Raw genomic sequence first — 44,391 nt, forward strand, 5'->3', positions numbered from 1 at the left:
TAACGCCGAATTCGTCTTCTTTCAACTGCCCTTCTGGTAAAAGGGTTTTTATCTTTTGTTTATCGAATTCGATCAGATTTTTCAGATGTTCAAAATCCGCCTCGGTCATCCCCAGGCCTTTGATGATTTGTCGTCCTGCGGTTTGTGTCATGATTCTACGTCCATTGATATAATCGCTAAGACGACTTGAAGGAATGCCCAGAATTTTTGCGAACTGCGCATTGGTCAGCGCGGGAGAAATAGATCTGCGGCGTTGATATTCATTCAATAGAAATTCAGAGGTCTTGTTCATGGTCTAGGTTTAATACCAGGACCGAAGAGCCAGTCAAAGGTGAAATAGGTCAAAGGAAGCTGAGCCTTTATCGCACTGGTAATTACCGCCTTTTAAGAGAATTTCAGCAGGACCTGGCATCTTAGAAGAAAAATTTTCACAGTGTTCAAGTCTCATTTCGGCCCGACTATAGACCAGAGGCGGAAGAATTCCCAAGACCTGAGAGGGCTGCATGCTATCCTACAAGAAAGAGGGACAGCAAATTTATGAGAAAGTTTTATGGTATTTTTGCGCTGTTTGTTCTGTGCTTTGTATTTGGGTACGGACACATGCATTTCAATACAGATAAACCCCCAATATACAGGGACCCTGCCGCGATCAGAAACAATTTCGACTTCTCTCATCTTCGTGGAGACAAGTTGAACGAAGCCGTAAAGCAACGTCTTCTGACGGGTATGGAGTTTCGTAAGACACCAACCGGGGCGGGAATTGGCCTGGGACACTTTGTCTTTGTAAACGAGAATGGTGAAAAACGTTTAGCGTGTCAGGAATTCGGAACGGTTTCCATCAGTTTTGAGGCCGAAGGCGTTTCGGTTGCCGGTGATAAACCATTGATGGAAGTGGAAGGCCGTTGTGAGTTCTCTCCCGACATGTCTAAGATCAACCCATTGAATATTCCCATTGCGAAGATTGTCGGCGAGCGCCCTGGGGACGGCGAATTTCAATTCAACGAGGGCTCGATGATCACTGTTCGATTTACGAATCTTCCTGAAGAATGGCCGCGCACATGGCTTCTTAAATCTGTGAAGCTTGTGAATGAAAAGCAGTCTGAAGCACTTGTGATCGAAAGTGACGAGGTCGCCAGATACTTGGGACACCCTATGGTGTTTAGCTGGTAACAATCAGTTTTGAAAAATAAAAAACCCCTCTTGAGATCTTCAAGAGGGGTTTTTCGTTTCTGTCATCTAATCTTAGATATGTGCTTTCGCAATTTCTACGAAAGTACGAACCATGACACCTGAAGCGCCCTTTTTAGGGCAGTAAGGAAGGCGGTTGCCAACAGCCCAACCTGTGCCCGCGATATCAAAGTGAGCCCAAGGGATACCTTCGCCTACGAACTGCTCAAGGAATGCCGCCGCAGTTGCTGAACCAGCTCCTTTGCCCGCAGAAATATTTGAAAGATCTGCGTAAGTGCCTTTCATGTCTTTTACATGGAAGTCTGTCAAAGGCATGTTCCATACCCATTCACCGGATTGAACAGCGGCTTTTTCAATTTTACCTTTCAATCCACCGTTGCGAGTGAAGTAACCAGTGTGCGTGTTACCCAAAGCGACAACCATCGCACCCGTCAAAGTCGCGGCATCAACGATAACTTGCGGTTCAAGCTCTGTGGCGTAAGAAAGTGCATCCGCCAAGATCAAACGACCTTCTGCGTCCGTATTGTTCACTTCGAATGTTTTTCCGTTGCGAGCTGTATGTACATCGCCTGGCTTTGTTGCCGCAGGACCGACAAGGTTTTCTGTTGAAGCCACCAAACCAACGGCATTGATCTTAAGTTTCAATTTCGCGATGGCTAGCATTGTCCCGATGACGTTAGCGCCACCGCACATGTCGAACTTCATTTCTTCCATTCCCGCAGACGGCTTAATAGAAATACCACCGCAATCGAATGTTAGACCTTTACCAACGAAGCAAACGGGCTTTTTGGAAGCAGCCGTTCCACGATATTCCATGATGATGAAGCGAGGCTCTTGTGCTGAGCCATTGGAAACGCCCAGAAGTCCGCCCATTTTTTCTTTTTTAATGCGGGCTTTGTCCCAAACAGTGACTTTCACGCCGGTGCCTTTAGCGGCTTCAACCGTTGTGTCCGCCAAAATTGTCGGAGTCATCAAGTTGCCAGGCATATCACCCAGGCGGCGAGAGAAATTCACGCAAGAGCCCAGGATAATACCTTCGGCAAAAGCGGCTTTCATGGCTTTGTCGTTCACTTTAGTAACGACGTGAACATCCAATTCTTTTTCTTCTTTTTTTCCAGACATTAATTCGTTGAAAACATAAGAAGTCAGCATCAAACCTTCTGCCGTAGCCTTGGCAAAGTCAGCAGCATCTTTTTTTCCAGTCGCGACGCCATCGAAGTGGATCGCAGCTTCTTTCACGCCTAGAGCTTTGATGGCTTCATAGGCTGCTGCCATAGATTGGCGAACATTTTCGTGAGTTTGTTGGTTGTCTTTGCCCAGACCCACCACAACCACATGACGGAAGCCTTTGTAGTTCAATTCACGGAAAAGAACCACTTCCTGGTGCTTGCCGGTAATTGCTTTATCGTCCAAAGATGCGGCCAATTTTTTGTGAAGCTCAGAATGAGTCACCTTTGGTGGTTTATCTTTTTGAGAAGAAGCCTTTGAAAACACGACCAAAGCCGGGCAAGTCAAAGTTTCGATGTCTTTATTTAACAAGTTGAAAGCCATATGAACCCCTTAGAATGATTCGGTTTTATGCTGATCAACTAGATGTAGCACAGCAGTTTTACGGGTCAAAGGCTTTTTGATAAAGTCTTGCCTGAGTATTCCGATAGGTAGCACAGTATGACACCTCAATCACAACCACAGGAGACAGCAGAGTGGCACTCATTCCATACGTCATAGAGCAGACATCTAAGGGTGAAAGATCTTACGATATTTACTCCCGCTTATTGAAAGACCGTATCGTGATTCTCGGCACCCAAGTGACGGACGAAATCGCTAACGCGATCATAGCGCAATTCCTGTTTCTTGAGGTCGATAACCCTGAAAAGCCGATCCATTTGTACATCAATTCTCCAGGCGGCAGCGTGTCTGCGGGCTTGGCTATTTACGATATTATGCAATTCGTAAAGTGTGATGTGGCAACCTACTGCATGGGCATGGCGGCAAGCATGGGTTCATTGCTTCTCACGGCGGGTACGAAGGGAATGCGTTATAGCCTTCCGAACACTCGTATTATGATCCATCAGCCTCTTCTTGCAGGAGGCGGGTTGTCAGGACAAGTCACGGATATTGAAATTCATGCGCGTGAGTTGATTAAAACTAAAGAGAAACTCACTCGTATTTATGAAACGCACACGGGCAAACCATACGAATTCTTGAGAGAACAAATGGAAAGGGATAACTTTATGGATCCTTACCAGGCGAAAGAATTCGGCTTGATTGATCATGTCGTTGAATCTCGTAAAGTGAAAAAAGGATAAGAGCAGATGACCACGAAAGACACGAACGGCGCACTAAGATGCAGCTTCTGCGGCAAAGGCCAAAAAGAAGTTAAAAAGCTCATTGCCGGCCCTGGCGTTTACATTTGTGATGAATGTATTGATCTTTGCAATGATATCATTGACGAGGAAAAAGAGCGCGAGACCGCGGTCAAAGGAACCTTTAAAGTTCCCAAACCATCAGATATCAAAACATATCTTGATGACTACGTGATCGGTCAGGTGCAAGCGAAGAAAACGTTGGCGGTGGCGGTTCACAATCACTATAAACGTGTCAACGCGATGTCGAATGGTAAAAAATCTGCGGACGTAGAAATGCAGAAATCCAACATTCTTCTTATCGGCCCTACGGGTTCGGGTAAGACGTTGTTGGCTCAGACCATCGCGAAAATTTTGAATGTGCCTTTTGCAATGGCCGATGCCACGACCTTGACGGAAGCTGGCTACGTCGGTGAAGACGTTGAAAACGTGGTTTTGAATCTGCTTCAGGCCTCTGATTACGACGTGGAAAAAGCTCAGCGTGGCGTTATCTATGTGGACGAGATCGATAAGATCTCTCGTAAATCAGAAAACCCCTCCATCACTCGCGACGTGAGTGGTGAGGGTGTTCAGCAGGCATTGTTGAAAATTCTTGAGGGCACCGTGGCGAATTTGCCTCCTAAGGGCGGTCGTAAACATCCTCAACAAGAGTTCATCCAAGTGGATACGACGAACATCTTATTCATCGTGGGTGGCGCTTTCGTAGGTCTTGATAAGATCATTGAAAACCGCACATCCAATAAAACGATGGGTATCGCCGCTGATATTCGCACTTCTGACGAAGTGGAAAAGTCTTCGAACCTACTAGCGAAAGTAGAGCCCGATGACTTGTCGAAATTCGGTTTGATCCCAGAGTTCATCGGTCGTCTTCCGGCGATCGCAGTTCTTGCTCCTCTGGACGAAGAGGCCTTGATGGATATTTTGGTTCGCCCTAAAAATGCGATCACCAAACAATACCAAAGACTTTTCAGCTTCGAAGGTGTGGAACTGAAGTTCACTGACAAAGCTCTTCGTGCCGTGGCCCAACTTGCCCTCAAACGCAAAACTGGAGCCCGCGGTCTGCGTGGCGTACTTGAAACCGCCATGTTGGATATTATGTACGACATTCCTTCCAAAAATAATGTGAAGGAAGTCATCATCGACGAAAACGTGATCAACGAAGGCGCTCAGCCAATGTTGGTCTACAAAACCGATGAAGAAATCCAAGCCGAAGAAGAAGCAAAAAAGAAAAGCTCCGCTTAGTAAAAGGTGCCAGGGGACTTTTTACAACCGGCACGCGTCAAAAACCCAAGGTCTTTGCCTTGGGTTTTTTATTTTCCTTTTTTCAGCAGAAACTGTTTTCTCACAGAGACATCTCTCACAACTCTGATTTACCACAGGTAAAAATTTATTGAATTCTTGAAGCCCCGCTCTCCGCGCTATTTTGAAGTATAACTCAAAATACACGACCCACATCGCACAGAGAGGTTTTTGTGTCCCATAAAAGGCTTTGGATACTTTTTTCGTTGGTGATTGTCCTGTCCTTCGCAACGCTCCTTTATTATGGGGCGGAAATTTACCGAGAGGCTCCGCCGTGGCCACAACAGGTTGTCACCGAAAATGGCACGGTGATTTTTTTGGGAGATGACGTCAAAAACGGCATGAATGTTTGGCAATCGATTGGAGGACAGCAACTGGGGTCGGTGTGGGGGCATGGTGCTTATGTGGCTCCCGACTGGAGCGCGGACTGGCTGCATCGTGAAGCCACATTCATGCTTTATGAGATGGCCAAGTCTCGATATCAAAAAGAACTCGCCTCGTTAAGTGATGCGGAAAAAGCAGGGCTGCAAGAGGATCTAAAAAAAGAGCTTCGGCGTAACACCTATGACCCGGCTTCAGGTGCCATCCGGATCAGCGAATTGCGGGCCCGGGCCATAGCCGAAAACATGCGACACTATTCAAGTCTTTTTATGAATGGGGAGGACACCGCCGGGCTTCGCGAAGATTACGCCATACCCGCCAACACGATCAAAGATCCTGAGCGAATGAAGATGATGAACGCATTTTTCTTTTGGTCATCGTGGGCCTGTGTGACGGAGCGCCCGGGGCAGAAAATCACGTATACCAATAATTGGCCTCCGGATAAGTTGGTGGGAAACGAACCAACCGGAGCGCTGATTTTGTGGACGGGCTTTAGCGTGGTTCTTCTTTTGGCGGGGATTGCTCTTTTGGCATTTTACTATGCCGTCAATCATGGCGAAGAAATAGATAACGAAAAGCTTCCAAAGTTGGATCCGTTGCTGGGATTGCAACCAACTCCTTCAATGAAAGCCACTTTGAAATATTTCTGGGTGGTGTGTGCTTTGATGGTCGTACAGGTAATTTTGGGAGCCGTGACGGCCCATTACGGCGTCGAAGGTGGCGCATTTTACGGATTTCCGTTGGCCGAGTGGCTTCCTTATTCTGTCACCCGGACCTGGCATGTTCAGCTAGGCATTTTCTGGATCGCAACTTCTTGGCTGGCGACGGGACTATTTATTGCGCCGGCGGTCTCTGAATACGAACCCAAATATCAGGCGGCGGGAGTTCATTTTCTATTTATCGCGCTTTTGATTATTGTCGTGGGCTCTTTGGCCGGACAGTGGATGGGAGTCATGCAGAAATTGGGCTTTGAAGCGAACTTCTGGTTTGGCCATCAAGGTTACGAGTATGTCGACCTTGGCAGATTCTGGCAGTCGTTTTTGTTGATAGGTCTGTTTCTTTGGTTGTTTCTTATGGCCCGAGCGATTTGGCCCGCATTTAAAAAACAACGAGAAAATCGTCACCTGCTATCCATGTTTATGATCGCCTCCGCAGCTATCGCAATATTTTATGGAGCGGGTTTCATGTGGGGGCGTCACACGAATCTAGCCATTGCCGAGTATTGGAGATGGTGGGTCGTGCATCTATGGGTCGAAGGCTTTTTCGAAGTCTTTGCAACAGTTGTGATCGCGTTCCTCTTTACTCGAATGGGACTTATCAATACGAAGGTGGCAACCTTAAGTGTGCTGTTTTCCACAATCGTTTTTTTGGCGGGTGGTATCCTAGGAACTTTTCATCACTTGTATTTCACCGGCACACCCACAGCGGTCCTGGCCTTGGGCGCGACATTCAGTGCTCTTGAAGTTGTACCGTTGGTTTTGTTGGGTTTTGAAGGATACAGTCACTTCAAAGTCAGCAAAGCTGCGAAGTGGTTGCAGGCTTATAAGTGGCCTATTTACTTCTTTATCTCCGTCGCATTCTGGAATTTGCTAGGCGCGGGAATTTTTGGATTTCTTATCAATCCACCCATTGCTTTGTATTACATGCAGGGATTGAACACGACGCCCGTTCATGGGCACACGGCGCTTTTTGGTGTTTATGGAATGCTTGGAATCGGACTGATGTTATTTGTCTTAAAAGGAATGGCCTCACGACATCTATGGAAAGATGGAGTGATCTCGTTTGCTTTCTGGACCATCAATATCGGATTGGCTTTGATGGTCTTTATTAGCGTTTTACCTATCGGCTTCTTACAAACGCTCGCGAGCGTTGAGCATGGGTTTTGGTACGCTCGCTCTGCCGAATTTATGCAGCAACCGGGAATGGATACTTTGCGATGGCTTCGAGTTATAGGGGATACCATATTTTCAATTGGCATTCTTGCCCTGGGATATTACGTTATAGGTCTAAAGCTAGGTTATTCAGTTAAAGAAACAGTCGATCTTTCAGAGGGAAATCACCCATCAGGGTCGCAGGATTAGAACATGATGTTCGGAAGGAGGTTCTTTGTGAATTTTCAATATAGGAAACCTTGGATTTACGGTGCAGTTGCCTTAGCCGCCGCCTTGGTCGTGGGTGTAACAAGCTGCACTCGAAAAGAGTCTGATGGTGACAGTTCAGATAAATGGGAAGCGCCATCTGCGAAAATTGCCGAGGACAATGTCGACATTGAAAAGTTACCCGTCGAAGAATTTAAAGCTCTTCCACCTCCTCAGGTTCCGCCACCGATTTCGCGAAAAGACCCTGCCCGGGTTAAAATTCATCTCGAAGTCCGTGAACAAGTCGGAAAACTGGCTGACGGTGTTGAGTACACCTTCTGGACCTTTGGCGGAACAGTCCCAGGTCCTATGATTCGCATTAAAGAGGGCGACTATGTCGACTTTACCCTTTCCAATCATCCGGACAGCAAACTTCCCCATAATATTGACCTTCACGCGGTCACAGGAGCAGGCGGAGGAGCTGAAGGATCATTCACAGCACCTGGACATTCGTCTACATTTTCTTTCCGCGCTCTGAACGCCGGTCTTTACATTTATCACTGCGCGACGGCTCCGGTTGGGATGCATATCGCCAATGGAATGTATGGTCTGATCTATGTTGAACCAAAACATGGTCTGCCGAAAGTGGACAAAGAATTTTACGTAGTGCAAGGGGACTTCTACACCAAAGGAAAATTTGGCGAGCGAGGTTTGCAAGCTTTTGACATGGAAAAAGCAATTAAAGAGCAACCCGATTACGTGGTCTTTAACGGAGCTGTCGGAGCACTGACTGACAACAATGCTTTGATGGCTAATCAAGGTGAAACTGTTCGACTTTTTGTAGGTAATGGAGGTCCGAATCTTTCGTCTTCTTTCCACGTCATTGGCGAAATCTTTGACCATGTCTATCAAGAAGGCGGAACAAAAGTTTCGCAGAAAAATGTTCAGACCACTATGATTCCCGCCGGAGGCGCCGCTATTGTCGACTTCCGAATGGATACACCAGGTAACTTTATCTTGGTGGATCACGCGATTTTCCGTGCCTTCAATAAAGGTGCTTTGGGCATGCTGAAGGTTCCGGGAGAGCATAATAGCAAGGTTTATACTGGTAAAACTAAAGACGCCGTTTACTTGCCAGAGGGGCAAAACATCGTCCCTATTTCGCAAGAACAAAGGAAAGAACCACCTGCGGGAGATTCTTTGGAAGCTCGTATGCGCGCCGGTGAAATCGTTTACAAGCAGAACTGTTTGGCCTGTCATCAGGCGGGTGGCGAAGGAGTTCCGAATGCCTTTCCTCCTTTGGCAAAATCAGACTTCTTGATGGCGGACAAAAAACGAGCGATTCAGACAGTCGCCAATGGTCTTCAGGGCCAGATCACTGTGAATGGAAAAAGCTATAACAGTATCATGCCGGCATTGGGACTTTCCGATGACGATATTGCCAACGTTCTTACCTATGTTCGCAATAGCTTTGGCAATAAAGGGGATCTCGTTACTTTAGACGAGGTTAAAAGAGCGAAAAAATGAAATCAGTGATTTGGCTGGCTCTGTTTTTCTGGGGTTCAGTCGCCATCAGTGCCGAGGGAACGAACGATGTGATCGTTCCTTCTGGCACTTTTCAACTTTTGTTTCAGGATAAAGGCGAATCCGCAAGCCGCATTGGGCGTCTTAAAGTCAATCGGACGCCGGTGACGAATGCTCAGTTCTTGGCGTTTGTGAAAGCGCAGCCTGAGTGGTCTCGGTCCAAGGTGAAACCCTTGTACGCCGATGGTTCCTATTTGAAAAAGTGGAATGGCGATTTGAGTTTTGATTCAAAATTTGCAAATTTCCCAGTGGTGAATATTTCTTGGTTTGCAGCCAGGGCATATTGCAAGTCGCGCGGACAGCGGTTGCCGACGATCGCAGAATGGGAATATTTTAGTGATGCGCAAAATCCTCAAGCCGAAGCGGAAACTTTGCGATGGTACGCAAAAGGTCAAGAGGATCTGCGTGGAGTGGGTTTGGGAAAACCAAATAAATTCGGCTTGCACGACACCGCTGGACTAGTGTGGGAGTGGGTCGAGGACTTTTCTTCCGCGATTATGCCCGGGGATTCTCGGGAAGGTCCCGCACGCGATATGTTCTGCGGGGGGGCTGCTTTGAATGCCAAGAACCCGAAACAATATGCCGCTTTTATGCGTTATGCTTTACGATCCAGTTTACGCGCACAGTATACGACATCTTCTTTGGGATTCAGATGTGTGCAAGATTTTTAGGAGGTTTTTAATGAAGACATTAATTTTTATAATTCTATTTTTCTCTCTACCATTGTTGGCTCACGAAGCACATCATCACCACGAAGATGCGGAGATGAGCGCAGGCACGCCAGTTCCCGGGGCGTCCATTTATCAACTGGAAGGTTCCTGGACGAAGATGAATGGCGAGAAGATGAAGTTAAGCTCTCTCCGCGGGGAACCTCGCCTGGTGGCTATGCTGTACACTCGTTGCCAAACGGCTTGTCCTTTGTTGGTAGACGATATTCAGGCGATCTTTAAAAAAATTCCTGAAACTAAAAAGAACATGCCTGTGACCCTGTTCTCGTTTGATTCGGACCACGAGACTTCGGAAACAATGCAACAGTTTCTTAGTAAAAGAAAGTTGGGAAAGAATTGGTCGGTGATGAAAAGCGATGCCTCGACAGTGACTGAGCTGGCGGCTGCTTTGGGAGTGAGATTTAAGAAGCTTCCTAACGGTGAATATATTCATTCAAACTCAGTGTTCTTGTTGGATGGTGAAGGTGTCGTGATTGCCCAGAAGGATGGTCTGAATACTAAAGATCAAAAATTTGTCGACGAGATTAAGAAGTTGAAATAGAGCAGGAACTGCTTCAAAAGAGAGATTCCTTTCCTCTAAAAATTGCAGCGGCGTCATGTTTTTAAGACTCTGTTTGTATAAAGACACGACGTCCGCTTTCTTATTTATAGTCTGAAAACCCTTTTCTAAGATCTATTTCGGAAAAGGGGGATATATGAAGGAGCAAGTCATTGCTGGCATGCTCACTCTGTCCTTAGCTCTGGGATTTATTTTTTCCATCGAAGTATTAGCACAAAACAATCGATCACTTTTGGATCCGTGTGTGTCGGAACTTCAAAAGTTTTGCCAGAATGCTGAGCCAGGCGGAGGAGCTTTTTTAACTTGTTTGGATGAAAACAGCGAGAAACTTTCTGAGGACTGTCGTACTAGGCGCGTGGTTAAATGTTTGCGTGATCATACGACGGATCTTTCCAACGCCTGCAAGGTGGGTTTGGATAATTCCCTGCAAAACAAAAAAAATCAGCTACAAAGTCAATGGCCATAAAGGACGGGCGGTTCCTCCGCTCGTTTTCCACAAAATTTTCCACGGGCATTTAAGAAGGAAGAGCTGTCAGATCTTTGCGAAGCATTTCAACAAGAAGATGGAAGTCCACGGGCTTGCTTAGAAAGCGCGAAGCCCCCAGGCTATCCGCTTTAATGCGATACTCAGGGGATTCATAAGCGCTCACCATATACACCGGAATGCTGCTATTGAATTCATGAACTTTCTGCAGAAGTTCAAATCCATCCATGCCGGGCATATTGATATCTGAAAGTATAAGATCAACCCGGGGAATGTCTTTTCGGTGCAAATAGTCCAGGCACTCTTGCGCGCTCAAAAAGGACACCAGATTTAGCTCGCCCAAAGTGGGAATGAGTTTTTTGAATTTCAGTTTATAGAGAAGATGCGTATCCGCCTCGTCATCTACAATCACAATATGAATCATTACGTCAGTCTTTCATGTACAAGAGGAATGGCCAAAACGAACTCTGTCCATTGGCCAAACTCACTCGTATATCTTAGGGTTCCTCCATGTTTTTGAGCAATATTAAATGCAACAGTCAAACCCAAACCCGCGCCTTCGCCTGCGGACTTTGTTGTCAAAAAAGGATCGAAAATTTTTTCACCTAAAATTGCGGGAATCCCGACGCCGTTATCGCGGATAATAATTTCGACCATGTCCCCACGCACGACAGTTGCTAATGTGAGTTCGGGCTCGAAATTTTTATTGATAAGAACTTTCTTTTCCAAGGCGTGGATAGCGTTGTCGATGACGTTGGTTAGAGCACGTAATAAAGACGTAGCGTAAACAGGCACCGAAATATCGTCAGCCAGGCGATAGGTCACCTTTGGCGGTACGTAGGCAGAACTCAGGGCTCGATTGGAAATCGTATCCTGATAGGCACGTTTGATGATTTCGTTGATGTCTGTGACTTCCAGCACGTCACTGTCATATCCAGACAAAATCTGCATCGAGCGTACAATCTGATCGATGCGTTGGCTGTGCTTTAAAATAACGCGGCTGACTTCTTTCACCTCATCCAGGTTTTCCGAATCAGTAAGGAGCTCACTGAAATTTAAGACGAAATTAAGAGGGTTGCGAATCTCATGCGCGACACTCGCGGTCAGACTGCCCAAAGAGGCCAAACGTTCTTGCGCCACCAAAGTCGCCTGCATGCGTTTGATTTGCAGCATGGCCTTCTCTAAGCTTTCATTTTTAGTGGTCAACTGACGCGTGCGTTCCGTCACTTTTTGTTCCAGGGCCATATTCAGAGTTTCCAACTTCTGATTCGCTTCCAGGCGCTCGGATCGGAACTGGTTGATCGAATCGACTAGGACATCCAGTTCGTCTTCACCTTGGTGGGATCGCCTTTTAAGTTCCAGACTGCGGTTTTCGCGCACGCCGATGCCTTTTAGGTAGTCAGCGATGCGCTGAATGTGAACGACGAGAATACGGTTGAAGATAAAGTACAGACAGAAAACCACCACCAGCGTTTTGGCGGCCTGGCGGATGAAGATTAAAAACGCCTCTTCAAAATATTTCTGGCGCAAGCTGCGTACATCCAACTCGACATCAAGGGTACCCAAAATTTCGTTGGTGTTTTTATGATAGATATCAAAGCGCTTGTGATTTTCTTCGGTGGGCTCAGTTTGTCCCGATTCGTAGATTGTTTTGTTGTCCGCCACAAGACGAAGGTAGCTAACCCCCTGCAAACGGCTAAGTCCGTCCAGCTGTATTTCTAGCAGTCTGGTGTCATAAGACCAAAGATGTTCCGCCATCGAGTCGAGGTAGGAGTTTTTGATGATAACGAAGTTGTTCTGAAGCTTATCAAAATCGCGTTGATAGTCCATGATCAGCTGAAATGCCGTTAGAATCAATGTGGCAAAGGAACTCACTGCCCATGTCGCGATGAGGAGCTTTAAAGAAAGAGAGTTTCTGCGGAGCCAATGCCTGGAGTCTCTGGGTGTCACAGTGCACTTATCGAACAATTTATTGAAAATTGGCATGAAAATCGAATGGCCTGGTATTACATTTAAGAAAGATTCTCAAAATCCGACACAAATAAGAATACTTTTCGGCTAACATCACCCTTCTTTATGATGCCCATAAAATGAGCAAATGAACATATGGCAAGGGCCAGAACTCTTTTTTTTCCGAATATATTTACTTCCCAGTAATCGTACTCATAGTTAGACTGAGTACAGGAATCTAACGAAGGTTGAAACGGATTTTTAACCGGAGTTGATTTGGCTCGAGTCTGAGAAGGAACGAGTCTGCTCGTTAACCCAAGGGAGGGAGATATATGAGCGAGGGAAAAGTTCAACAACTACCACTTTTGCCCCTAAGAGACCTCATCATTTTTCCGCATATGATGATGCCTTTGTTTGTCGGCCGCGAAAAGAGCATCAATGCTCTTGAAGAGGCGATGAGCAAACAAACAGACATCGTTCTAGCGGCGCAAAAAGATGCCAAGACGAACAATCCCGAGCCCAAAGATATCTTTGCTATCGGTACAGTCGGTACAATTATCCAACTACTGCGTTTGCCAGATGGAACTGTAAAAGTTCTGGTCGAAGGTAAACGTCGTGTAAAGATTAAGAATTTCGTAAACAACGACAACTTCTTCATGGTTTCCTGTGAAGCCTTGGATGAAGATTCTACAAACATCGTAGAAGCCCAAGCCCTTGTTCGCTCCGTAAAATCGACTTTCGAAACTTATGTGAAGCTGAATAAGCGCATTCCACCAGAAATCTTGATGCGCGTATCGACGATCGAGAATCCAGGTGAGTTGGCGGACATTATCGTTGCTCAATTGAACTTGAAACTCGAAGACAAGCAGGCCGTTCTAGAGATCATTGATCCTTCAAAACGTCTTGAGCACTTGTTGAATCTAATGACAGGTGAAATCGAGATCCTTGAAGTAGAGAAAAAGATCCGCACTCGCGTGAAGAAACAAATGGAGCGCTCTCAAAAAGAGTACTATTTGAATGAACAAATGCAGGCGATCCAAAAAGAGCTTGGTGAAAAAGACGACTACCAAGCCGAACTTCAGGATTTAGAAGTAAAAACTAAAGCTAAGAAAATGTCCCAAGAAGCCAAAGACAAGGTCATGAAAGAGATTAAAAAACTCAAAATGATGTCACCGATGTCTGCGGAAGCGACCGTGGTTCGTAACTACATCGACTGGGTTCTTTCTCTTCCTTGGTATGACTATAACGAAGAGAAGCATGATCTTAAGAATGCTCAACGCATCCTTGATGATGATCACTGGGGCTTGGAAAAAGTAAAAGACCGTATTCTTGAATACCTTGCCGTTCTTTCAATTTCGAAAGACATGAAGGGTCCAATCCTTTGTTTGGCAGGTCCTCCAGGGGTCGGTAAGACATCTCTTGCAAGATCGATTGCTGAATCTTTGAATCGTCCTTTCGCGCGTATCTCTTTGGGTGGCGTGCGTGACGAAGCAGAGATCCGCGGTCACAGAAAAACTTACGTCGGTGCGATGCCAGGTAAAATCCTGCAAGCACTTCGTAAAGTCGACAAAGGGAATCCGCTTGTGTTGCTCGATGAGATCGACAAAATGGCGAATGATTTCCGTGGTGACCCAGCAGCGGCCATGCTTGAGGTTTTGGATCCTGAGCAAAACAACAACTTCCAAGATCACTACTTGGAGCTTGAATACGACCTTTCAAAAGTGATGTTTATCGCGACAGCGAACTCATTGCATACAATTCCAAGACCTCTTTTGGATCGTATGGAGATCATCAATCTTGAAGGCTACATTGAGCAGGAAAAATTCCATATCGCTAAGAACTATCTAGTTCCTAAGCAATTGGAAAACCATGGATTGAAAAATTATAAAGTCACGATCAAAGACGAAACGATCCGCGACATCATTCGTTACTACACGAAGGAAGCCGGCGTCCGTAACTTAGAAAGACAAATGGCCAATGTGTGCCGTAAGGTCGCTAAGGAAATCGTGATGGGCGAAACTGTTGAAAACTTCAAAGCTGAAGGCGCCAAAGCCGCTAAAAAAGGCTCTGCCAAGAAAGCTTCGAAAACGACAGAAAAATCCGCTAACGGCAAAAATGCCGGTTACGTGGTGACTCCACAAAAACTTGTGGAATTGCTAGGTCCTCACAAGTTCAAGTTCGGCGTGATCGAGACGGAAAACGAAATCGGTTTAACGAACGGTATGGCTTGGACGGAAGTGGGCGGTGATCTTCTGGCTGTCGAAGTGAGTGTGGTGCCTGGTAAAGGCAAATTCACAGTCACGGGTCAGCTGGGCGATGTGATGAAAGAATCTTGTTCCGCAGCGATGAGCTACGTTCGCTCCAGAGGTCCTTTGTTCGGTTTGGATAAAGAGTACTTCTCGAACATCGACGTGCACATCCATTTGCCAGAGGGCGCTGTTCCTAAAGACGGTCCTTCAGCGGGTATCGCACTGACGACTTCGATTGTTTCGGCGATCATGAAAGTTCCAGTGAAGAGAACTGTGGCAATGACGGGAGAAATTTCACTTCGCGGTCGCGTGATGGCGATCGGTGGTTTGAAAGAAAAGATTCTTGCGGCTCACCGCGGTGGCATCAAGATCATCATCTGTCCTAAGGAAAACGAAAAAGATCTTAAGGACATTCCTAAGGAAGTGATGAAAGACTTGAAGGTCATCTTGGTAGACCACGTGGATCAAGTGTTGATCAACGCTTTGGACATCAAATCTCCAAAAGAACTTTTCAAAGTTCAAAAAGAGACTGAGTTCGGAATCAAAGCTCAATACACAGGCCAGTCTGTGCACCATCATCACTAAGAACTAAGAAAAATCTGAAAGCGAAGGGTCGGTAGAAATACCGACCCTTTTTTTGTTCATTTTTTAAAGCTAAATAGGGCGCGAAGCTCTTTGGTGGCTCGCACATGTGAGGGGAAAATGCCGTACTAAAAAGTTCTGCGGCATCTTCCCCCGCTAAATGATTCTATTGAGGTACTGTTACGCACCGGAAACCGACGTTATTCATTCGAAGATTCCACGAGGCAGGTGCTTGCATGTCATCAGCTGTGATATCACCGATGTTTGCGGTAAAGATCCCGGTGGTGCCTGGAGAATGAATACAAACGGCTCCGCCACGAATTACCTTTCCGTTGCTGCCGCCGAAAAGATTTCCCATATACACATCGTTCTTAGGCACAGAAGCCATTCCAGTAAAATCAAAAAGCTGCTTCGAACCCGGTTTCACGTCCCAGTTATTGTTGTGATAATTGCGACCGTAGGGACTTGATAAATCGGGCGTGTAGGAACTTCCATAAATTGTGTCACTAACCCACTCCCACGCATTTCCAGCGAAATCCCAAATCACATCGCCACTTGCCAGAACAAAGGTTCTTCGTTCAGAGCCACTGCTTCTACCTGTGCCTGAATATGGATTTGTTATATCAGAAATTTCGATCGGCTCCGTCCAGCCAGAATAAAATCCGGTATAAAGTCTTCCCGTTTTGTGAGCGTTGCCCGACCAATTGGCGGCGTTATTGTAGATTTCCAAGGCCGCTGCATTCCATTCCGCATTGGTGGGAAGTCGATAGTGAGGCCCAATGGCTGCACATGCACTTGTCGCAACTGCTTTGCCGGCCAGCCAAGGTTTTCCCGCCGCTTGTGAGGTTGCGATTGAGTTCACTTTTTTCATTTCGAACTTAGCTATACAGAAGGCATTCGTCCCTAAAGATGAATTGGCCGCGACCAATTCATAGTTCGTTGGACAGGTCGTTCCGACTGGAGGCTCGGGAACAGGACTTGGCGAGGGCTGTGGTTCTGGAGTGGGTTGAGGAGCAGGACTTGGACTTGGCGTGGGTGTCGGAGTTGGTGCCGGCACCGGGACTGGTTCCGGAGTCGGGGTTGGCACTGGCGCTGGTTCTGGCGCTGGCGCGGGAGCTGGTGGCGTCGGTGTCGGTGTTGGGGCAGGATTTGGTTCTGGCGCCGGATTGGTCGGCTCTGGAGGCGTTGGAGTTGGCGACGGCGATGGCGAATTTACCGGCGGCTTTTGTGTCGACGTGTTTTCGGAGCCTGGGGCTTCCTCGTCAGAGGAAGAAGAACACGCCGAGAGAAGTGTGGTAAGCGCTAGAACAAGAAAACACCATCGAACCAATTGCATTTCGTCAGCCTTTGAAAGGGAGTTCTCCTTTATCTTCACTGATTTTTGACTCTGTTATGAACTGCTCTTGTGTTCAGACGCAAAAATCGGACTTTTGGAACAGTACGTTTGGACTAAAATCGGGGTTAAAAAAGAACAACTCTGATCTTGGCAAAGAAAAAATCATTAAATCTGCTCGACGCTCACTGCGTTATTTGCCGCACAGGAAGCGGATTCTATTACATTGCTGAAATCAATTCTCAACATGCCCGTTTTGTAGGCAACCGTCTGCGTCTTACATTGACGAAATCCTGACAATCTGTAAAAACCTGTATCCCTGCGAGCAATTTGAAATTTGTTTTGGAGTTTTAGGAACTTATGAACCAACTAGATCGCGCCTTTGAGCTCGGCAAGTTATACTGTGACCGTGGAGAGTTTTCTCCTGCGGTGGAGCATCTTCAAGAGGCTTCTAAAGGATACTTCGCTGAGAAAAATTTCTCTCAATACTTAAAGTGCCTTAACTTGCTTCTGCGCATCTTCGCTGAGCGCGAGCAATTTGAAGAAATCAATTCGACAAAAGAAAAGCTGCAAGATCTAGTTCTAAAAGAAGGCTTTGAACTTAACTCCAAGACTTACTACACACTCGCAGTGTGCGCCTCTTACAAGGGTCAACTAGAGACCGCAATGGACTATTTGCAAAAAGCATTGGCTATCGGTCTTGCTTCTGACAATAAGGAAGATATTTGTCACGCGATCTTCGGTTTGGCGATGGTGTATTCACATCCTGCGACGGCCCGTCATTCCGACGCTCTGAAAGAGATCTACAATCTACAAGTCTTCTTCCAGGTGTATCAAATGCCTGACCTTCAAGCGTCGTCATTGTTTTTAAATGCGGACATCTTAAAGCAGATGAAAAAGTACGACGAGGCAATCGAAGTGCTTTGGAAAGCTTATGACATCGTCAAAGAGACTCGCAATGTTGTTATGTCGAACTATCTTATGGGTGGCTTGGCTGATGCGTATTTCGAAATCGGCGACAAAGACATGGCAAGAACTTACATCACGCTTGCACAAAAATCCGTAGACTCTGAAAATCATCGCCGTTTGGGGCGTATGGTGAAGGCGTTGGCTGAAAAAATCGGCGGCGAGACGCAGACAAACTTCGATCTTGTTTTTGATGAGCCCAATCACTCGGTGATCGAGAAAAAATTGGGCCGTATCGACTTCAAAAACCAATTCATTCTTTTGGATCTATTGCGACTTTTTGTTCAGAATCAAGGTCACATTTATTCCAAAGAATTCTTGGTTGAAAACGTATGGAAGCAACCGTACGATCCTGCAATCCATGACAACAAGATTTACGTGACCATCAAACGTCTTCGTAAACTTATTGAACCGGATTACGAGAAACCTAAATATATTTTTAGAGCCAAAAATGGTTACTACATGAATAAAGCGGCTCGAGTTCATTTCGAGCACTAGGGGGGATTCATGTTACGCAGCTTATTTATAGCTACATTGATTGGCTTCATGGGATTCACAGCTTCGGCAGCGAATTACTATGAAGTTCCGACTGAAGAAGAACATATTATGCCAGCGGGCGATGACCGCTGGGTTCCGTGGCCTTGGGCAATGGTGCAGCCGTTCCCGTGGTCAGATATCCAAGGTTTGTGGAAAGTGGAGCAAGGGGATTTCACTTCTTACTTTGCCTTGAAAGTAGTTCGCCAAAAAGCGACGGGTATTCGTCAGCTGCAAGTGAAGCAGTTCGACGGCGACACTTGCCGAGTTCTTGCAACAGGCGTGGGCATCGAAAGAAGCAATAAAGTGCTTGCCCAAATGACAAGCCGATTGGGCGCAACTTACCGAGTCCAATTGTCGGCATTTAGCGAGAAGGACTTGCAGGATCTGACAATTCCGCCTTTAAAAGGGGACTTGCCAACCGAAGCGGTGATGGTGCTTTCTATGGGTGCTCTTGATAGCAAAGGCATCGAAGGCATGGTTCATATGCAAATTATGAAGATCTCTGCCCATTTGACTCAAAAAGTCTGCTTGGAAGATATAAAAAAGTAAGAATCATTAAAAAAGATATTGCTATTCAGAAGGACCATTGTTACAAAATGATCCTTCTGAACGATAGGGAATTAGCTCAGTTGGTAGAGCGCCACCCTTACAAGGTGGATGTCGTCGGTTCGAATCCGGCATTCCCTACCAAATTTAACCCGCCTTTCAAGCGGGTTTTTTTATGCCTAAAAATGTGAATTTGCCCCTCAAGGGGTTGAAGTTGTCGAACTATAATCTAAAAATTGTGCGGTTTATGAAGCCAGGTGTCCGACAATAAAAAATCCGGACAAAAAGTCCGGATCAGTAGTTTTACAAAATTTTGGAACAGGTTTGGACACCAAAACCGGTGGCTTATGATCACCTTAAAAAATCTCTATTCCAAACTCCCTTCTAAGTTCATACAAGGGCCGATCCAACAAATGATCGCTATTTTTCCAAGGCCATTTTCGATTCATACGACGCGCTTTAAAGTAAACCGTTACGGGTGTAAGCAGCGCTTGAAAAAAATTTCTGCGTATATCCTGTCGCAGCCTCATTTTCGCCTCCGCAGTCATTTTTGCCCTGATATCTTGGAGTAGGTCTCGGACAATGGGGCTTGTAGCAAATTTTAGGTAGTTTTTAAATCCTATATCGGCCCCCAAGATCGTCCAAAAATCAGCTTTTGCTTCGCCGACAAAGCTCGTATCGCAACCAAAAATAACGTGAATTCGATCATGGCAGCGAAAGAACTCCCCAGTTTCATTTGTAAATTTATTTATATCTAGAAGATGAGGGTTAGCTCGATAGTACTCGTCTAAGGCTTGTTTTAACGTAAGGGTCGCATCCTGCCGTTGATAATCTAGATTCATTCGCTCCATCAGTTTTTCCTTTCAAACAGTTCATTAATTCCATTGGAAAACTTTCTCCAGGCTGCTTCCAGATGGCTTCTGTCCTTAAAAATAATGCAAAACTTGCCTAAACCCTCAAGGCACATCGTTATCAGAAGAGGCACTACTTCGACCTCGTCTTTGCTGAGGGGGCGATTCAGTATTGACTCAAGGTTTTTACGAATGTGCTCTAACAGCAATTCCATGGTTCTAACCTGCAACTTTCGAAAGACCTCGTTATGGGCGGAGCGCTCGTAAAAATAAAGAAATGCCGCTGATATTTTTCGGTGTGAGAATGGGGCATTGATAACACCAAGTCCCATTTGCATTACGAAATCTGAGACAGATTTATGCCTAGATCCTTCCATTGATACTGAGAACCGTTCAAAGATCTCTTCAAAAACTGCAATAGAAACATCTTCGAGATCATTAAAGTGATGGAAAAGGATCGCTTTACTGACTTCAGCTCTTTTCGTAATGAGCCCGGCCGTCAAACACTTAGGGCCGTCCTCTATCATGATGGCTAAAGCCGCATCTATTATACGTTGGCGAGTTTGCTTGCCCCGCTCTTTTCTTTGGTCCGCGTTCGATTTCATGAATGTAGGATTCCATAATATTGACCGATCGGTCAATATTATGGACGATGAGTTATCAAAATCGATTCCTTATGGAACAGAGCATGGTCCCCTCCTGATTTCCGGTCTCGGTATTGCATTTTCTTTCGGGCATGAAGACTCTGATTATTTTCGCTTTAAGTTCCTTGCTGATTGGATTTGGTGCTCATGGGCAAGGTCTATGTGCCCAGGTTTTTAACGTTTCATCAGCAAAATTTGACTCCATTCCGCGTCTCAATTTGAAACAGCAGTTTGTTGGCGAAGAAAACGGGGTATTTATAGAAACGTCTTCTGGTATGTTCGGTCGCGGGCAACGTGCACAGAGAATCTTTATGAAGACGCGCTATTTAACCACGGAAGAACTGAAAATGACCGCCGCGACAGTGGGACCGTCAGGAAAGCTCATTTCCCGCTTTGAAAACTCTTTGGACTTTATTTTTATCGTTAATACCACAGGTGAAATGCATGTGTACCCGTTGAGTTCAAACCAATCTGGCTTCACTCGGTTGAAGCATAGTTCACTGGCGCAAGGTCAGCCTGTTTTGATGGCTGGCGAGATATCTTTAAATAGAGATGGCACCATTTTTAGTGTTTCGAATAAGAGCGGTCACTATCAGCCATCGAGCTCTCATCTAAATATGTTTCTTAAGAGCTATTTTTCTCCGGAAATTTTGGCCAGGATTAAAGTCGTTGATGAATCCAGACGGTTTTAAGCGCACCGTTGTTGTCCTCCTTATTGAGGGATAAGAAAGTTCTCTGTCCTGGGTGCTATTTACTATCAAAAATTAGAACTCGATTATTCATAGAGTCCGCGACGATCAAACTGTTTTCTGCAAAGATCACTTCTCCTGGAGTTGCCATAGAACCTGCATTGGGTGGGTTCGGTGCAGAGTTCGTGTTCATACTACTTTGTCCGAGCACTCGATCTGCGGCTTGTTGATTGGCTGTTGGGAATTGGTCCCAAATAAGCACGCGATTGTTTCCTTGTTCGGATAAGAAAAGCTGTCCTGAAGGATTTGATGTGACTGAATAGGGAAGATTCATACTGGTGGCAGAAAGGCCGCCGATATTGGCGGTGTTAGATGCGAAGTCGGGCTGACCTAAGACGACGTCAGCAGGCTGTCCATTTTGCGTGGGGAATGAGTTCCAAATAAGCACGCGGTGATTTTCTCTGTCAGCAACAACGAATTTATTTCCATCGGTCCAAACACTGGTAGGACCGTAAAGTCGAGACGCCGTAGCGCCGTTAATACTTGTCGCATCACAAGTGACGAGGTCGGGTTGTCCGATCACTAAGGAGGGGGTGGGTAGATTTCCGGCGGGGACCGAGTCATAAATCAAAACACGATGGTTTCCGCTGTCGGTGATGATCAGCTTTCCATTTACATAGGTGACGTGGGTAGGAAAGTGCAGTGTATTGGCGGCGCACACCCCTGGCATGGGTGTCACAAAATCTTGAGCCCCGATGACAACGTCCGCATTGGGATTTCCTGTCGTGGGAGTCGCATTGTAAATCAGCACTCGATGATTAAAAGAATCTGCGACGATCAACTTCGGACCAATTGTTTTAGCGGCGGTAGGGCGATAAAGCGTGTTCGCACTGGGACGACCTGCCCCCGCACCGCCGTTGGCTCCGCCACTAGTGAAGCTCGTTTGACCCAAGACGGCCTCGGCGCCAGTTCCTGAATTTGCGGTGATGGTGGCGAAGGTGGTAATTCGATTATTCAAAAACTCGGTCACTCGAAGAATTCCATAGGAATCCAGATCCAAGCCTATTGGGGTGCGGAGTTTCGTTTGCGTAGTTCCCGAAGAGTCAGAAGTTAGATTTGTTTGGCCGATCACTCGGGAAGCCAACTGGCCATCGCCCAGATTGAGTTTGTTGTAATTCCTTTGTGGAAGAGCGTCTTGATCGCCGCCTCCGCCACCACCAGAACATCCCATTGATACGATCGCGAAGAGGATAGGAAGGAATTTCATAACGAGCTTCATTTCAAACTCCATTTTTTGGTTCGCGTAGCTTTCTAAAAATTTTAGGAAGACTTTGATACGGGAGCAAATTTGATTCAGATGTCATTTAAAACGAATTGAAGAGACGAATATGTCAAATCCGGAATTATTTTCTCAATCTCTGATTTGTTACAAGGTGACCAAAAATTGTACGCGCTTGGAAATTTTTTTGTTAGACCTCCGTGGGATTGATTTTAACAAACATTTAATCTGCCAACGTAGATGGGAGACATCATGAAAAGCCTAGTGACGATTTTTTCGCTTTTGCTACTAGCAACCTTATTTTCTGTTCAATCATTCGGACAAGCGCGCTCTGAGGCTGAACGTCGTTTGATGGTCGAAGATAGCTATGAGGCTCCGCGCGGTCAGCTTTTCGATGAAGAAGCCTATTTTCGTGGTGAGACATATCTTAATCAATACACGAACGTGATCGTAATTAATAAAGCGGCACGTGGTCCGATGGCGCAATCTCTTCGCCTTTACACCAATCGTCAGTTGATGTTGAAAACAAAAGTTTCTACAGGTCGCGAAGATCTTGAATACATCACGCCGATTCGTGGTGTGATCAATAAGATTTTTAAGGGCTCTACAGAGTCTCACTGGCGCCACACGACTCGCGGCTTTTACACTGTCAAACGCGTTGAGAACGCAAACTACCGTTCTGGCGAAAGTAAGTTCCGGATGCCCTATGCGATGTTTTTCAATGAAAAACGTGGTTTAGCGGTTCACCAGGTGCCACCAGATCTATCTGGCGGAGAAGCGGCTGGAGAAGCCATGCTAGGCAAACGCGCCTCTTCAGGCTGTGTGCGTGTTCATAAGGATTACATCTACACGATCTATTCCGCCGTTTTGGCAGCTGATAAGGGCCAGGTTCCTGTATTGGAAACGAGCAGCGGTCGTCCTTTATTGGATAAATACGGCCAAGTTAGATACGAGCGCGGCTACAGAACGATCGTGATCGTCGAGGAATACTAATCCGACGGTCCTTGTCTTGACCCCTACATAAAATGGTCATAAAAAAGGCTGGTTCACCCGGCCTTTTTTATTTTGGGCAGGATGCAGGAGTTAAACATGAATCTTCTTGAGTTGGTAAACGTCCCCGATGAGCAGCGTGATCATAAGTGGGAAATCGATTTTTTCATGGCAATCACTCAAGGAAACGTCAAACTTCTGCATGAGGTTCCGCAAAAAGGTCCCGATGGCTGGCCGTATCTTTTGGTCGAAACCGGCGAAGACGCCACCGAAAATGCCAACAAAGTCATGCAATGGTCGGCAATGAAGGGTGTTGGTATCGCCGTGAACCCTCGTAAAAGCTATCCAGACTATGTTTTCACTTACGGCATGTTGTGGAACTTCAAAGAAACAGGGCTGTTCTATCAACCCGCGAACGAATCCCCGGTGGGGACCATGGAAATGCCGACAGGTCAAAAGCTGCACGCCGGGCCGCCAAGCCCTCAATATCTTCCGCAATATGTGCGCAATATCCTGAAGGACTTCTTCCGCGATCAAGCTGTTCTTCGTCCGCGTATTCTCGTGATGAGCACAGACCGTAAACACTACGATCTGGCGTTTTCATTAGAATCCTTGGGCAACCCACCAACCAAAGAACACCAAGGCATCGCCGAAGCCATCAGTTGGTTCCTGCCGCCACACTATTCTGTAGCGCTAGTCTCTGAAATAGGCCTGCCCCCTTTCACCGACTTATAAAAAGGTGCCAGGGGACTTTTTATTTTAGACCGGTATTTTTAGATTTTCCGAGCCTCATTTCAGAAGGTTGTGCACTGGGGTGGTTGCCGAAATAAAAAAGCCTGCGTTTTTAGCGCAGGCTTTTTTATTAACGAAAGAATTTAAAACGAAATGCGATTAGTCCAATTCACCTGGTTTGGGAAGCAAATCCATCAGGCACTCTCGCCAGTACTCGGGGGCCTCTTCACTGTAATCCACAGCCACATAGAAGCCTTTTTTGCCTAAAAGCTGCGTGCGGGTGATCACCCCAGAAATTTCCAAGTTCATCTCTTCAAGATGCATGAAAACTCGATCGCCAATTAACACATCTAACGTCAGATTTTTACGAAGTGCCATTGGAATCAAATCTTCACGTTTGATTAACAAAAGAAGTCCTGTTGAAGAAGCTTCCACGATCTCGCAATTTTTTGCGATCTTTGCGAAATCGTCCAGTGATGTTAGATAAGAAATATGAATGGGAGAGACCTCTTTCCTTGGAGCCACTCTGCGATTGTATTTTACACTTCCCATGATTACCTGCCTTCAAACGAGTCCATTAACATCATTAATAAACTCTTCGGCAGGACCAGACCAAAGTTAAGTGTAAAAGATAAAAAAGCTGAAGGTGTGCGCTGAAGAGTGAATGGTTACACCCCTGTTTTCAGAGGGAGAATTGAACTCGGAAGCATTCAGAAGTCGGTATGTCTCAAACTGGGAATCAATATTTTGCCAGTCCCCTATAGAAATTTTTGAAAGGACCGAGGGCTGATCATAGGGCCGAAGCGCTTTGAAGGCGGCTTCCTTGGCGCACCATAAAGAAGAAAGGCTGGGGGCTGCTTGCATTTCCTCTGGTCGGGAAACACGTGCCATCACAGGCGCTGTCACGCGGTCCTTAATCTCGACATCGATGCCAATCGGGGCGGGGGCAATGACGGCGATACCGACATCAGTGCAATGAGACACAGACGTATAAAGATCGCGGCCATTAAGGATCTTAGCAAGTTCATCACGAATCAAAGTGCGGTGAGAAGCGTTTTGACTGCCCCACGCCGAAGCCATCAGAACTTCAAGCTGCGGGCAGGGAAGGTGTTTCTTCAGGGACTCGATAACGCTTTGGGAAAGTGTCATGCTGTGAGTCCCCTAGAAAAAAATTAAATTGTAAATTCTTTGGGCCAAGAAACTTCTTTGCCGCTAGTGATATCCATCATGCGATCTAAAGATGTTTTAGCTTTTAGGCGCAGCTCTTCACTCATCTGAATTTGTGGTTTGAATGTTTCAAGAGCTTGTTTGATCTTTTGCATTGAATTCATCTTCATGTAAGGGCAGTTGTTGCAAGAGCAACCTGAATCCATCACGGGGGCTTGAATCAACTCGACATCGGGACGCTTCTTCTGCATCTGGTGGAAGATTCCAGTTTCCGTCGCGACGATGAATTTCTTAGCGGGATTTTTTTCAACCTCTTCAAGTAGACGAGACGTCGAACCAATTACGGAAGCGTATTGCAAAACGGATTCATCACACTCAGGATGCGCGATCACCACCGCGTCTGGATGTTGCGCAATCAGTTCGACCAATCTTTTCGCATTGAAAAGAACATGCACTTCACAAGAACCATTCCAGTATTCAAAGGGGCGATTTAGTTTTTTAGACAACCAACGACCCAAGTGCTGATCTGGTCCGAAAAGAATCTTACGGTCTTTGGGGATCGACTCTACAATCTGCTGGGCATTGGAAGAAGTAATGATGACATCCGAAATAGATTTAACTTCGGCAGAAGAGTTGATGTAAGTCACCGCGACACCATCGGAGTGCTGACGACGCCAAGCCAGGTACTGATCGTAAGGGGCGCCTTTGACAAGAGAACAGCTTGCCTCCATATCAGGAACAAGAACCGTCTTTGTCGGATTTAAAATCTTCACACTTTCAGCCATGAAGACAACGCCGGCCAGAAGAATCACATCCTGCTGAACCTGCTGCCCCATTTTTGCCAGATAAAAGCTGTCACCGACGTAATCGGCGACGTCTTGAATATCTCCATCTTCATAGTAGTGAGCCAAAATGACAGCATTTTTTTCTTTTTTTAAACGCTGAATATCAGCCGCAATATCATAAGACATAAAAACCTCGGGCCTATTCTAACCCAATTAAAAACCAACAGGCCTCATATAGCGCTAACCAACCCTTTTGACCAGCCCAAATAACTCGTAACCTGATTGGGAAAAGATCATAAAATTCAGATGTAAATTCAGATCAAAACAAAGAGATTCCGGGGACGAAGCTCGGGGCAAGGGGGCCAGCCTGAGGCGGCGTAATTACAAGGTCGTTCCGCCTTTAAGAACATTGATAATAGACTTAGAAACCGTCTTTAAAGACTCGAAAACGCCTTTTCCTTCAGATGCACAGCCTTCGATTTCAGGGGCGTTATAAGGATTCAAAGCACTTCTTAATTCGGCCAATGAGGCCACGTTGGGAAGATCACGCTTGTTATACTGCATGATCAAAGGGATTTCTTTAATATCGTAACCTTGTTGTTCCAAGTTTCTCTCTAAATTACGAAGAGATTCCAGATTTTCGTCCATGCGCTCGATTTGTGAGTCAGCAACGAAAATAACGCCATCGAGGCCCTTCAAAATGAGCTTGCGGGAGGCATCATAAACAACCTGGCCCGGAACCGTATAAAGGTGAAAACGTGTCTTAAATCCACGAATATCGCCGACATTCAAAGGCAAAAAGTCGAAGAACAAGGTGCGCTCAATGTCCGTGTTCAATGCCACCAGCTTGGATTTTTGATCCTCGGCCGTTTTTTGGTAAACCCACTGAATATTTGTCGTTTTACCGCCCAATGAAGGACCGTAATAGACAACCTTGCAGTGAATTTCTTTGGCATTGTAGTTAATAAAGGACATTACAGCTCCACTCTATTTTGCAGGGCACGACCCATAGTTCTATCATCTATGAAATCGATGTCGCTGCCAATAGGAACTCCATGGGCAATGCGAGAAAGTTTCAAGCCTTTACCCTGAAGATGCTTAGCCAGGTACAAAATAGTGGTATCGCCCTCAAGATCGGCATCCAAAGCGAGAATGATTTCCTTAATTGCCGGACCTTGACCATGAAGGCCGGCGTCGACTCGTTCGACCAGCTCTTTGATTTTCAAATCTTGAGGCCCGATGCCCTCGAGCGGAGAAATCGCACCATGCAAAACGTGGTAGCGACCGCGGAAGGCACCTGAGGATTCAATACGGATGATATCAGCGGGCTCTTCAACAACACAGATCGATTCGTCCGAGCGATGTGGATCTTCACAAAAACGGCAAAGGTCTGCGTCTGTATAATTGAAACAGCGAGGACATTCGTGAACTTCGGCTTTGATGCGAAGAAGGGCCTCGCTTAAACGCTCAGGGAAGTCATTGTTGGTCTTTAAAATAAAATAAGCCAAACGCTGAGCAGTCTTGGGCCCGATACCGGGAAGACGGCTCAATTCGTGGACTAATTTTTCTAAAGCACCTATGTGTAGCAAGAGCAACTCCAGCTTTATTGCTGATTAGAACATTCCTGGGATATTGAGACCGCCAGTGATTTTTTCCATCTCTTTGGAGGAAGTGTCTTTAGCGGTTTTGATGGCTTCGTTGGTTGCAGACAAGATCATGTCTTGAAGCATTTCGACGTCGCCGGCTTTAAGAACTTCAGCATCGATCGTCAAAGCGGTGATCAAGTGATCGCCGTTAACTTTTACTTTAACTGCGCCGCCGCCAGAAGTTGCTTCGTATTCTTTTTTCGCAAGCTCTTCTTGGGCTTTTTTCATTTTCATTTGCATTTGATTGGCTTGCTTCATGAGCTGAGCCATTCCGCCTGGCATGCCTTTCATACTATCTCCCTGCGCCGTCGCGCTTCGTGTCTACGATGGATTTAATCTGCCCTTTGAAAACATCCTGGGCGGCTTTGACCATCGGATTTTCTGCGATTTTAGTGCGAAGATCCTCTTCGGCCATTTGCTGCTTTTTTTGCTGCAAAGAAGAAGCGGATTCACCAACTTGATCGCGACCCATAATAACTTCAAAAGAATACCCAGCACCCCAGTATGAATCAATAAATCCTTGCAGTTTTTTACGCACCTGAGTGTCGGCCATTTGCTCTTTCAAGAACACAAGCTTGGGGGGGACACCAAGAGTTAAAAGTTTTCCCTCTTCCTTGGCAAAAAGAAGATTTTCCACTTTTGCCGCAAACAAAGCGTCGTCCTGGCGGAGTAATTCGACAAAGTCGACCCATTTATCCGCAGGAGTGTTCCCCGCAGCCATTTTCTTGGCGGGTTCTGCACTTTTTACGGCTGGAGCTGCAGGTTTTGCCGCTGTTTCTGTTTTGGTGTGCGTCGTTTTGGCTTTTTCCAAAGCGGCCTTCATGGCGTCAAGGCCCTTGGGGACCTCCGCAACTTTTTGCGCTTCTGTTAAACGATCATGACCTTTGTTGTGAGGAGCTACCGGCGGAGAGTAGGGCCTGGCCCCACCTGCGCTGTGAGAAGTGGGTACGCCATTTTGCAACAGAGTTTTAAGGTCCACCAACTTCGGCGCCGACGCCATTCGTAGCAATGTGACCTCTAAAACAATTCTTGGATCTTGCGCGCGGGGAATGTCATTGCCGCCTTTTAACGCCATGTCGAAGAGCATGTGAATATCTTCTTCAGAAAGTCTTTGTGACATTTCGCTGAGGGCTTGAATTTCAGATTCTGGCATTTCCAGCATTTGCGCGGCTTGTGCTTGTGACACTTTCACCAAAAGCAAGTTGCGAATGGTTTCCAGCAAATCCTGAGAGAACAAATGGGGTTCAAATCCCGCGGCGGAAATTTTCTCAAGAACTTTTAAGATGGCTTGAGAGTTTCGATCAATCAAAGCATTCACGGTTTCAAACAGCAGCGTTCGGTCCGTGAGTCCCAGAATCTCGACAACATTAGCGCGACTCAAAGGGCCGTTTGCAAATGTGATCACCTGATCGAGCAAACTTTGCGAATCACGCATGGAGCCATCACCCTGACGGGCGATAACCCACAGAGCTTCCTCTTCGGCCTGAACCCCGTCAGCGTCACAGATCATTTTCAGTCTTTCGGTGATCTGACGAGTGCTGATTCGTCTAAAATCAAAGCGCTGACAGCGCGACAAAATCGTTTGCGGGATTTTGTGCACTTCGGTTGTCGCCATAATGAAGATCACATGAGGCGGCGGCTCTTCTAAAGTTTTTAGAAGGGCATTGAAGGCACTGGTTGAAAGCATGTGCACTTCGTCGATAATGTAAATTTTGAATTTTCCACTGGAGGGCATGAAGGCCACAGTGTCGCGCAGTTCACGGATCGCATCGACACCGTTGTTCGAGGCTCCGTCAATTTCCATAACGTCGACGCTAGAGCCAGAGGCAATTTCATTACAAGAGTCGCAGTCGTTACAAGGAACAAAACCCACGGCGTTCGGGCAACGCAAAGCTTTCGCCAAGATACGCGCTGAAGAGGTTTTGCCTGTCCCACGAGGGCCCGTGAACAAAAGGGCATGAGGAAGGCGTCCGTTATTGAGTGCATTGGTCAGAGTTTGGGTAATATGATTTTGCCCGACAACGTCAGTGAAAGATTGTGGACGCCATTTGCGTGCAATCACCTGATAAGACAAAACACACCCCTCAAGAAAACTTTTGCAAAAACAAAAGCGGCCGAGCACCCCATATCACATAGTCCCTCGAGTACCGTTGCTTCCTTCCGGACCTAGCGGGATTCGTCAAGAGAGCTATTGTATGGGACCCGGCCATGGGCAGGTGTAACTCACAGACTGGTTCATTACATTCGATAACTCGTCGTGCCATAGAGAGAAAATTAGGGAAATATCCATGCTAATCGACACGGGCTTCTGGCCCTCGGTGCTTTGCCCTCGACAGGGCTTTGTTTCGAGATCATGACCCAAAAAATCTAGTGTTTAGTCATGACGTGTCAATACTTGTTGTCGGTTCTCGGGGTTCGGGTAGGATGAATTGGTTTAAGGAGTTTTGTTATGAAGAAGATTTTGATTTTGGTGGTGCTGTTTCCATTTTTTGCTTTTGCTCAATCCGTGGGGGTGAAAGATATTCCGGCGGATGGCGATACGACGATCGAGATTAAAAAAGGGAAAAAGACGGACAATGAGTTTGAAATCGTTAATGGCGAAGACGAGATCGAAGGTGATGCGGCTCCGTTGCTTAAAGAGGCACGCGCAAACTGGAAAGTAGCTTGTGCCGATTGGAAAAAAGAAATTAAAGAGCTTAATAAAGACAATCAGGTGCTTTCATTGAACTGCGGGAAAATGCAATGTTCGACAGTTGCGATGGAGTCCACTTGTACTTCGCATGCCAAATATAAAATGAAAGTTCGGGTTAAATAACGGACGCCGACCTAAGGTGAAGAAGAGGCCCCGCGATGAAGGGGCTTTTTATAACTCGCACAGTTTTTTCTTTTCGCTCATGCCACCATCCTGAGGTGTCGTCAGAAACTTGCAGGTGTCGTAGCCTCTTATTTCTAAAAAGTCGGCCAGGTCCTTCAAGGTGCTTTCTGAAATGGAAGAATTCCTGGAAAGAATCCAGCCGTAGTCCCGTGTCGGGTGGCCAATGACAGCGATTTGATAGTTGTTGTCTAGATGGAGCACCCAATACTTTCCACCCAAAAGATAAAAATATTTTCCGGCGATATTTGCAAAGGTCACGTTCAGCTTCGCATTTGTATTCGTGTCGATCACTTTGGCCCGCCCTTCAGAAGAAATCTTTTCGCCTTTTTCTGTCATGCAAGAGTTGAGAACTCGTACCTCCTCGCCGGACAATAAGGTGTATTCCGCAGTTGTATCTTTCACGCATTTTCTTTGAAAAAATTGAGGTATCGAGGCGATTTCGTGCCATAACCCTTGGTAGCGGGTCAGATCCACAAATCGAGCCGTGGGCAGTGGTTTGGCTTCGGCAAAAACACACAGGGAAAGTATCAGAACTGCTACGAGCCTCATAACAACTCCTTTTTTATTTCATTATAAAGCTCTGAAACAGCGGCGACTACGCCAGTGCCAAAAAACATTTGTCATCAATCAGTTCGGGACATGCACTTGCGGGTTTATAATAAGAGGACGTTCTAAATGATGTGAAGGGAGGTTCTATGGAAGCATTTCCCCAGCCTATTTCCCTGTTAGAGGTCGTCAAAAGACACGACATTGATGGTGTCAAAGAAGCCCTTCGCAAACGAGTGAATTTGGAGGTTACCGATTCGCAGAGAAGAACACCTCTGCTTATTGCCACGGAAAATAATGATGTTGAAATTGCCTGGCTTCTAATTTCCGCAGGGGCGGATGTGAATGCTCAGGATGCAAAACATGAAACGCCTCTTTTGCGGGCCGGATCTGATGGGCGATTGCAGTTGTTGCGAATGATGTTGAAGGCAAAACCTGACTTTAAAGTGCTAGATCGTCATGGCGCGACTCCGCTAATTCCCGCCGCAGAAAAAGGCCATGTCGAAGTTGTGCGCGAGCTTGTGCAAACGAAGATTGATCTAGACCATCGCAATCAGTTGGGATGGACGGCGTTGATGGAGGCGGTGGTCCTAGGGGACGGAAGTGTTCGCTATCAGGAGGTCGTGCGAATTTTACTTGAGGCGGGTGCTGATCCGAATATCTCAGACGTCGATGGAATCACGCCGCTGGCTCATGCGCGACGTAAAAAGCTGCATAAACTGGTGGAGATCTTAGAGATCGCAAAAGCCAAATAAAAAAGCCCTCGTTAGTACGAGGGCTTTGCAGAATCAGATTTTAAAATCCAATTACATTGAAAGAGCTTTTTTCAAATTTGAATCAAGCTTTTCAAGGAACGGCTCAGTGTTCATGTATTTATCAGCAGGAACTTTGTCGCCGTAGATACAAACAGCCAAGTCTTTTGTCATGAAACCAGCTTCAACAGTTTCCACGCACACTTTTTCCAAAGTTTGCGCGAACTTCACAAGCTCGGTGTTGCCATCCAAGTTTCCACGATGCTCAAGACCACGAGTCCAAGCAAAGATAGAAGCGATGGGATTTGTCGAAGTCGGTTTACCTTGTTGGTGTTGACGGTAGTGACGAGTCACTGTTCCGTGAGCAGCTTCAGATTCCATTGTTTTTCCGTCTGGAGTCACAAGAACTGAAGTCATAAGACCCAAAGAACCGAAACCCTGCGCAACAGTGTCAGATTGAACGTCGCCGTCGTAGTTCTTACAAGCCCATACGAAATTACCATTCCATTTCAAAGCCGAAGCCACCATGTCGTCGATCAAACGGTGCTCATAAGTGATGCCCGCAGCATCGAACTTCGCTTTAAACTCAGTTTGGTAGATATTTTCAAAGATGTCTTTGAAGCGACCATCGTACTTTTTCAAAATAGTGTTCTTGGTAGAAAGGTACAAAGGCCATTTCTTTTGCAAAGCCATGTTGAAGCAAGAGCGCGCAAAGCCAGTGATAGACTCATCCGTGTTGTACATGGTCAAGGCAACACCATCACCTTTGAAGTTGTAAACTTCGTGAGTGATCGTTTCGCCACCATTTTCAGGTTGGAAAGTCACAGTCAGCTTACCTTTGCCTTTAGTTACGAAATCAGTCGCACGGTATTGGTCACCGAATGCGTGACGACCGATGCAGATTGGTGCTGTCCAGTTAGGAACCAGGCGAGGCACGTTTTTGCAGATGATCGGTTCGCGGAAAACAGTTCCATCCAAGATATTACGGATAGTGCCGTTCGGTGATTTCCACATTTGTTTCAAGTTGAATTCTTTTACGCGAGCTTCGTCTGGAGTGATGGTCGCGCACTTGATACCGACGTTGTATTTTTTGATCGCCTCTGCGGCGTCCACAGTCACTTGGTCGTTCGTAGCATCACGATGCTCCATGCCCAAGTCGTAATACTTGATGTCGATATCTAGGTAAGGAAGGATCAATTTTTCTTTGATGAACTTCCAGATGATTCTTGTCATTTCATCGCCATCGAGTTCAACGACGGGATTAGCAACTTTGATCTTATTCATAGTCGGTCCTTTTTCCAGTTTTAGGATGTCTAAAGCCTTGAAAATATAGAATGAAGTTTAAACTCATTCAAAGGAAATAACCCGAATGTGCGGCCTTTTCGCAGAAAAAGCAGCATGACAACCAGGGTCACGCTTGCGAACCCTGGGTTTATCCAGATCTTCGGTCGATTTTTTACTCTAAGTGAAAGCGAGCAAGGAATTGCTGTGTCGTTCCGCCTGGCCGGTGCGATCTGCGTCGAGACAAATTCAAAGCGGTTTTCTTCCGACGACGTTCCCGATGTGATAGTTTGGTTCCATGAGACTATTTGCAATTCTATCCCTGATGTTTTTTGTAGCTTCTTGTGCAACCTCCACAAAAGAAGGCGAAATCGGCGTCAGCCGTAAGCAGCTTCTTTTGCCGATGAGTGACATTAACGACATGGCCGCGCAGACGTATAGTCAGATGAAGGCCGAAGCTCAGAAAAAAGGGGCACTGGATAAAAACTCTTCCCAGGTTCAACGAGTTCAAGCGATCGCCAAGCGGCTGATTCCTCAAACCTCCGTCTATCGCTCTGATGCGGAAAAGTGGGACTGGGAAGTTCATGTAATTACGTCGGAAGAGCTCAATGCCTTCTGTATGCCTGGCGGTAAAATCATGTTCTACTCTGCCATCATCGACAAGCTGCAACTGACCGACAGCGAAATTGCAGCTATTATGGGGCATGAAATTGCACATGCTTTGCGCGAACACAGTCGCGAACGAATGTCTCAAGAGCTTATCAAAAGCGGGGTTGCGCAAATCGTCCTTGCTACTGGCAAAGTGGACCCTTCCTATGTTGGCTATGCCGATCAAGCGGTGACATTGGGGATTTTACTTCCCTATGGGCGTGGGCAAGAAACTGAAGCTGATGATATGGGACTAGAGTTGATGGCTCGAGCCGGATACAATCCTCAAGAGGCGGTCAATCTTTGGCAGAAAATGGCAGCCCAAGGGGGAGGAAAACCTCCGGAAATTCTTAGCACGCATCCTGCGGATGAAACGCGCATTAAAAAAATCACAGCGCTTCTTCCCAAGGTGATGCCGCTTTACGAGCACGCGAAGAAAAAGAAATAGGATCTCACTTTAAAAGGGCGCGTTCGATCATATCCAGGTGATGTTCGATGCCCTCGTGAAGCGTGAGCTTGTTTTGCAGGGTTGCAAACTGCCCGTCCAGCAAAAGAATAGAAAATCCGTGGATAGACGACCAGACAAAGCGCCCCATGGTTCGTGGGTCATCCTTTTTAAAAATCTGCGCCTTCATGCCCTCGGAAATCAAATCCATCAAACTAGCAAAAGCCTCGTCCCCCGCGACTTCCAGTTCGTGGCGCTGTTCAGAGGCGCAGCGAAGCTCTTGATGAAACATACTTCTATAGTGACCCGGATTTTCAAGGGCAAATTCGATATAGGTTTTTCCGGCCATGCGAAGTTTTTGGCGGATGGTTTTCGCTTTCGGAATTTCGATCCGCATTTGCGAGCTGAAAGCACGAAAACCTTCTTCAGCGATGTGCGAAAGAAGGTCTTGCTTTGAGATAAAGTGGCGATAGACAGCCGTGTGACTCACTTTAAGACCCTGCGCGATCTCTCGTAACGTGAAATCGACTTCGCCTTTTTTTTGAATAATTTCAACAGCCTTTTTAATCGCCGCTGATTTCAAATCGCCGTGATGATACGTTTTTGCCATGAAAAAAGTCTAGCATTCTTACAGTATGTTTACAATGGTCACATTTATGTTAACATTGGTAACATAAAGAGGTGGAAATCCTATGAAGAAAATTCTGGTCATTAATGGACATCCCAACAAAGAGGCTCTGGGCAGCGAGTTTGCGCGGGTATATGAAGCGGCGGCGAAAGCGGCGGGTTTCGACGTTAAATTAATGAATATTGCCGACCTTCAGTTCGATCCAATTTTGCATAAAGGCTATTTAAAGATTCAAGAGCTAGAACCGGATCTTTTGCAGGCGCAAAAAGATATTTTATGGGCAGAGCACATCGTCATCACATTCCCAATGTGGTGGGGCACGATTCCAGCCTTACTAAAAGGATTTTTGGATCGCACATTTCTGCCGGGGTTTGCTTTTAAGTATCACAAAAACGATCCTTTCTGGGATCGTCTGTTAAAAGGGCGAACAGGTCGGATCATTTTTACGACAGACGCCCCCTGGTGGTACAACTGGATCGTCAATCGTGATCCCGCTATCCGAATGATGAAAACCGCAGTGATGGAGTTTTGTGGGATCAAACCCGTGGGTGTCACACAGTTTGATAACGTAAAAAATAGAAGGCCCGAAGAAATTAAAAAATTTCTTCAAAAGGTTCAAGATCTCGGGACTCGCGGAAAATAAACCAAAACAGGGGACCCTTCGGGTCCCCTCAAAAGAATTACCTCCAGAAATATGGATTCTTTATTTGGGACTCAAGCAGATGAGACGTTGCCTCCACAGGCTCGAAAGCATGTTGTGGAGAGAGTTGGCGCACAAGTTGCGGTCCTCTGAAAATAGCTGAAGCTATTGCAAGCATCATCCCCAGTGTCTTGTACACTAGGTAAGCGAGGAAGCTTGTTATCAGACCGGCCCTTTTTACGCTTTCAACAGTCACATCCGCAGAGGTAGAAACGAGCCTCAATAAATAGCGCTCGTTTTCGAATTCCCATTCTTTCTTTTTACGCAATAACGCGTTCATAGCTTCCTCCTCAGGATTGATAATGCTTGCAAAAGCGCTGATCAAAAGGCCGCTGATCTACACTTGTGCAAGAGTCGAAATAGTGCTTCTCAGACGAAAATCGTCGTGAAAAACGTTAAAATTGTTTTGAGTTGAGCCAAGAATAAATATGCGGGTGCACAAATCTATATCCTGGGTTTGTAAGTTCGATTTTATCGTGGATTAGAACAGAACTTGGTCTCTTAGAATTGGATATCGGAGGCCACGTCGTGTCCTTGCATAGTGGATTCGCTAAGATTTTTATTATTCAACATCATAATAATCATGATGGCCTCCTTTCATTAGAGTGATTTCCAATATCTAAGATATTTCCTAAAAAGTAAACGAAATACTTTTTAAGTTTGCGTAAAGCTATTTGAGGCTGATTCTGTCAGTTGCAAAATGGAACTGACGATCGCCATTAAGATCTTTTTGTGAACGCATCAATCAAGGCTTTGAAGTAAGGCGGCATTTCGCTTCGCGGATACCAGGCTAGAGTTAGAGGTGAATCCAGGAACATGTCCTGTTTTAGATAAGTCAGTGAACCTTCTTTAATAAACGGCCGTGCGAACTCTTCGGTCAATGCAGAGTAGCCAGCCCCGTCAATGATCAGCGAGGTCAACGCGTCGATGTTATTGGCGAAGTGGCGGTGTTTCGAAAATTTGGTGATTTTGTATTTCTTCAGAAGATCTAAAGTCCTACTATTTTGCGGATCGAAATCAATGATCGTTTCGTTCGTCACGATATCTTCGATTCGTCTTTTCTTCCACGCTGAAGGCCCAACAAGGTAATAGCGTTCTGGCATCACTATTTTGGAATCAAGCTCTAAACCCACCTGGTTTACGGGAAGGGCGCCAATCTGGGTAAAGCCTGTTTTTAGTTTCCCAATAATGTTGTCCGTGTCGGTAATATCAAAACGAACTCTCAAGTTCGGATATTTTTTCATCACTGCTGCAGCTCTAGGAATCATGCGTGAGCGCATCAGCGTGGAAGGTCCACTTATACAAACCTCGAAATACGTATTCTGTTTTTTTCCGCCGATGCTTGAAAGTGTTTCGCCTTCAAGATCGCGCGCGGCTTTGACATAGCGAAGAAGAGATTCCCCTTCGTTCGTCAGGCGCATGCCCTTTCTAGATCTGGTGAATAGTGTGACCCCCAGTTGCTTTTCCAAGCTCCGGATTCTTTGGGTCACGCCTGTCTGCGTGAGATTCACCATTTTAGCCGCTTCCAGGACCGTGCCCTTTTGGACGACGGCCCAGAAAGCTTCAAGGGAAGGGCTGAGCAAACTCATTAAAAATGATAATAAAATAAAATATATGAATTTTACAAATACATAATTTAAGAAAATTTAAGATCAACGCAATATGGACACTAGATGTAGGAATATTTTCCGCCGAAGAATAAGAGAGGAAAATTGATGAAGAAAAATGCAGCTTCACCAGAGTTATGCACAGAAGAGCTGTGGATAACTTTAGTTGGTAGGGAGTTTTACGCGGCTGGTGGTAATAACCGATATGAAGCGAGACGCTTTTGACAAATTCTTTCGAAAACCGTCAACTCTGTTTTTGCATGGTGAACAGTACACCGTCGTTCCGGTGAAGACGATGTATTCATATTACGAGCAGTTGAAAAATCAAGACATCGAAGCCGAGTATTTCGTCGATCCTTCGGCACGACACCAGTGGTTAGATCAAGCACCAGAGCTAATCACTCAGTGGTTTTTGGCTCATCCTTGAATTTGCCAGGCGATTTTTTCGAGGGCTTCGACCTCTTCGGCCCAATATCTATAGGTGTTGAACTCTGGAAATAGGCGCGGAAAGCTGGGGTCTTCCCAGCGTTTGGCAATCCACCCTGCATAAGAGATGATTCTTAATCCGCGCAAAAGGGGAACCCACGACCATTGATGTTCAGGAAACTCGCGCAGCTCTTCGTAGCCTTCGATGATTTGATATTTTTCCTGATCCAAAGAGTCTGCGTCTCCAGAAAGCAGCATCCAGAAATCCTGAATTACCGGGCCATTAACAAAATCATCAAAATCCACCAGGAAAAATTCTTTTCCATTGTTAAGTAGATTCCCCTTGTGACAATCGCCATGGATGCGAATGAATTCAGACGGGTTGAAAGTATCGTCAATAGCATAAAGAATGTCTTCCGCTGCATTCAGATATCGATCACGTACTTCGGGGGTGATCCAGTCTTGCAAAAAGTCGATGGTGTCCCATCCGCCATAATAGCTTGTGTCCAGAGTCGGGCGGTGCAGGGCCTTCTTTTTTGCGCCTATGTTATGAACTTGCGCCATCAGGCGACCAACTTTTTTTAGTTCACCCTCAAGAAACTCTTGCGGCATTCGTCCCAGCACTTTGGGAAAGAATGCCACGTACATGCCATCCACTTCTGAAACAGTGCTATCATGGCCTTGAAACAGTGGAGCCACAGCAGGAATGCCTTCATTTTTTAAGGAAAGAAGAAATTCATGCTCCTCTAAAATAGCCTCTTTGCTCCAGCGGTTGGGGCGATAGAACTTGGCGATCACGTTTTTTGTCGTTGTGTTTGCTTCGGCGGGCTCTTCAAGTTTGATGTCAAAAACACGATTTTCATAGGAATTGAGCTGTGTAAACTCGCCAGTTGGATAAAAGCCGGCATTTTCTGCGGCTTGCAGAACCTTTTCAGGATCTAAACTATAAAAAGAAGAGGTTTTATCCATTTTGCTCCCAAAGGTACCTGCTTCCCTTTGTTCACAAAGGGAAGCAGGTACCTTTTTCTTGCCAGTTTTTTGGGGTTAAGTCATTCTCTGACTGGATGAGCGATAAAGAAACTTTTCTGTTCGTTAAATGGTCTGTTGAAGTGCATCGGCGCAGCTTTCGGCGCTCGGTTTCTATTTATCTCTATCCCAATAAGCCCATCAAGGTGGTCGCCTCCAAAAGCACGTCGCAGAAGGTGATCACGGATTTTTTGATGGCGAAAAAGGACTGGATCGAAAAGAACTTTGAAAAGTTCTCTGAAATCGCAGAAAAATTCCCCGAAAAAAGGATCAAGGCTTACGAAAACTTTCCTTTCATGGGTAAAGAACGAAAGCTGAAGGTCGTCATTACGCTTAACAAAAAGCCTTTTGTGTCAGTGACAGAGGATCATTTGCTTTTGCATATTCCCAGAAATGACTGGAGCGCGAACTCTTTGATCGAAGAACATCCCACCGCCTTAAAAGAAATCAGACACTTTTATAAGCGCGAAGCCGTGCAGTTGCTTTCTGAAAGAATCAAATACTGGGCCGAGCAAATGAATTTACATCCCGCCCAGGTAAAATTTCGCGAGCAAAGAACTCGTTGGGGAAGCTGCTCTTCAAGAAAAATCATCAATTTGAACTGGCGCCTGATTGTCTTTAAGCCCGAGATTATCGACTATGTGATCGTCCATGAACTGGCGCACTTACAACACATGAATCATTCCGAAAGATTCTGGTCGTTGGTTGAAAGATATATCAGTGATTACAAGGCGATTATGAAGGCCTTAAAAGAGTCCCAATATTTAGTCGAATTTCTCTCTGAGCAAAACTAACGTAGGGCGAATTAGTAAAGACCATTCGTCGTTTTTGCGCGCATCAGGGACATAGCCAGCAAAGTTCCGACATAACCCACGCATGCTCCAAAGATTGTATCACTTAAGAAATGATCGTGAACCACCACGCGAGTCAGGCAAATTAGCATCGCCATAGGAATCCAGAACCAGCGCATCTTTGGAAAGGCCACGCTTAACATGGTTGCCACGGTGAATATCACCTGAGAATGACCGGAAGAAAAAGAATGCCAGTGCCAGTGTGTGGTCATGGGTGTGAAAACAAAAGGATCAAAATCGGGTGTTTTGTGAGGGCGCTGTCTGCCTACCGTGAATTTGATGATGTGAGTGATCACTCCACAGACGATCAAGGCCACAAAGAAGTTCAAACCCCAGCGACGGAAAAAATCTATTTTGTTCGTGTGTGTGCGGAAAGCAGAAATCCGCGGAGCCACCCAGGCGGCAAAGGCCCAAGTTGCCAAGGCTAAGACGAACCAGTATTCAGAAAGCGCCACATCGGTGAGTTCTCTTGCGGGATTTCTTAGTGCGTCTCTGACTCCGGCATCTGCGAAGTACAAAGAGAGGCTTTGATCGAAGAAGTACATCGCCAGAATGGCTAAAATGAATGAGCCAAGTATGACCTTAATAATATGTCTTGTCAGTTTTTGAGGGTCGCCCACGAGCTCGCCGAATTGTTGTACAGGCATGAAATTCCTTCCAAAGCAGAGTCTAAAACGTAACCCTATTGCAATACAAGGCCTAATGGGGGGTGACGAAAACTGGCCCAAGGCTTGCTTATTGGTCCAGCGACTGAATACTTGGAGGTTTTTCATGTTACCTATGCTTCATAAGCACGCTGTGATTACTGCGGCTCTGCTTGCATCATTAAGTCTTACTGCTTGCGGTAAGAAGAAAGACGTTCTTGCTCCGCCGACGGAGCAGCAGACTGCACAAAAGACGGGCGCAGAGTCTGAAACATCAAACACTAATGGCCAAGGCGACTTGCCTGATCCAAGCAATCCGAATGATACTTTGCCACCTCTTCCAGAGCCGATTCCGGATAGCAAAACAAATCCACCTAAAGCGAATCCTCCGAAGGCAACGCCACCTAAAACAACGCCTCCGGCTAAGCCATCAACTCCAGTTCCTCCTCCGCCAACAACGGAGCTGCCTAAGCAAACTCCGCCAGTGGTGAGCACTCTTCCAGCGCCAGCGCCGGGCACCAACCGTTTGCCCTCAGACTATCGCACCAACGATGCAGCCAATGCGACGAATGATGCTTTATCTAAACGCATGACGGGTGCCGTGACTGAAGATGGTTTGGTTTATACATCATCTTCAACCGATGATCTTTTGACTTTCCTACGAGCGCGCAACGAAAAAGTGGGCGCTGAATCTCGTCGCGCGAATTTAGCTGCGGCAGCTTCTGTTTTGTCAGCAAAAATGTCTGTGGATGGTCTTTCGGGTGACGCGGTTGTCACTTTGAAAATTCAAGAAGGTGCGGACGTTAAAGTTTATAATGTGGCGGGTTCAAGCACGAACGGTGGCTCTGCTTCGCCGGTGAAGTCTGTGCGTGCTGGTAACGATGAAAGAACCACAGGCGCGCGCGCTTTGTCTGGAACTTTGAAGTGTATGGATCTTGACGGAGGTTGTGAAACTACTTTCGTCAGATTGCAGATCGGGACTTCTCCGAACACGGCGATCATCAACTTGGTTTTCAGAAACTCTGCGGCTGATTTGTACTTCCACTTGCCTGCGCAAAATGCTCATTCGGATAATCCTGAGTTCTTGCTTCTTCAAGAATTTGCGGTGAGCACGATCCAAAGATTGAATGTTTCAAACAAGGTGAAAACTTCTAAGATTTCTTCTTGGGAAGTTGTGAACGGTCGATCTGGTTTTATGGTGTCTTTAAAAGGCGTGAACCAAGAGCTTCTTGCTTTTGCTGGTCCACTTTTGGCGCCTGAAGCTGGTACGGGTGTGAATATCAATCTTTCTCGTATTGCGAAGGATCAGGAAGACACGTTGGATTTGATCTCTTTGAACAATACGAAATTGAATTATGCAAACTACATTGGTGATGCTCGCTTGATCGCGAACAACGGTTTGGGTCAGGTTCGTATCGCCTTGAAAATGAGAAAGCGTGGTAACTACGCTCAAGATCAGTTTGCGATCACTTTCATGAGAAGAATTAAACCTCTTGTTGATTTGACTGACGACAACTTGAAATAGTTTTTTGCTACAATTAATAGTTTTCCTGGGGCCACGGACCTCCAACCGTGGCCTCTTTTTTTATCCCTTCTAAGCTCTTTAGCCTCAAAGTCCTTTTAATGCGTTTTAACGCTTTGATCTGGTGTCGAAGTGACCACAAAGTTCTTGGTACGATGGTTGCTTTAGCGGTCAGTGGGGAATCACTGAATCTTTGGGGGATACAATGACTTTTAAATCCAGTTTGTTAGTTGCCTTTTCAGCCATCACTCTGACTGCGGCTATTGCCGAAGCTTATATTGTTCCAGGTCGTGGGCCAGCACCTATTCCAAATCCGCGCCCAGAACCTCCGCCTTATCCTGGCTTCCCGGGACAAGATGATTTTGGAAATGGCAGTGGCCGTTTGGATCAACGGATCATTTACCTTGGTCGCCGCGTTTCTAATGAAACTTTAGAACTGCGCCAGCTTGCCGGAATCAACGAATCTTACCGTGGCTATGAAGTGGAATCGGTGGAAGTTGAAATCAACCGCAGTGGTCCCCGCGCTGAAGTGTCTTTGCTGACCGATGGACGTGTGGATGAAACTGCATTTTCTCCGCAAGGTTCTATCCTTCTTCGTCCACGCTACAGAGCTAAAATCGGCGAAGACATTCGCACTCTGCAATTGCTTGTTCGTGGAAACGCAGATATCGCGTCTATTCGCATTTCTTTAAGAGAGCCTGATCGTATCGATCGTCCTGGTCGGCCTGGCCGTCCGGATCGTGGGATTGAAGTGCCGCTCTATGTTTCACGTCGTATGTACGGAAATGATCGTTTGAATCTTTCCCAGTATATCGATGCCCAACGCTACCGTGGATACCGCATCCAACAAATCGAAATCGAAGCGACGCCTGTTTACAATACGGCTTTGATCGATGTGTTGATTAACGGTTTTAACCAAGGGCAGACTTTGCAGGTCGATCGTTATAACTCTCGCCAAACTGTGATCCCGCAAAATGCAATCATCGGGCAGGGAGCTGATAGCATCGTACTTATCACTCGCGGCGACTTAGACATCCACCGCGTGACTTTAAGATTGTCTGTTCGCTAATAAATAGGTTTTAAAATTCGACGACTTAAGGGCCTTTACCGGGCCCTTTTTTATTTCCTTCCGTCGAACGGCATAATGCCTTGCGATAGACGAGAGGGCGCTTCGCACGAATCCGCTTGTTTTGAGAATTTAAATCGGGTGAACTATTCCAGTACAAAGGAGATCCGATTTCTATGCAAAACAATCATCCTGAGTTTAACAAAGGCAAAGAAATTTCAACAGCTTCCGCGAATCCTCCGGTGCTTTCTGATTACATGGACTACCGCCAGTTCTTGGCTGATTTCTATAAGTTTAAACGCCATAGCTCGAAAGGTTCTTTGCGAGCCTACAACTATGCCGTTTTCTCGGCGGCGGCGAATATCAAATCTCCTAATTATTTGAAAATGATCATCGAAGGAAAAAGAAATCTTTCCGACGACATGATCGGCAAGTTTGGTAAAGCTTTGAGCTTTATGAAAGATCAGACAGAGGAATTCCGTTTGCTTGTGCACTTCACGCAAGCCACCGACCCTGCTGAAAGAAACATGTATCTTAAGAAGCTGAGCGAGCATCGTGTCGCTGGAAAATTGAAATCCGGTGAAATCGATCGCAAGACTTGGGAAAAGGTTCCGAACTGGGTGGCTTGGATCGTCTATGCCATGGTCGACCAAGAGGGTGTTAGCTTCGATACGGCGGCCTTAAAAGCTCTTCTGCGCGGCAAAGCTTCTGAAGATGAAATCGAAAATGCTTTAAATACTTTGTTAGCTTCGGGCGAGCTTCGTCGTGACGAAGTGACGGGTGAACTTAAGAAGAATCGCAGCTTGATTGAATCTCCGGAAGAGATTCCGGTGGCGTTAGTTCGTAAGCTTCAGTCGCAGTTGATGTACTTGGGATTGGAATCTTTGTATCAGGATCAACCGACCGAGCGCGAGTTCGGGACTTTGACCTTGTCACTGACGAAGGCTGAATTTGAAGAGATCAAATTTAAACTTCGTCAGATGCGCAAGACCCTTCATAAAGACAACTCTATTGCGCGTATGAAGCAAAAAGGGGAGCGCGTTTACCAATTGAACATTCAGTTGTTCCCGGTCACTAACGCCGTTGAAGGTGTTGAAAAAGCTTCGGTGATTAAGCCGGCTTTAGATATTAAAACAGAGAACGCGATTATCGAGACTCCAGTAGCTCCTGTGGCGGCCACTCCGGCTGTTGAAGCTGCTGTTGTAACGGCGGCTCCTGCCGAAAAAGATGCCCGTACAAATGTGAGTTCCTTGGCTGCAACAGCGGCTTCGGCAGCGGATCTTTTCCGTTAAAAATTCATTATAACCCACCGCGAAAGAGGCTTTCTTGAAATACGAAGGCCTCTCATGAAAATTTAAGATTCTTAAATTTCAGTGTCATTTCAGCCCCGAAAATCTCAGTGGATTGTGGATAACTCTGTGGAATACACCCATAAATGGTGGATATCTCGACCTTTTGGCGTAAATTGTCCCTTGCTAACATTAAGATCTCGTTAGGATGACACCACTTGAGCAAGACCAAAGTACTGCGTCACGGAAAATTTAATCATTGAATGTGAGGGGCAAAATCGGAAGGATAAACGATTTTCATTTTGCCGCAATTTTTGTGGTAAGATGAAAAGATGTTTTTCACACATGGGGGCGTACTGGCTTCGACGTGGGTGCTGAAGCATAAGGAGCATACCGGGGCGGATGAGGACCTCGTTAAAAACGTCCATTTTGTAATTGGCAACGATTACGCACTTGCGGCTTAATTAGCTCG

General features: G+C 46.1%; 45 protein-coding genes, 1 tRNA gene and 2 other RNA genes (1 of these 48 running past the window's edge). 25 read left to right on the top strand and 23 right to left on the bottom strand.

Features of this window, described 5'->3' with window-relative positions; all coding sequences use genetic code 11:
- A protein-coding gene (locus OM95_RS11195) for a TIGR02147 family protein (protein ID WP_041873764.1) crosses the window boundary here: on the bottom strand, positions 1–292 show its 5' end (the start). 458 nt of this gene lie to the left of the window's left edge; the window shows 292 of its 750 coding nt (coding positions 1–292); its start codon is at positions 290–292; its stop codon lies beyond the left edge, outside the window.
- Positions 293–537: 245 nt separating this feature from the next.
- On the opposite strand from OM95_RS11195, the gene OM95_RS11205 reads away from it, so the two are divergent.
- A complete protein-coding gene (locus OM95_RS11205) occupies positions 538–1,170 on the top strand; it encodes a hypothetical protein (RefSeq protein WP_041873767.1) in 633 nt (210 codons plus the stop codon).
- A 72-nt stretch (positions 1,171–1,242) separates the two neighbouring features.
- On the opposite strand, the gene OM95_RS11210 is transcribed toward OM95_RS11205, so the two are convergent.
- Positions 1,243–2,739: a leucyl aminopeptidase gene (locus OM95_RS11210; RefSeq protein ID WP_041873768.1), complete on the bottom strand. Its 1,497-nt coding sequence runs from the start codon at positions 2,737–2,739 to the stop codon at positions 1,243–1,245.
- Between the two features lie 152 nt (positions 2,740–2,891).
- On the opposite strand from OM95_RS11210, the gene OM95_RS11215 reads away from it, so the two are divergent.
- The 7 genes from OM95_RS11215 to OM95_RS11245 all read left to right on the top strand — a co-directional run bounded on the left by OM95_RS11215 (position 2,892) and on the right by OM95_RS11245 (position 10,649).
- Positions 2,892–3,497, top strand: a complete 606-nt coding sequence (locus OM95_RS11215) for an ATP-dependent Clp protease proteolytic subunit (protein WP_041873771.1) — start codon at positions 2,892–2,894, stop codon at positions 3,495–3,497.
- 6 nt (positions 3,498–3,503) lie between these two features.
- Positions 3,504–4,796, top strand: a complete 1,293-nt coding sequence (clpX, locus tag OM95_RS11220; protein WP_041873774.1) for an ATP-dependent Clp protease ATP-binding subunit ClpX — start codon at positions 3,504–3,506, stop codon at positions 4,794–4,796.
- Between the two features lie 230 nt (positions 4,797–5,026).
- Entirely contained in the window at positions 5,027–7,315 is a 2,289-nt protein-coding gene (locus tag OM95_RS11225; protein ID WP_041873776.1) for a nitric-oxide reductase large subunit, read from the top strand.
- 27 nt (positions 7,316–7,342) lie between these two features.
- Complete coding sequence (gene nirK / locus OM95_RS11230) at positions 7,343–8,839, top strand: copper-containing nitrite reductase (protein ID WP_291516181.1); 1,497 nt, start codon at positions 7,343–7,345, stop codon at positions 8,837–8,839.
- Positions 8,836–9,567, top strand: coding sequence for a formylglycine-generating enzyme family protein (locus OM95_RS11235; protein ID WP_291516183.1), 732 nt, complete (start codon positions 8,836–8,838; stop codon positions 9,565–9,567). The genes nirK and OM95_RS11235 overlap by 4 nt, the downstream gene beginning before the upstream one ends.
- Before the next feature lie 10 nt (positions 9,568–9,577).
- Positions 9,578–10,165, top strand: a complete 588-nt coding sequence (locus OM95_RS11240) for an SCO family protein (RefSeq protein ID WP_291516185.1) — start codon at positions 9,578–9,580, stop codon at positions 10,163–10,165.
- A gap of 154 nt (positions 10,166–10,319) precedes the next feature.
- Positions 10,320–10,649, top strand: coding sequence for a cysteine rich repeat-containing protein (locus OM95_RS11245; RefSeq protein WP_041873782.1), 330 nt, complete (start codon positions 10,320–10,322; stop codon positions 10,647–10,649).
- A 49-nt stretch (positions 10,650–10,698) separates the two neighbouring features.
- Here OM95_RS11245 and OM95_RS11250 read toward each other — a convergent pair whose 3' ends face one another.
- A complete protein-coding gene (locus OM95_RS11250) occupies positions 10,699–11,091 on the bottom strand; it encodes a response regulator (protein WP_291516187.1) in 393 nt (130 codons plus the stop codon).
- Entirely contained in the window at positions 11,091–12,542 is a 1,452-nt protein-coding gene (locus tag OM95_RS11255) for an ATP-binding protein (protein ID WP_291516189.1), read from the bottom strand. Before OM95_RS11255 ends, OM95_RS11250 begins: the two co-directional genes overlap by 1 nt.
- A 407-nt stretch (positions 12,543–12,949) precedes the next feature.
- Here OM95_RS11255 and lon point away from each other — a divergent pair, with 407 nt between their 5' ends.
- The gene (lon, locus tag OM95_RS11260; protein WP_041873785.1) at positions 12,950–15,451 is read left to right on the top strand and encodes an endopeptidase La; all 2,502 of its coding nucleotides are present in this window, start codon (positions 12,950–12,952) and stop codon (positions 15,449–15,451) included.
- A 163-nt stretch (positions 15,452–15,614) separates the two neighbouring features.
- Here lon and OM95_RS11265 read toward each other — a convergent pair whose 3' ends face one another.
- A complete protein-coding gene (locus tag OM95_RS11265; protein WP_041873787.1) occupies positions 15,615–16,784 on the bottom strand; it encodes an SUMF1/EgtB/PvdO family nonheme iron enzyme in 1,170 nt (389 codons plus the stop codon).
- A gap of 357 nt (positions 16,785–17,141) precedes the next feature.
- Here OM95_RS11265 and OM95_RS11270 point away from each other — a divergent pair, with 357 nt between their 5' ends.
- The 3 genes from OM95_RS11270 to OM95_RS11280 all read left to right on the top strand — a co-directional run bounded on the left by OM95_RS11270 (position 17,142) and on the right by OM95_RS11280 (position 18,974).
- Positions 17,142–18,245, top strand: a complete 1,104-nt coding sequence (locus tag OM95_RS11270; RefSeq protein ID WP_041873789.1) for a helix-turn-helix domain-containing protein — start codon at positions 17,142–17,144, stop codon at positions 18,243–18,245.
- A 9-nt stretch (positions 18,246–18,254) separates the two neighbouring features.
- Positions 18,255–18,833, top strand: a complete 579-nt coding sequence (locus OM95_RS11275) for a hypothetical protein (protein WP_041873792.1) — start codon at positions 18,255–18,257, stop codon at positions 18,831–18,833.
- A gap of 65 nt (positions 18,834–18,898) precedes the next feature.
- Positions 18,899–18,974: transfer RNA gene (locus tag OM95_RS11280), tRNA-Val, on the top strand.
- A gap of 212 nt (positions 18,975–19,186) precedes the next feature.
- Here the strand turns inward: OM95_RS11280 and OM95_RS11285 are convergent.
- Complete coding sequence (locus OM95_RS11285; RefSeq protein WP_041873794.1) at positions 19,187–19,681, bottom strand: hypothetical protein; 495 nt, start codon at positions 19,679–19,681, stop codon at positions 19,187–19,189.
- Complete coding sequence (locus tag OM95_RS11290; protein ID WP_291516190.1) at positions 19,681–20,286, bottom strand: TetR/AcrR family transcriptional regulator; 606 nt, start codon at positions 20,284–20,286, stop codon at positions 19,681–19,683. The genes OM95_RS11285 and OM95_RS11290 overlap by 1 nt, the downstream gene beginning before the upstream one ends.
- 131 nt (positions 20,287–20,417) lie before the next feature.
- Here OM95_RS11290 and OM95_RS11295 point away from each other — a divergent pair, with 131 nt between their 5' ends.
- Positions 20,418–21,017: a hypothetical protein gene (locus OM95_RS11295; protein WP_291516191.1), complete on the top strand. Its 600-nt coding sequence runs from the start codon at positions 20,418–20,420 to the stop codon at positions 21,015–21,017.
- Positions 21,018–21,072: 55 nt separating this feature from the next.
- Here OM95_RS11295 and OM95_RS11300 read toward each other — a convergent pair whose 3' ends face one another.
- Complete coding sequence (locus tag OM95_RS11300) at positions 21,073–22,293, bottom strand: hypothetical protein (protein ID WP_291516193.1); 1,221 nt, start codon at positions 22,291–22,293, stop codon at positions 21,073–21,075.
- Positions 22,294–22,545: 252 nt separating this feature from the next.
- On the opposite strand from OM95_RS11300, the gene OM95_RS11305 reads away from it, so the two are divergent.
- Positions 22,546–23,286 (top strand): L,D-transpeptidase, encoded by a 741-nt coding sequence (locus tag OM95_RS11305; protein WP_291516194.1) that lies wholly within the window; start codon positions 22,546–22,548, stop codon positions 23,284–23,286.
- A gap of 96 nt (positions 23,287–23,382) precedes the next feature.
- The gene (locus tag OM95_RS11310; protein WP_041873803.1) at positions 23,383–24,018 is read left to right on the top strand and encodes a hypothetical protein; all 636 of its coding nucleotides are present in this window, start codon (positions 23,383–23,385) and stop codon (positions 24,016–24,018) included.
- Between the two features lie 156 nt (positions 24,019–24,174).
- Here the strand turns inward: OM95_RS11310 and OM95_RS11315 are convergent, their stop codons facing one another.
- The 8 genes from OM95_RS11315 to ffs form a co-directional block, all read right to left on the bottom strand.
- Positions 24,175–24,567, bottom strand: coding sequence for a hypothetical protein (locus tag OM95_RS11315; protein ID WP_041873805.1), 393 nt, complete (start codon positions 24,565–24,567; stop codon positions 24,175–24,177).
- 66 nt (positions 24,568–24,633) lie between these two features.
- The gene (locus OM95_RS11320; protein ID WP_041873807.1) at positions 24,634–25,164 is read right to left on the bottom strand and encodes a 4'-phosphopantetheinyl transferase superfamily protein; all 531 of its coding nucleotides are present in this window, start codon (positions 25,162–25,164) and stop codon (positions 24,634–24,636) included.
- Positions 25,165–25,187: 23 nt separating this feature from the next.
- Positions 25,188–26,153: a quinolinate synthase NadA gene (gene nadA, locus OM95_RS11325; protein WP_041873809.1), complete on the bottom strand. Its 966-nt coding sequence runs from the start codon at positions 26,151–26,153 to the stop codon at positions 25,188–25,190.
- Positions 26,154–26,348: 195 nt separating this feature from the next.
- Positions 26,349–26,942: an ADP-ribosylation factor-like protein gene (locus OM95_RS11330; RefSeq protein WP_041873812.1), complete on the bottom strand. Its 594-nt coding sequence runs from the start codon at positions 26,940–26,942 to the stop codon at positions 26,349–26,351.
- Positions 26,942–27,556, bottom strand: a complete 615-nt coding sequence (gene recR / locus OM95_RS11335) for a recombination mediator RecR (RefSeq protein ID WP_041873814.1) — start codon at positions 27,554–27,556, stop codon at positions 26,942–26,944. The genes OM95_RS11330 and recR overlap by 1 nt, the downstream gene beginning before the upstream one ends.
- A gap of 24 nt (positions 27,557–27,580) precedes the next feature.
- Complete coding sequence (locus OM95_RS11340; protein ID WP_041873817.1) at positions 27,581–27,904, bottom strand: YbaB/EbfC family nucleoid-associated protein; 324 nt, start codon at positions 27,902–27,904, stop codon at positions 27,581–27,583.
- A 1-nt stretch (position 27,905) separates the two neighbouring features.
- Positions 27,906–29,687, bottom strand: a complete 1,782-nt coding sequence (gene dnaX, locus OM95_RS11345; protein WP_041873891.1) for a DNA polymerase III subunit gamma/tau — start codon at positions 29,685–29,687, stop codon at positions 27,906–27,908.
- A gap of 35 nt (positions 29,688–29,722) precedes the next feature.
- Positions 29,723–29,821: signal recognition particle sRNA small type (ffs, locus tag OM95_RS17300), an RNA gene on the bottom strand.
- A gap of 241 nt (positions 29,822–30,062) precedes the next feature.
- Here ffs and OM95_RS11350 point away from each other — a divergent pair.
- The gene (locus OM95_RS11350; RefSeq protein ID WP_041873818.1) at positions 30,063–30,428 is read left to right on the top strand and encodes a hypothetical protein; all 366 of its coding nucleotides are present in this window, start codon (positions 30,063–30,065) and stop codon (positions 30,426–30,428) included.
- A 48-nt stretch (positions 30,429–30,476) separates the two neighbouring features.
- Here OM95_RS11350 and OM95_RS11355 read toward each other — a convergent pair whose 3' ends face one another.
- Entirely contained in the window at positions 30,477–31,037 is a 561-nt protein-coding gene (locus OM95_RS11355) for a lipocalin family protein (protein ID WP_041873820.1), read from the bottom strand.
- Between the two features lie 146 nt (positions 31,038–31,183).
- Here OM95_RS11355 and OM95_RS11360 point away from each other — a divergent pair, with 146 nt between their 5' ends.
- Entirely contained in the window at positions 31,184–31,789 is a 606-nt protein-coding gene (locus tag OM95_RS11360; protein WP_291516197.1) for an ankyrin repeat domain-containing protein, read from the top strand.
- 51 nt (positions 31,790–31,840) lie between these two features.
- Here OM95_RS11360 and OM95_RS11365 read toward each other — a convergent pair whose 3' ends face one another.
- Entirely contained in the window at positions 31,841–33,070 is a 1,230-nt protein-coding gene (locus OM95_RS11365; protein ID WP_041873822.1) for an isocitrate dehydrogenase (NADP(+)), read from the bottom strand.
- Between the two features lie 295 nt (positions 33,071–33,365).
- Here OM95_RS11365 and OM95_RS11370 point away from each other — a divergent pair, with 295 nt between their 5' ends.
- Positions 33,366–34,163, top strand: a complete 798-nt coding sequence (locus OM95_RS11370) for a M48 family metallopeptidase (protein WP_041873824.1) — start codon at positions 33,366–33,368, stop codon at positions 34,161–34,163.
- 4 nt (positions 34,164–34,167) lie between these two features.
- Here OM95_RS11370 and OM95_RS11375 read toward each other — a convergent pair whose 3' ends face one another.
- On the bottom strand, positions 34,168–34,770 hold the full coding sequence (locus OM95_RS11375) for a TetR/AcrR family transcriptional regulator (protein ID WP_041873826.1): 603 nt from the start codon (positions 34,768–34,770) through the stop codon (positions 34,168–34,170).
- 82 nt (positions 34,771–34,852) lie between these two features.
- On the opposite strand from OM95_RS11375, the gene OM95_RS11380 reads away from it, so the two are divergent.
- Positions 34,853–35,431, top strand: coding sequence for an NAD(P)H-dependent oxidoreductase (locus OM95_RS11380; RefSeq protein ID WP_041873829.1), 579 nt, complete (start codon positions 34,853–34,855; stop codon positions 35,429–35,431).
- Positions 35,432–35,468: 37 nt separating this feature from the next.
- Here OM95_RS11380 and OM95_RS11385 read toward each other — a convergent pair whose 3' ends face one another.
- Positions 35,469–35,768 (bottom strand): hypothetical protein, encoded by a 300-nt coding sequence (locus OM95_RS11385; protein WP_041873830.1) that lies wholly within the window; start codon positions 35,766–35,768, stop codon positions 35,469–35,471.
- 439 nt (positions 35,769–36,207) lie between these two features.
- A complete protein-coding gene (locus tag OM95_RS11390) occupies positions 36,208–37,077 on the bottom strand; it encodes a LysR family transcriptional regulator (RefSeq protein WP_041873831.1) in 870 nt (289 codons plus the stop codon).
- A 223-nt stretch (positions 37,078–37,300) separates the two neighbouring features.
- Between OM95_RS11390 and OM95_RS11395 the strand changes: the two genes are divergently transcribed.
- Positions 37,301–37,522, top strand: coding sequence for a hypothetical protein (locus tag OM95_RS11395; RefSeq protein ID WP_041873832.1), 222 nt, complete (start codon positions 37,301–37,303; stop codon positions 37,520–37,522).
- On the opposite strand, the gene OM95_RS11400 is transcribed toward OM95_RS11395, so the two are convergent.
- A complete protein-coding gene (locus OM95_RS11400) occupies positions 37,513–38,490 on the bottom strand; it encodes a serine/threonine protein kinase (protein ID WP_041873835.1) in 978 nt (325 codons plus the stop codon). The genes OM95_RS11395 and OM95_RS11400 overlap by 10 nt on opposite strands.
- A 95-nt stretch (positions 38,491–38,585) precedes the next feature.
- On the opposite strand from OM95_RS11400, the gene OM95_RS11405 reads away from it, so the two are divergent.
- Entirely contained in the window at positions 38,586–39,341 is a 756-nt protein-coding gene (locus OM95_RS11405) for a SprT family zinc-dependent metalloprotease (protein ID WP_291516198.1), read from the top strand.
- Positions 39,342–39,352: 11 nt separating this feature from the next.
- Here OM95_RS11405 and OM95_RS11410 read toward each other — a convergent pair whose 3' ends face one another.
- Positions 39,353–40,045: a phosphatase PAP2 family protein gene (locus OM95_RS11410; RefSeq protein WP_041873838.1), complete on the bottom strand. Its 693-nt coding sequence runs from the start codon at positions 40,043–40,045 to the stop codon at positions 39,353–39,355.
- Positions 40,046–40,169: 124 nt separating this feature from the next.
- On the opposite strand from OM95_RS11410, the gene OM95_RS11415 reads away from it, so the two are divergent.
- The 4 genes from OM95_RS11415 to ssrA form a co-directional block, all read left to right on the top strand.
- Complete coding sequence (locus OM95_RS11415) at positions 40,170–41,567, top strand: hypothetical protein (protein ID WP_291516200.1); 1,398 nt, start codon at positions 40,170–40,172, stop codon at positions 41,565–41,567.
- Positions 41,568–41,769: 202 nt separating this feature from the next.
- The gene (locus tag OM95_RS11420) at positions 41,770–42,633 is read left to right on the top strand and encodes a hypothetical protein (RefSeq protein WP_041873841.1); all 864 of its coding nucleotides are present in this window, start codon (positions 41,770–41,772) and stop codon (positions 42,631–42,633) included.
- A gap of 173 nt (positions 42,634–42,806) precedes the next feature.
- The gene (locus OM95_RS11425; RefSeq protein WP_041873843.1) at positions 42,807–43,922 is read left to right on the top strand and encodes a TIGR02147 family protein; all 1,116 of its coding nucleotides are present in this window, start codon (positions 42,807–42,809) and stop codon (positions 43,920–43,922) included.
- Between the two features lie 344 nt (positions 43,923–44,266).
- Positions 44,267–44,391, top strand: a transfer-messenger RNA (tmRNA) gene (gene ssrA / locus OM95_RS17305); the annotation flags it as partial.

The organism is Bdellovibrio sp. ArHS (assembly GCF_000786105.1).
In the GTDB taxonomy this organism is placed as follows: Bacteria; Bdellovibrionota; Bdellovibrionia; order Bdellovibrionales; family Bdellovibrionaceae; genus Bdellovibrio.

What these genes read in the sequence shown, in the direction of transcription:
- OM95_RS11350 (WP_041873818.1), top strand. Translation starts at nt 30,063, where the DNA reads ATGAAGAAGATTTTGATTTTGGTGGTGCTGTTTCCATTTTTTGCTTTT.
- OM95_RS11355 (WP_041873820.1), bottom strand. Translation starts at nt 31,037, where the DNA reads ATGAGGCTCGTAGCAGTTCTGATACTTTCCCTGTGTGTTTTTGCCGAA.
- OM95_RS11265 (WP_041873787.1), bottom strand. Translation starts at nt 16,784, where the DNA reads ATGCAATTGGTTCGATGGTGTTTTCTTGTTCTAGCGCTTACCACACTT.
- OM95_RS11370 (WP_041873824.1), top strand. Translation starts at nt 33,366, where the DNA reads ATGAGACTATTTGCAATTCTATCCCTGATGTTTTTTGTAGCTTCTTGT.
- OM95_RS11305 (WP_291516194.1), top strand. Translation starts at nt 22,546, where the DNA reads ATGAAAAGCCTAGTGACGATTTTTTCGCTTTTGCTACTAGCAACCTTA.
- OM95_RS11385 (WP_041873830.1), bottom strand. Translation starts at nt 35,768, where the DNA reads ATGAACGCGTTATTGCGTAAAAAGAAAGAATGGGAATTCGAAAACGAG.
- OM95_RS11275 (WP_041873792.1), top strand. Translation starts at nt 18,255, where the DNA reads ATGTTACGCAGCTTATTTATAGCTACATTGATTGGCTTCATGGGATTC.
- OM95_RS11375 (WP_041873826.1), bottom strand. Translation starts at nt 34,770, where the DNA reads ATGGCAAAAACGTATCATCACGGCGATTTGAAATCAGCGGCGATTAAA.
- clpX (WP_041873774.1), top strand. Translation starts at nt 3,504, where the DNA reads ATGACCACGAAAGACACGAACGGCGCACTAAGATGCAGCTTCTGCGGC.
- OM95_RS11300 (WP_291516193.1), bottom strand. Translation starts at nt 22,293, where the DNA reads ATGAAGCTCGTTATGAAATTCCTTCCTATCCTCTTCGCGATCGTATCA.
- OM95_RS11340 (WP_041873817.1), bottom strand. Translation starts at nt 27,904, where the DNA reads ATGAAAGGCATGCCAGGCGGAATGGCTCAGCTCATGAAGCAAGCCAAT.
- OM95_RS11240 (WP_291516185.1), top strand. Translation starts at nt 9,578, where the DNA reads ATGAAGACATTAATTTTTATAATTCTATTTTTCTCTCTACCATTGTTG.
- OM95_RS11235 (WP_291516183.1), top strand. Translation starts at nt 8,836, where the DNA reads ATGAAATCAGTGATTTGGCTGGCTCTGTTTTTCTGGGGTTCAGTCGCC.
- OM95_RS11380 (WP_041873829.1), top strand. Translation starts at nt 34,853, where the DNA reads ATGAAGAAAATTCTGGTCATTAATGGACATCCCAACAAAGAGGCTCTG.
- OM95_RS11285 (WP_041873794.1), bottom strand. Translation starts at nt 19,681, where the DNA reads ATGGAGCGAATGAATCTAGATTATCAACGGCAGGATGCGACCCTTACG.
- OM95_RS11360 (WP_291516197.1), top strand. Translation starts at nt 31,184, where the DNA reads ATGGAAGCATTTCCCCAGCCTATTTCCCTGTTAGAGGTCGTCAAAAGA.
- OM95_RS11320 (WP_041873807.1), bottom strand. Translation starts at nt 25,164, where the DNA reads ATGACACTTTCCCAAAGCGTTATCGAGTCCCTGAAGAAACACCTTCCC.
- OM95_RS11405 (WP_291516198.1), top strand. Translation starts at nt 38,586, where the DNA reads ATGAGCGATAAAGAAACTTTTCTGTTCGTTAAATGGTCTGTTGAAGTG.
- OM95_RS11425 (WP_041873843.1), top strand. Translation starts at nt 42,807, where the DNA reads ATGCAAAACAATCATCCTGAGTTTAACAAAGGCAAAGAAATTTCAACA.
- OM95_RS11295 (WP_291516191.1), top strand. Translation starts at nt 20,418, where the DNA reads ATGAAGACTCTGATTATTTTCGCTTTAAGTTCCTTGCTGATTGGATTT.
- nadA (WP_041873809.1), bottom strand. Translation starts at nt 26,153, where the DNA reads ATGTCTTATGATATTGCGGCTGATATTCAGCGTTTAAAAAAAGAAAAA.
- OM95_RS11400 (WP_041873835.1), bottom strand. Translation starts at nt 38,490, where the DNA reads ATGGATAAAACCTCTTCTTTTTATAGTTTAGATCCTGAAAAGGTTCTG.
- OM95_RS11250 (WP_291516187.1), bottom strand. Translation starts at nt 11,091, where the DNA reads ATGATTCATATTGTGATTGTAGATGACGAGGCGGATACGCATCTTCTC.
- OM95_RS11270 (WP_041873789.1), top strand. Translation starts at nt 17,142, where the DNA reads ATGAACCAACTAGATCGCGCCTTTGAGCTCGGCAAGTTATACTGTGAC.
- OM95_RS11420 (WP_041873841.1), top strand. Translation starts at nt 41,770, where the DNA reads ATGACTTTTAAATCCAGTTTGTTAGTTGCCTTTTCAGCCATCACTCTG.
- OM95_RS11205 (WP_041873767.1), top strand. Translation starts at nt 538, where the DNA reads ATGAGAAAGTTTTATGGTATTTTTGCGCTGTTTGTTCTGTGCTTTGTA.
- OM95_RS11245 (WP_041873782.1), top strand. Translation starts at nt 10,320, where the DNA reads ATGAAGGAGCAAGTCATTGCTGGCATGCTCACTCTGTCCTTAGCTCTG.
- lon (WP_041873785.1), top strand. Translation starts at nt 12,950, where the DNA reads ATGAGCGAGGGAAAAGTTCAACAACTACCACTTTTGCCCCTAAGAGAC.
- OM95_RS11390 (WP_041873831.1), bottom strand. Translation starts at nt 37,077, where the DNA reads ATGAGTTTGCTCAGCCCTTCCCTTGAAGCTTTCTGGGCCGTCGTCCAA.
- OM95_RS11210 (WP_041873768.1), bottom strand. Translation starts at nt 2,739, where the DNA reads ATGGCTTTCAACTTGTTAAATAAAGACATCGAAACTTTGACTTGCCCG.
- OM95_RS11315 (WP_041873805.1), bottom strand. Translation starts at nt 24,567, where the DNA reads ATGGGAAGTGTAAAATACAATCGCAGAGTGGCTCCAAGGAAAGAGGTC.
- OM95_RS11365 (WP_041873822.1), bottom strand. Translation starts at nt 33,070, where the DNA reads ATGAATAAGATCAAAGTTGCTAATCCCGTCGTTGAACTCGATGGCGAT.
- OM95_RS11330 (WP_041873812.1), bottom strand. Translation starts at nt 26,942, where the DNA reads ATGTCCTTTATTAACTACAATGCCAAAGAAATTCACTGCAAGGTTGTC.
- OM95_RS11310 (WP_041873803.1), top strand. Translation starts at nt 23,383, where the DNA reads ATGAATCTTCTTGAGTTGGTAAACGTCCCCGATGAGCAGCGTGATCAT.
- OM95_RS11290 (WP_291516190.1), bottom strand. Translation starts at nt 20,286, where the DNA reads ATGAAATCGAACGCGGACCAAAGAAAAGAGCGGGGCAAGCAAACTCGC.
- OM95_RS11415 (WP_291516200.1), top strand. Translation starts at nt 40,170, where the DNA reads ATGTTACCTATGCTTCATAAGCACGCTGTGATTACTGCGGCTCTGCTT.
- OM95_RS11410 (WP_041873838.1), bottom strand. Translation starts at nt 40,045, where the DNA reads ATGCCTGTACAACAATTCGGCGAGCTCGTGGGCGACCCTCAAAAACTG.
- OM95_RS11395 (WP_041873832.1), top strand. Translation starts at nt 37,301, where the DNA reads ATGAAGCGAGACGCTTTTGACAAATTCTTTCGAAAACCGTCAACTCTG.